Genomic DNA, 55,264 nt, shown 5'->3' on the forward strand with positions numbered 1-55,264 from the left:
CCTACCTGCGCGGTGACGACATTCGCTACAAGAGCGGCCACGGCACCTACAACGAATGGGAACGTGACGCCCGCGTCGACTACACCATTCAGCAAGGTACCCTCAAAGGCCTGGGCTTCAGCCTGCGCCAGGGTGTGTACCGCGGTGGCAGCAACGAAGCCAGCGCGGACCAGGACCAGACTCGCTTCATCGTGAACTACACTTACAGCTTCCTGTAAGCCGTAGCGACACCAAAGAGCCTCGCCTAGTGCGAGGCTTTTTTACGTCAGAAACTTTGTATGCTTTATGGTTATAAATAAATTGTTATTTATTCTTTTTGTTTTTAAATCATTGCAGGCAAAGTTCATTCACACGCTGACCAGAACCCAGCCCAGGAGCCGCAGCCCATGAGCCTAAAACTCGGCGATATCGCCCCCGATTTCGAACAGGATTCCAGCGAAGGCAAGATCCGTTTCCACGAGTGGCTGGGTAACAGCTGGGGGGTGCTGTTCTCCCACCCGGCTGACTTCACCCCGGTATGCACCACTGAGCTGGGCCTGACTGCCAAGCTCAAGGACGAATTCGCCAAACGCGGAGTCAAGGCCATTGCCTTGTCGGTCGACCCGGTCGATTCGCACCACAAATGGATCGCCGACATCAACGAAACCCAGAACACCGTGGTCAATTTCCCGATCATCGCCGACGCCGACCGTAAGGTTTCAGACCTTTACGACCTGATCCATCCGAACGCCAGCGACACCCTGACCGTGCGCTCGCTGTTCGTGATCGACCCGAACAAGAAGGTGCGGCTGACCATCACCTACCCCGCCAGTACCGGGCGCAATTTCAATGAAATCCTGCGGGTGATCGACTCGCTGCAGCTGACTGACAACCACAAAGTGGCCACGCCAGGTAACTGGCAAGACGGCGACGACGTGGTGATCGTGCCTTCGCTCAAGGACGAAGAAGAGATCAAGCAGCGCTTCCCCAAAGGGTACCGGGCCGTCAAACCCTATCTGCGCCTGACCCCCCAGCCCAATCGTTAACGCATTCCTCGTTGCATCGCTCTTAGCCTCACAGGGATTTTCGGGCCGTTTCGACGGCCCTTTTTTTTAGCTGCAAGCTGCAAGCTGCAAGCAGAAGCAAAAGCAAGAGCAAGAGCAAGAGCAAGAGCAAGAGCAAGAGCAAGAGCAGGTCAGCTTGCGGCTTGTAGCTTGAAGCTTGAAGCTTGAAGCTTTAAACCAAGATGGAATAAACAAATGAAAAAATATGATTTCTAGATATATAAACCGACTGCTAATGTCACCCCCAACAGAACACAAGGAAGCGCTGCAATGTTGGTCGTCTCAATCGGTGGTAGCCCAAGTCCTCGTTCACGCTCCGGCGTGCTGCTGGAGCGTTCGCGCCAGTGGCTGCAGCATCGCGGCGTCGAAGTGGTGACGTTCCAGGTACGTGACTTCCCCGCCGAAGACCTGCTGCATGCCCGTTTCGACAGCCCGCAGGTACAGCACTTCCAGCAACTGGTGGCCCAGGCCGATGGCCTGATCGTCGCCACACCGGTGTACAAGGCATCGTTTGCCGGTGCTCTTAAAACCTTGCTCGACCTGCTGCCCGAGCGCGCTTTGGCACACAAGATCGTGTTGCCGATCGCCACCGGCGGCAGCATCGCCCACATGCTGGCGGTGGATTACGCACTCAAGCCCGTGCTATCTGCACTCAAGGCGCAAGAGACCCTGCAAGGGATCTTCGCTGACGACAGCCAAGTCGCTTACGCAGAGGGCAGCAAGCCTGCGCAACTGCTACCCGCGCTGGAAGAACGCCTGCAGGACTCGCTGGAAACCTTCCACGTTGCCCTGGCCCGTCGGCCGCGCCCCGTGGCCCCCGGTGTACTGAACGAACGCCTGCTCAGTGCTCGCTGGAGCATCTGACCGGTTTTATCCGCTTCACCACCTTACTCGCCCGCCAACGAGGCAAGCAGGTGCAACCCGAACCCTATCGCACAGGAGAGCGCCATGCGCACAGTCTTCTTGCGTCGCGGTCTGGTCGCCCTGTTCGCGGCGGCTGTGTCCTTCGGCGCTATCACCCAAGCCCAGGCCGAGAGCCTGCGGATCGGTTATCAGAAATACGGCACCCTGGTGCTGCTCAAGGCCAAGGGCACGCTGGAGAAGCGCCTGGCCGAGCAGGGCGTACAGGTGCAGTGGACCGAGTTTCCCGGCGGCCCGCAGCTGCTTGAAGGGCTGAACGTCGGCTCGATCGATTTTGGCGTCACCGGTGAAACACCACCGGTATTCGCCCAGGCCGCCGGCGCCGACCTGCTCTATGTGGCCTACGAACCGCCCGCGCCGCACAGCGAAGCGATTCTCGTGCCCAAGGGTTCGCCGGTACAGTCGGTGAAGGACCTCAAAGGCAAGAAAGTCGCCCTCAACAAAGGCTCCAATGTGCACTACCTGCTGGTGCGTGCACTGCAAGACGCGGGCCTGCAGTACAGCGACATCCAGCCGGTTTACCTGCCGCCGGCCGACGCCCGAGCAGCCTTCGAGCGCGGCAGTGTCGACGCCTGGGTGATCTGGGACCCGTACCAGGCCGCCGCCGAGCAACAGCTGCAGGCGCGCACCCTGCGTGACGGCAAGGGCCTGGTCGACAACCATCAGTTCTATCTCGCTACCCGCAACTACGCGACCGAGCACCCAGCGGTGATCAACACCGTTATCGAGCAAGTGCGCGCCGTGGGCGAGTGGTCGCAGGCCAACCCGCAGGAAGTCACCGACCAAGTGGCGCCGCTGCTCGGCTTGCCTGCCGACATCACTTCGACCTCGGTCAAACGCCAAGGCTACGGCGCCGCGCCTCTGACCCCGCAGGTAGTGGCGGCGCAGCAGAAGATCGCCGACACCTTCCAGGCGCTCAAGCTGATACCCAAGCCGTTGAGCATCAAGGATGTGATCTGGACACCCCCGGCCAAGGTCGCTAGCGCGCCTTGAATGATACGCCATGCCGGGGCACCGCCCCGGCTCGTGCCCCCCTTGAGGAGACAACTCCAATGAGTCTGAACATTTTCTGGTTCCTGCCCACCCACGGTGACGGCAAGTACCTGGGCACTGCCGATGGCGCCCGCGCGGTCGACCACGGCTACCTGCAACAGATCGCGCAAGCTGCCGACCGGCTTGGTTTTGGTGGGGTATTGATCCCGACCGGGCGCTCTTGCGAGGACTCCTGGTTGGTCGCGGCCTCGCTGATCCCCGTGACCCAGCGCCTGAAGTTTCTGGTGGCCCTGCGCCCCGGCATCATCTCGCCAACCGTGGCTGCTCGGCAGGCAGCCACCCTCGATCGCCTGTCCAACGGCCGGGCGCTGTTCAACCTGGTCACCGGTGGCGACCCGGACGAGCTGGCCGGTGACGGCCTGCACCTGAACCACCAGCAGCGCTACGAGGCGTCGGTCGAGTTCACCCGTATCTGGCGCAAGGTGCTGGAAGGCGAAAACGTCGATTATGACGGCAAGCACATTCAGGTGAAGGGCGCCAAGCTGCTTTATCCGCCGATTCAGCAGCCCCGCCCGCCGCTGTATTTCGGCGGTTCTTCAGAAGCTGCCCAAGACCTGGCGGCTGAACAGGTCGAGTTGTACCTGACGTGGGGTGAGCCACCGGCAGCCGTGGCCGAGAAGATCGCCCAAGTGCGCAAAAAGGCCGCTGCTCAAGGCCGCGAAGTACGTTTCGGTATCCGCCTGCACGTGATCGTGCGCGAAACCAACGAAGAAGCCTGGGCCGCCGCCGACCGCCTGATTTCGCACTTGGACGATGACACCATTGCCCGTGCGCAGGCCTCGCTGGCGCGCTTCGACTCGGTGGGCCAGCAGCGCATGGCCGCCCTGCACGGCGGTAACCGCGACAACCTGGAAGTCAGCCCCAACCTGTGGGCGGGTGTTGGCCTGGTGCGTGGCGGTGCGGGTACCGCGCTGGTCGGTGATGGCCCGACCGTGGCCGCGCGGGTCAAAGAGTACGCCGAGCTGGGCATCGATACCTTCATCTTCTCCGGCTACCCGCACCTGGAAGAGTCGTACCGAGTGGCCGAGCTGCTGTTCCCGCACATTGACGTGAACCGCCCGGAACAACCCAAGGCGGGTGGCTACGTGAGCCCGTTCGGCGAGATGGTAGCCAACGACATCCTGCCCAAGTCCGTCGCGCAGAGCTGAGGGCCAGGCCATGAGTCGTGCAACTTCCAACAACCTTGCCCAGCGGCTGGCGCCATGGGCGCTGCCGGTGCTGCTGCTGGCCGCCTGGCAGCTGGCGGTCAGTGCTGGCTGGCTGTCGACGCGCATCTTGCCGGCGCCTGGCGCCGTGGTCAGTGCTGGCGTCGAGCTGGTGCGTAGCGGTGACATCTGGACCCACCTGGCCATCAGTGGCTGGCGTGCCGGGCTGGGCTTCGTCATCGGCGGCAGCATCGGCCTGGTGCTGGGCTTCATCACGGGCCTTTCGAACTGGGGCGAGCGCCTGCTCGACAGCTCGGTGCAGATGATACGCAACGTGCCGCACCTGGCGCTGATCCCGCTGGTGATCCTGTGGTTTGGTATCGATGAGTCGGCGAAGATCTTCCTGGTCGCGCTGGGCACGTTGTTCCCGATCTACCTGAACACCTACCACGGCATTCGCAATGTGGACCCGGCGCTGGTGGAAATGGCCCGCAGTTATGGGTTGTCCGGCTTCAGCCTGTTCCGCCAGGTGATCCTGCCGGGGGCGCTGCCGTCGATCCTGGTGGGCGTGCGCTTTGCCCTGGGCTTCATGTGGCTGACCCTGATCGTTGCCGAAACCATCTCGGCCAACGCGGGCATCGGCTACCTGGCCATGAACGCCCGTGAATTCCTGCAGACCGACGTGGTGGTGCTGGCCATCGTTTTGTACGCCGTGCTCGGCAAGCTCGCCGACCTGGCCGCCCGTGGCCTGGAGCGTGTGTGGTTGCGCTGGCACCCAGCCTATCAAGTGGCGAAGAAGGAGGGCGCATGACCGTGCTCAAGGAACAGCCGCCACGCCTGCTGCGTGGCATACCGCTGGCCGCCAACGGCTTGCGCAAGGCCTTTGGCCAGCGCGAAGTATTGAAGGGTATCGACCTGCACATTCCGGCGGGCCAGTTCGTGGCCATTGTCGGCCGCAGCGGCTGCGGCAAGAGCACCTTGCTGCGTTTGCTGGCCGGGCTCGACCAGCCCACTGCTGGGCAGTTGCTGGCCGGTGCCGCGCCGCTGGACGAAGCGCGCGAAGAAACCCGCCTGATGTTCCAGGACGCACGCCTGCTGCCTTGGAAGAAGGTGATCGACAACGTGGGCCTGGGCCTGTCTGGCGACTGGCGCTCGCGAGCGCTGGATGCCCTGGAGGCGGTTGGCCTGGCCGACCGCGCCAATGAGTGGCCGGCGGCGCTTTCGGGTGGCCAGAAGCAGCGCGTGGCGCTGGCCCGGGCACTGATCCACCAGCCGCGCCTGCTGTTGCTGGACGAGCCGTTGGGCGCGCTGGATGCCCTGACCCGTATCGAGATGCAGCAACTGATCGAACGCCTGTGGCGTCAGCACGGTTTCACCGTGCTGCTGGTTACCCACGATGTCAGCGAGGCGGTTGCCGTGGCTGACCGGGTGATCCTGATCGAAGGCGGCGAGGTCGGGCTCGACCTCACTGTCGACCTGGCACGGCCTAGGGCGCGTGGTTCGCACCGCCTGGCTGCGCTGGAAAGCGAAGTGCTCAACCGTGTGCTGTCGGCCCCGGGCGCTGCGCCCGAGCCGGATCCTGTAGCCCCTCTGCCCACGCAACTGCGTTGGGCGCACTGAACCCCAGAAGCCAAAAGGAAGCCAATCATGACTATCAAAGCCATCAACGTGCGCAACCAGTTCAAAGGCACTGTGAAAGAAATCCTCGAAGGGCCGGTACTGTCGGAAATCGACGTGCAGACGGCTTCGGGCATCGTCACTTCGGTGATCACTACCCGCTCCGTGCGTGAGCTGGAGCTGCAGGTGGGCAGTGAAGTGATTGCCTTTGTGAAGTCGACGGAAGTGTCTATTGCCAAGCTGTGATGAAAGTGGCCCTTGTAACGCTTAACTCGCGGGGCTGCTTTGCAGCCCGATCGCGACACAAGGCCGCTCCTACAGGTACTGCACAGGTTTTCGGCCTTGTGCCTTTCCCTGTGGGCGCCGGCTTGCCGGCGGTGAGGCCACCAACTTCAACGCTTGATTAGAAACGGCGGCAGATACAACCCCAGATACGCCTCGAATACCCGCTTGCCTTCCTCGGCCATACGCGGGGTGATCGCCTCATGCAGCTGCACCGAGCGCGCATACACCCGGTCGCTGAGCTCCATGGCCAGGGCAAACACATCCACATCCAGCGGCATCACTGGCAGGTGGAAATGCTGGTCGAACAACTTGTACATCAGGTCGCCCAGTTCCATGTCGTGCTGCCGATCGGCTTGCACCACTTCACTCAGCCCGTGCTGGGCAAGAATCAGCTGCCGCGCTGCTGCATCCTGGTTGTAGATATCCAGCATGCGCTGCTCGATCAGCCGTGACAGCTCATGCCAGGTACTGAACGCCTGGCTGTCGATCGGTGCCCTCAGAGCCTCACGGAAAGCCCGGTGCACGTCGGCGGTCAACGCCTCGAGCAACGCCGGCACGCTGGCGAAGAAGTGATAGATCGACGACGGCGGAATCTGCGCACGCTCGGCCACGCTGTAGATCGACATTGCCGCCACCCCCACCTCGGCCAGCAGTTCGCGGGCAGCCGCCAGGATCGCTTCGATCCTGGCCTGGCTGCTGGCGCGCGGTTTGCGCGGGGTAGCGGTACGCGTCATCAGTTGCTGATCGCCAGGATGCTGGCTTGATAGGCACCCACGAACAGGTCGAAATCACCGACTTCTTCCTGCTCCAGCTCGGCCTGCCTGGCCAGCGACTCGCGGGCCAGCGTCTCGTAGGTTTGTTGCTGCTCCTGGCTCAGCGGCTGTTCACGGAAGGTCTCGGCGTGAATACGGCTCTGGCGCAGCGAAAACTGCACGAAGCTTTCGTCATGCTCGGTCATGCGCGCCAGCACCTGGGCCGAAGGCGTCAGCGAGGCGTCATCGACCTTGGCCTGTTGCGCATCCAGCGCCTTGCTGTGGGCGTCGGTATCTTCGGCCTGGTCCAGTAGCTCGGCCAACTGCCGAATACGCTCGATCAGCTCGCCGGCCCACACCTTCAGGCTGACCGGCTGGCCGTTGCGCTGCAATTCCAGGCCCGGGCGGCGACCTTCCTTGACCACGGCTAGGAAGTTGCTGGTGCACTGGCCACACTCGGCATTGCCCAGTTGCGGGCTTTCTTCCAGGGCACAGAACAGCAGGAATGCATCGAGGAAGCGCGCCTCGGTCAGGTCGATGCCCACTGGCAGGAACGGGTTGATGTCCAGGCAGCGCACTTCCACATACTGCACGCCGCGAGAAGTCAGGGCCTGGATCGGCCGCTCGCCGGTATAGGTGACGCGCTTGGGGCGTATGTTCGAGTAGTACTCGTTTTCGATCTGCAGGATGTTGGTATTCAGTTGTACCCACTCACCGTCGACGTGCGTGCCGACCTCGACATAGGGCGGGTAGGGCGTGCCCACCGCCTTGCGCAGGCTGTCGGTGTAGCTGGCCAGGTTGTTGTAGCAAGGCGTGAGGCCCGCCTGGGCGTTGCTCTGGTAGCCCAGGTCGCTCATGCGCAGGCTGGTGGCGTAGGGCAGGTACAGGGTTTCGGCGTCCAGCTCTTCGAGCTGGTGCGGGCGGCCACGCATGAAGCCTTTGTCCAGGGCCGGCGAGGCGCCAAACAGGTACATCAACAACCAGCTGTAGCGGCGGAAGTTGCGGATCAGCGCAATGTAGGCCGAAGACTGATAGTCGCGGTCGGGCTCGCTGCTGCCTTCGGCAGCACGCAGCAAAGGCCACAGAGCCTCTGGCAGCGAGAAGTTGTAATGAATGCCGGCGATGCACTGCATGGTGCGGCCATAGCGCAAGGCCAGGCCTTTGCGGTAGACGTGCTTGAGCTTGCCGATGTTCGAGCTGCCGTACTCGGCGATCGGGATGTCCTCTTCGGCCGGCAACGTGCATGGCATCGATGGGCTCCACAGGTACTCGTCGCCCAGCTTGCTGTAGACGAAACGGTGGGTCTGTTCGAGGCTTTCGAGCACTTTAGCCGGGTCGGCCAGCGCGGGGGTGATGAACTCCAGCAGCGACTCGGAATAGTCAGTGGTGATCTGCTCGTTGGTCAGCGCCGACCCCAGTGCATCCGGGTGCGGGGTCTGGGCCAGGCGACCTTCGTCGGTCACGCGCAGGCATTCGCGCTCAATACCGTGCAGGCACTGCTTGAGCAGGGGAAGATTGGCGCCGAGCAGGCTCAGGCGGCGGTTGAGGAGTTCGCTCAAGATGTATTCCTTCACGCGTCAGTCGCCCCAATATGGGGGTAGAGATAACGGTCTACAAGGGTAGGGAGAAAGGAACTGGCGTTGTCGCCTGGTTTACGCGGATCCAGCAGTGCCAGCGCACTGCTGAAAATACCGCAGATACTGCTTGGTGAGCTAGAGAACCGCAAAGGTTCCTTGCGCCTTGGCCACCAGTTTGTCGCCCTGGACTACGTCGGCGTCGACCACCAGGGTACGCCGCCCGGCATGCAGCACGCGGGCGGTGCACAGGACCTCGCCGTCACTGACGGCGCGCATGTAGTTGATCTTGCATTCGATGGTGACGCTTTGCTGGTCAAAGCCATGGTTGGCCGAACAGGCCAGGCCCATGGCGATATCCACCAGGCTGAAAATAGCCCCGCCGTGCAGCTTCTGGCCACGGTTGCGCAACTGCGGCTGCAGCGCCAGGGCGACCTCGGCAACGCCGGGCTCCAGGCGTTGCAGGCGGCAGCCAAGGAGCTGGCTGAAGGCGCTTTCGACATATTCGCGTGGTATGTCCATCACTTCTTCTTCAGCTGCTTGGCGTTGGCGAACAGCGCGGCCATGGCGTTGTTGGCCGGGGCCGCGGTGGCGGTTTCACGTTGGCGCGGCGCCTGTTGCTGGCGGTTGCCTGCCGGGCCACGGTTACCGCCGCGGTTGCCTTCGACCTTTTCGCCCGGGGTGTCGCTCATGCGCATCGACAAGCCCACGCGCTTGCGCGGGATGTCCACCTCCATGACCTTGACCTTGACCACGTCGCCGGCCTTGACCGCCTCGCGCGGGTCCTTGACGAACTTCTCCGACAGCGCCGAGATATGCACCAGGCCGTCCTGGTGTACGCCGATATCGACGAAGGCACCGAAGTTGGTGACGTTGGTCACCACGCCTTCGAGGATCATGCCTGGCTCCAGGTCCTTGAGGTCTTCGACGCCATCCTGGAAGGTGGCGGTCTTGAATTCAGGGCGTGGGTCGCGGCCGGGTTTGTCCAGCTCCTGCAGGATGTCGGTCACGGTCGGCAGGCCGAAGGTTTCGTCGGTGAAACGCTTGGGGTCCAGGCGCTTGAGGAAGCTGCTGTCGCCGATCAGCGAGCGAATGTCGCGGTCGGTATCGGCGGCGATGCGCTGGACCAAGGGGTAGGCTTCGGGGTGAACCGCCGAGGCGTCCAGCGGGTTGTCGCCGTTCATCACCCGCAGGAAGCCGGCAGCCTGCTCGAAGGTTTTCTCGCCCAGGCGGCTGACCTTTTTCAGCGCCGCGCGGGTGGCGAACGGGCCGTTGGCGTCGCGGTGCGCGACGATGTTCTGTGCCAGCGTGGCGTTAAGCCCGGAGATGCGCGTCAGCAACGCCACCGAGGCGGTATTCACATCCACGCCCACGGCGTTCACGCAGTCCTCGACCACAGCGTCCAGGCCACGGGCCAGTTTCAACTGCGAGACGTCGTGCTGGTACTGGCCAACGCCGATGGATTTCGGGTCGATCTTCACCAGTTCGGCCAACGGGTCCTGCAGGCGGCGGGCAATCGATACGGCGCCACGGATCGATACGTCCAGGTCCGGGAATTCGCGGGCGGCCAGTTCCGAGGCCGAGTACACCGACGCGCCGGCTTCGGAAACCATGACCTTGGTGATTTTCAGGGCTGGATATTTCTTGACCAGTTCGGCGACCAGCTTGTCGCTTTCGCGGCTGGCGGTACCGTTGCCGATGGCAATCAGCTCCACCGAGTGCTTGGCGCACAGCGCGGCCATGATGGCGAGGGTCCGGTCCCAGTCGTTTTTCGGGGCGTGCGGGTAGACCGTGGTGTGGTCCAGCAGCTTGCCGGTGGCGTCGACCACGGCGATCTTGCAGCCAGTGCGCAGGCCAGGGTCGAAGCCCAGGGTGGCGCGCGGGCCGGCCGGGGCCGCCAACAGCAGGTCGTGCAGGTTGTGGGCGAACACGTTGATCGCCTCGCCTTCGGCGTTGTCGCGCAGTTCGCCGAACAGGTCGGTTTCCAGGTGGGTGTAGAGCTTGACCTTCCAGGTCCAGCGCACCACTTCAGCCAGCCATTTGTCGGCCGGGCGGCTGCGGTTCTCGATGCCGACGTGGTTGCTGATCATCAGTTCGCACGGGTGCAGGGTACCCGGCAGTTCTTCGCCGACTTTCAGCGAAGCGCTCAGCACGCCCTCGTTGCGCCCGCGGAAAATTGCCAGGGCGCGGTGCGAAGGGGCGGTGCGCAACAGCTCGTCATGGGCGAAGTAGTCGCGGAACTTGGCGCCTTCCTCTTCCTTGCCGGCCACCACGCGGGCACTGAGCACGGCTTCCTGCTTGAGGAAGCTGCGCAGTTTGTCGAGCAATGCGGCGTCTTCGGCAAAGCGCTCCATGAGGATGTATTTGGCGCCTTCCAGGGCGGCCTTCACGTCGGCCACGCCCTTGTCGGCATCGACGAAGCGTGCCGCTTCGCTTTCCGGGGTCAGTGACGGGTCGTTGAACAGGCCGTCGGCCAGCTCGCCGAGGCCGGCTTCGAGGGCGATCTGGCCCTTGGTGCGGCGCTTTTGCTTGTACGGCAGGTACAGGTCTTCGAGGCGGGTCTTGGTGTCGGCCAGCTTGATTTCGCGGGCCAGTTCCGGGGTCAGCTTGCCCTGTTCCTCGATGCTGGAGAGGATGCTGGCGCGGCGTTCGTCGAGTTCGCGCAGGTAGCGCAGGCGCTCTTCCAGATGGCGCAGCTGGGTGTCGTCCAGGCTACCGGTCACTTCCTTGCGGTAACGGGCGATGAAAGGCACGGTCGAGCCTTCGTCCAACAGGCCCACGGCCGCCTCGACCTGCTGGGGGCGTACGCCCAGTTCCTCGGCGATACGGCTGTTGATGCTGTCCATGTAAACCACCTGACATTTGTGAATACGGGGGTCGCCTATGGGCTTTCGCCCGGCGGCGCAGGATGAAAGCGGCGCATTATACCCATCGCAAACCGCTTGCGGTGATGGCGCCCGGCCAGTCGGAACTGGCGCCCGGGGAAAAATCTGCTAACAATGCTCACGGCACGCGTTGCAATGGCTACGCCATAATGCGCGGCGATCTCAGAGGAGTTATTCATGACCGGCACGCCGAACACCGCAGAAGGTGAAAAGATTCTCATCGTCGACGACGATCCAGGGCTGAGTAGCCTGCTGGAACGTTTTTTCACCAGCAAAGGCTACCGAGCCCGCGCGGTGCCCAACACCGAACAGATGGACCGCCTGCTGTCCCGCGAGGTGTTCAACCTGGTGGTGCTGGACCTGATGCTGCCGGGCGAAGACGGCCTGTCGGCGTGCAAGCGCCTGCGCCAGCACAACAACCAGATCCCGATCATCATGCTCACTGCCAAGGGTGACGAGCTCAGCCGCATCAAGGGCCTGGAGCTGGGTGCCGATGACTACCTGGGCAAGCCGTTCAACCCGGACGAGCTGATGGCCCGGGTCAAGGCCGTGCTGCGCCGCCAGGCACCCACCGTGCCAGGGGCACCGGGTAGCGAAGACGAGTCGGTCACCTTCGGCGACTACGAGTTGTCGCTGGCCACCCGCGAACTCAAGCGTGGCGACGAAGTGCACATGCTCACCACCGGTGAGTTCGCCGTGCTCAAGGCGCTGGTCATGCATGCCCGCGAGCCGCTGACCCGCGACAAGCTGATGAACCTGGCCCGTGGCCGTGAATGGGATGCCCTGGAGCGCTCCATCGACGTTCAGATTTCGCGCCTGCGGCGCATGATCGAGCCCGACCCGTCCAAGCCCCGCTACATCCAGACCGTGTGGGGCGTGGGCTACGTGTTCGTGCCGGACGGAAACGCCGGTAAGTGATGCCTGACCGTCGATGAAAACACCGCTCTGGTTTCCGCAAAGCTTCTTCGCCCGCACCCTGTGGCTGGTGTTGATCGTTGTCCTGTTCTCCAAGGCCCTGACCCTGGTCTACCTGCTGATGAACGAGGACGTACTGGTCGACCGGCAGTACAGCCACGGTGTGGCGCTGACTTTGCGCGCGTATTGGGCTGCCGACGAAGAAAACCGCGACAAGATCGCCGAGGCGGCAGGCCTCATTCGTGTGACCGGCTCGGGCGTGCCCGAAGGCGAGCAGCACTGGCCCTACAGCGAAATCTACCAACGCCAGATGCAGGCCGAGCTGGGCGAGGACACCGAAGTACGCCTGCGCATTCATGCGCCGCCGGCGCTGTGGGTAAATGCGCCGAGCCTGGGCCCGGGCTGGTTGAAGGTGCCGTTGTACCCGCACCCGCTACGCGGGCAGAAAATCTGGAACGTGCTGGGCTGGTTCCTGGCCATTGGCCTGTTGTCCACCGCTTCGGCGTGGATCTTCGTGCGGCAGTTGAACCAGCCGCTCAAGCGCCTGGTGTTCGCCGCCCGCCAGTTGGGCCAGGGGCGCAGCGTGCGGTTGCCGATCAGCGACACCCCCAGCGAGATGACCGAGGTGTACAGGGCCTTCAACCAGATGGCCGAAGACGTCGAGCAGGCTGGGCGTGAACGCGAGCTGATGCTGGCCGGGGTTTCGCATGACTTGCGTACACCGCTCACGCGCCTGCGTTTGTCGTTGTCGTTGCTCAACAGCGACAACGACCTGAGCGACGATATGGTCCGTGATATCGAAGACATGGACGCGATTCTCGACCAGTTCCTGGCGTTTATCCGTGATGGCCGGGACGAGCCGGTCGAAGAGGTCGACCTGGCGGACCTGGTGCGTGAGGTGGTCGCCCCCTACAATCAGCCGGAAGAACGTGTGCGCCTGTGCCTGGAGCCGATACCGCCGTTCCCGCTGCGCCGCGTGTCGCTCAAGCGCATGTTGGGCAACCTGATCGGCAACGCCTTGCACCACGCAGGCAAAGGGGTCGAGGTGGCAGCCTATGTCTCGGGTGACGAAAGTGCGCCGTACGTGGTGCTGAGCGTGCTGGACCGCGGTACCGGCATTGACGAGTCGGAGCTGGAAACCATCTTCAACCCGTTCATCCGGGGTGACCGGGCGCGGGGTGGCAAGGGGACCGGGTTGGGGTTGGCCATCGTCAAGCGTATTGCGGCGCAGCATGGCGGCAATGTCGAGCTACGCAACCGGTCCGGGGGCGGTATCGAGGCGCGGGTGCGGTTGCCGTTGGGGCTGTTGCTGCCGCGTAACGCTGTTTGAGTTTGGTTGGCTGTGCCGGCCCTGTCGCCGGCAAGCCAGCCCTCACAGGTCATGCACAAGGTCTGAAAACTATGCAGTACCTGTGGGCTTGTCGGCGCTAGGGCCGGGTGAATCAGCCTTTCCCTTTGGTCCGGGTCTGATTCGGCCCGCCATTCTTCTCCAGGTGCTCGATGATCATCCCGGCCACGTTCTTGCCAGTGGTCACTTCAATGCCTTCCAGGCCTGGCGATGAGTTCACCTCCATCACCAACGGCCCATGGTTGGAGCGCAGGATATCCACGCCCGCGACACTCAAACCCATCACCTTGGCTGCGCGAATCGCGGTGATGCGCTCTTCGGGGGTGATCTTGATCAGGCTGGCGACCCCGCCACGGTGCAGATTGGAGCGAAACTCACCGGGCTTGGCCTGGCGCTTCATCGAGGCAATCACCTTGTCCCCCACCACGAAGCAGCGGATGTCCGCACCGCCGGCCTCCTTGATGTACTCCTGCACCATGATGTTCTGCTTCAGGCCCATGAACGCCTCGATCACCGACTCGGCTGCCTGCGGGGTTTCGCACAGCACCACGCCGATACCCTGCGTGCCTTCCAGCACCTTGATCACCAGGGGGGCACCGTTGACCATGCGGATCAGGTCGGGAATATCGTCGGGCGAGTGGGCGAAACCGGTGATCGGCAGGCCAATACCGCGCCGTGACAACAGCTGCAGCGAGCGCAACTTGTCGCGCGAGCGGGCGATAGCCACCGACTCGTTGAGCGGGTACACGCCCATCATTTCAAACTGGCGCAGCACCGCACAGCCGTAGAAGGTTACCGAGGCGCCAATACGCGGGATCACGGCATCGAAACCTTCCAGCGGCTTGCCGCGGTAGTGGATCTGCGGCTTGTGGCTGGCAATGTTCATGTAGGCCCGCAAGGTATCGATCACCACCATTTCGTGGCCACGCTGAGTACCGGCTTCGACCAGGCGGCGGGTGGAATACAGACGCGGATTGCGCGACAGCACAGCGATCTTCATGCAGCACCTGTGACAGGGGAAAGGGTGGCCGGGAAGGCCGGTTTGTCTTGCACGTACTTTACGCCTGGGTTGACCACCAGCTGGCCCTGCACCAGGGCCTTCGAGCCGAGCAGCAGGCGGTAGCGCATGCTCTTGCGGCAGGCCAGGGTGAATTCGACCTCCCACACACGGTCACCCAACGCCAGTGGCGTGCGAATGACATAACGGGTCTGGGCATGCCCGTTAGAGCTGCGGATGATCTTTCTGTTCACCAAAGGTGCTTCGCAGCGGCGATGGCGCAACTGCACTACCGTGCCCAGGTGGGCGGTGAAGCGCACCCAGGGTTGGCCATTACGCTCGAAGGGTTCGATATCGGTGGCGTGCAGGCTGGAGGTACTGGCGCCGGTGTCGATCTTGGCGCGCAGCCCGGCCACACCGAGGTCGGGCAAGGCGACCCACTCACGCAGGCCGATCACAGTCAAATGGTCAAATGTCTTCACTAAGCACACCCTGCGAATGAGGTGGTGAACTGTAAGCACGGCGGGGACTTTTTGCATCCGTAAGTGAAGGTAGTACAGTTCGATGAAAGACAGAATCCGAGGTAACGCAATGGCACAAAAAGCCGAAGACGACGATAAGGTGCGCCTGGACAAATGGCTGTGGGCGGCTCGTTTCTACAAGACGCGGGCGTTGGCCAAGGCCGCGATCGAGAGCGGCAAGGTGCATTGCCGGGGCGAGCGTTGCAAGCCGGGCAAGGAGCCGCGCGTGGGCGACGAATTCGTGCTGCGTACCGGCTTCGATGAGCGCACCGTGGTGGTGAAGGCGTTGTCGGTGGTGCGGCGTGGGGCGCCCGAGGCGCAGACGCTGTACGAAGAAACCGAAGAGAGTGTGCGGCGCAGGGAGCAGGCAGCCGAAATGCGCAAGGCAGGGGCGACGGGGGTAACTACCGATGGCCGGCCAAACAAGAAGCAGCGGCGGCAGATTCACCAGCTGCATGGGAACTTCGAATAGCCGAGGCCGCTTCTACAAGGGTGCAGGCGGTGCTGTAGGAGCGGCCTCGTGTCGCGATGGGCTGCGCAGCAGCCCCCAGGGGTCTAGCGGACTACCGCCAACCGCCCGACCAACGGCAATTTCGCAGCAATCGAGAACAACGGCGCCGTCCAGCGCATCAGTGCCGCGCTACCCTTGGCCGCCAACGGCGTGTAATAGCTCCAGCCCAACGCCAGCACTGCCATCAGCAACCCGCCGATGTAGTCATCTTGCCCCCAGTGCGCGCCGGCCACCAGGCGCGGCAGCATGAACAGCACCGCCAGCGCCCAGATCACCACGAACTGCATCAGGCGGCGGCTGAACACGCTCATGAACAATGCCCAGATCAACAACACCGAGGCGTGGTCGCCGGGGAAACTCTTGCTGGAGCGGTCCTTCAGCTCCCACTTGGCTTCCAGGTGGGGGTAGTAGTCGCTCAGGTGCACCACGTCGTCGAACATCATCGAGGGGCTCTTGTGTTGCCAGCCCGCGGCATCCACCCACTTGGAAAACAGCGCGCGAATCACCACTAAGAGAAGCAGCGTGACCAGAAAGCCGAAAAACGCCTGGCGAACCTGCGCTGCCTTGAATACCCAATCACCGCGGATCAGCAGTGCCAGCAGGATCAGGCCGACCACGATGTCGAACGGGCGCATGCTGCCCACGGTCCAGATATAGCGCCAGGTGGTGTTGTCAGCCAACGGTGCATTGAGGCTGTGGAACAGCCACTCGTCGAAAGTCAGGCACAGGATCTGGCCAAAAGGCCATAACCAGAAACACAGTAGAGCGATCGGCAGCAGCGTGCAGGCTGCCAGCGGTCCCCAGGACCACCTTGCTTGGAACAGTGGTCGATTATCCATAAGATACCTCTATCTCCTATAAGGGAAACGAGCGCCTGAAGGCGCTCTGCGATGGGATTACTGATTCCCTTTCATTATTTTGTCATCATTTTCAGATAGCCAGACAACCATGAGCGACTTGCCAGAAAAAGATTTCACCCAACGTTTCATCTTCGACGAGCGCGATGTGCGCGGCGAGTGGGTGTCTCTCGATGACAGCTACGCTGCAGTGCTGGCGCGTCATGAATACCCACAGCCGGTGCAAACCCTGCTTGGCGAGCTGATGGCCGCCACCGCTTTGCTGGTCGGTGCCTTGAAGTTCGACGGCCTGCTGATACTCCAGGCGCGCTCCGCCGGGCCGATCCCGCTGCTGATGGTCGAGTGCTCCGGTGACCGTGATATCCGCGGCATGGCCCGATACGAGGCGGATCAGATCCCGGCCGACGCCAGCCTGGCGCAGCTGATGCCCGACGGCCACCTGACCCTGACCATCGACCCGGTCAAGGGCCAGCGTTATCAGGGGACCGTCGACCTCGATGGTGCCAACCTCTCGGAGTGCTTCACCAACTACTTCGTTCAGTCCCAGCAGTTGAACACGCGGTTCTGGCTGAATGCCGAAGCTGGCAAGGCGCGCGGCCTGCTGCTGCAGCAACTGCCACGCGATCGCCAGCCGGACGATGAAGAGCGCGAAGACAGCTGGCAGCACGTGGTTGCCCTGGCCCAGACCCTCAAGCCGCAAGAGTGGGCAGAAGCCAATGAAACCCTGCTGCACCGCCTGTACCACGAAGATGCCGTGCGCCTGTTCGATGAACAGCCGCTGCGCTTCAAATGCAGCTGCTCACGCGAGCGTTCCGGCAATGCCCTGGTCAGCCTGGGTGAGCATGACGCCAAGGCACTGGTGCAAGAGTGCGGTGGGCAGGTAGAGATCGATTGCCAGTTCTGCAACCAGCGCTATTTCTTCGACGCCAGCGATGTGGCGCAACTGTTTGCCGGCGGCGGCACGGACGTAGCCTCAGAAACTCGCCACTGAAACGTTTAAGCTCAGGAAAATCTCCTGTCGAATTGCGCAAAAACGCAGTTCTGACAGGAGGGGCCTACTTTTTTTGGGCTTTTCTGGCATAATCCGGCCACTTTTTTCGCTGTAGTAGTTTTTTCGGAACAACTACAAAACGTTTGGAGCACTCGGCCTCGGGCCGGATGGGGTATCTCATGACGCAAGCCAATAACACCGTGTACACCGACCTGAGCGTCGATGAGCTGGTAAAAGAAGCGCTGCAACGCGGTGAAGGTGTACTAGCCGATACCGGCGCGCTGGTCGTGGAGACCGGTCACCGTACTGGCCGTTCGCCGGCTGACCGTTTCATCGTCGAAGAGCCTTCCACCCAGGACGCCATCGCCTGGGGCCCGATCAACCGCAAGTTCCCGGCCGACAAGTTCGATGCCCTGTGGGACCGCGTCGAGGCGTTCAACAACGCCCAGGATCACTTCGTTTCCTACGTTCACGTAGGGGCTGCCGCCGAGCACTACCTGCCGGTGAAAATGACCACCCAGACCGCCTGGCAGAACCTGTTCGGCCGTTGCCTGTTCATCAACCCTGAGCAGTACAACCCGGCGGGTCGCGACGAGTGGCAGGTGCTCAACGTGGCCAACTTCGAGTGCGTACCTGAGCGTGATGGCACCAACTCCGACGGTTGCGTGATCATCAACTTCGCGCAGAAGAAAGTGCTGATCGCCGGCATGCGCTACGCCGGTGAAATGAAGAAAGCCATGTTCTCGGTGCAGAACTTCCTGCTGCCGGCTGCCGACGTGCTGCCAATGCACTGCGCCGCCAACATCGGCGAAGCAGGCGATGTAACCCTGTTCTTCGGCCTGTCCGGCACCGGCAAAACCACCCTGTCGGCCGACGAAAGCCGTTACCTGATCGGTGACGACGAGCACGGTTGGGGCGAAGGCGTTGTCTTCAACATCGAAGGCGGTTGCTATGCCAAGTGCATCGACCTGTCCGAGAAGAACGAGCCGGTCATCTGGAAAGCCATCAAGCACGGTGCGGTGCTGGAGAACGTCGTTCTCGACGCCAACAAGCACGCTGACTACACCGATGTCAGCCTGACCCAGAACAGCCGTGCGGCCTACCCGCTGGAGCACGTTGCCAAGCGTTCGGAAAAGAACCTGGGCGGTGAGCCAAACGCAGTGATCTTCCTGACCTGCGACCTGACCGGTGTTCTCCCTCCGGTGTCGATCCTGAACAACGAACAGGCTGCCTACCACTTCCTGTCCGGTTACACCGCGCTGGTCGGTTCCACCGAAATGGGCTCGGGCGGCGGCATCAAGTCGACCTTCTCGACCTGCTTCGGTGCACCGTTCTTCCCACGCCCGGCTGGCGAGTACGCCGAGCTGCTGATCAAGCGTATCAACGGCTTCAACTCCAAGGTCTACCTGGTCAACACCGGCTGGACCGGTGGTGGCTACGGCGTTGGCAAGCGCTTCAGCATTCCGACCACCCGCGCGGTGATCGCTGCCATCCAGAGCGGCGCGCTGGTCGGTGCCGAAACCGAGCACCTGGACATCATCAACCTGGACGTACCGAAGGCCGTCCCAGGCGTTGATACCGAACTGCTCAACCCGCGTACCAACTGGGCTGACAAAGCTGCCTACGACGAGGCCGCCAAAGGCCTGGCCAAGCTGTTCATCGAGAACTTCAAGAAGTTTGAAGTTTCCGACGCCATCAAGGCCGCTGGTCCGCAGCTGTAAGCTGCAACCAGCCGCAATGAGAAAGCCGCCAGCATTGGCGGCTTTTTGTTATCCGGCTGATGCAATGCCTTGTAGGAGCGGCCTTGTGTCGCGATGGGCCGCATAGCGGCCCCGGGGTTTTAGCGTCACTGCATAAATTGTCGGGGCCGCTTTGCGGCCCATCGCGACACAAGGCCGCTCCTACAGGGTGAGGTGCAGGCAGCGGGAACCTGGTTTTTCTGTTTCACTGTCAGCATCCATTGCGAAGACAAGAGTCAGCCAGATGACCGAATCCCCTCAGCGCACTGCCTTCTCCCACTTTCACCCGATTCTCACCCGCCCGCAGGACAACGACCTCAATGGCCATATCGCCGGGGCCACGGTGCACGGCTTCTTCGAAACGGCGATCCAGGCGTTTCTCGTCGAGCAGGCCGAGCTGGACCTGCGTGACGGCGAGCTGGCGGCTTTCGTGGTCAGTTCGGCAGCAGATTTCTATGCATTGCCGGGCTTCCCGGACGTGCTGGAAGTTGGGCTGGGCGTAACGCGCCTGGCGGGCAGTACGGTGGAGTACCGCCTGGCGTTGTATCGCCCAGGTGAGCCCGAGGCCTGCGCGGCCGGCACGGTGGTGCAAGTCTTCATCGAGCGTGTCAGTGGCCGGCCTGTGGCGTTACCAGAGGCGCTGCAGGTGATTCTTTCCGGCTTGGGGCTGGAACAACACGCATAAAAAAACCCGCCGGGAGGGGCTAATGCCAGTCAATTAAGTAATTTGGGGCCGCTTTGCGACCCTTCGCGGGCACGCCCGCTCCCACAGGAATCGCGCATTTCTTGAGTTCAGCGCCTGTGGGAGCGGGCATGCCCGCGAAGGGCTGCAAAGCAGCCCCAGTAACGCTTAACTGACAGGCATTAGCCGGAAGGGGCGGGGTTTTTGTTGCCAGGGCAGGGCCCTCTGGCCTTAGTCGCGCCAGTGGCGCTTGTGCTTGCGGTGGCCGTAGTGATGGCCACGGTCGTAGTGGCGACGGTCATCGTAGCCACGGCGGTAGCGACGGTCGTCATGGCGCTCATCGGCGTCGGCCTTGTTGCCCAGGTAGTTACCCAGCGCACCACCAGCACCGCCGCCGGCAGCCGCGCCGATGTAGCTACCGGTAGTACCGCCTACCGAGCGACCCACCACGTTACCGCCTGCCGCGCCCAGGGCACCGCCAATAGCGGCTTCACCGCGCTGGCGCTTGTCGGCACCCAGCGCACCGCCGGCCGCACCGCCCAGGCCTGCACCAATGGCGCCGCCAGTGCTACCGCCGATGGAGTTACCGACAACGGAGCCCAGTACCCCACCCAATGCGCCGCCAATGCCGGCCTCGGTGGTGCCGCCTGCCATGGCAACGCCGCTGAGCAAGCTGAAAGACAACAACAAAATCGAGGAGTACTTCTTCATCAAGAGAGCCTCATAAGGATGACGAGGCGAATTTGAGGCTAAGCGAGGTGACTGGCAACGGAAATCCGACGAGTAACACGAGTTGTACACAATTCTGTAAGTGACTGTATTTGTTGTGAAACTTAAACCGTTTTCGGCTGTCCGAGGTCTTTATGGCAAAAGCCCTGAACCTTGCGGAACAGGGCTTTTTGGTTTTTGGCGTTGGGCTTCTGGCCTCTTCGCGGCAACTTTATTACAGAATACGCCCGTCGTCCCGCGCCCGCTCCAGCTTGATGGCGATGAACTTCGAGGTTGGCGTATGGCTGCCATCGCCAATGCTCTCCAGCGGCACCAGCGGGTTCACCTCCGGGTAATACGCCGCCGCCTGCCCGGCCGGAATATCGAACGCCAGCAGGGTAAAGCCGTGCACCCGGCGGACGTGTTCATCCCCCCACAACGATACGATGTCGACCTTCTGCCCCGGCTGGAAGCCCAGGCGGATGATGTCGGCTTCGTTGGCGAACAGCACCTCGCGTTGGCCGCGCACGCCACGGTAGCGGTCGTCCAGGCCGTAGATGGTGGTGTTGTACTGATCGTGCGAGCGCATCGACTGCATGATCAGGTCCGGTAACTGGCCGCTGGCACGCACACGCTCGTCAAGCAGCGTATCGGGCAGCAGGTTGGCCTTGAAGTTGGCGCGGCCGGTGTTGGTCTTCCATGTGCGGCTGGCGGCGTTATTGCCCAGGTAGAAGCCGCCTGGGTGTTGCAGGCGTTGGTTGAAGCCGCTGAAGCCTGGGATGGTGTCGGCGATCAGGTCGCGAATGCGCGCATAGTCGGCGACCAGCCAGTGCCAGTCCACGGGTTTCTTGCCCAGCGTAGCGGCGGCGATGCCAGCAATGACCGCCGGCTCCGAGCGCATCTGCGAAGACAGCGGTTTGAGCTGGCCGTTGGATGCGTGCACCATGCTGAACGAGTCTTCGACCGTTACCGCTTGTGACCCGTCGGCCTGCAAGTCGATGTCGGTACGGCCCAGGCACGGCAAAATCAGCGCTTGCTTGCCATGAACCAGGTGGCTGCGGTTGAGCTTGGTGCTGATGTGCACGGTCAGCTCGCAGTTGCGCAGCGCCTGCGCCGTGCGCTCGGTGTCCGGCGTGGCCTGGGCGAAATTGCCGCCCAGGCCGATGAACACCTTGGCCCGGCCGTCGAGCATGGCGTGAATCGCTTCGACCGTGTTGTGGCCGTTGTGCCGTGGCACGGGGAAGCCGAAGCGCTTTTCCATGGCCTCGAGCAGTGCCATGGGTGGGCGCTCGTTGATGCCCATGGTGCGGTCGCCCTGCACGTTGCTGTGGCCACGTACCGGGCACAGGCCTGCGCCTGGTGCGCCGATATTGCCGCGCAGCATCTGCAGGTTGACGATTTCCTGAATGGTCGGCACCGAGTGGCGGTGTTGGGTGATACCCATCGCCCAGCACATGATGACCCGCTCGGCGCGGCAGTACATGCGCGCCGCCAGTTCGATGTCGGCCATGGGCAGGCCGGATTGCGCCTGGATGTGGTCCCATGGCGTGGCATCTACCACGGCCAGGTAATCGTCCACGCCATGGCCGTGCTCGGCGATGAAGGCATGGTCGAACACCGCCGGTTCACCCTTGGCCTGGGCTTCACGCTCCCACTGCAGGGCGAACTTGGCCATGCCACGCAGCAGCGCCATGTCGCCACCCAGCGCCGGTCGGAAGAATGCCGTGTTGGTTGGGCGGTCGCTGTTGGTCAACATTTCCAGCGGGTTCTGCGGGTGCTGGAAGCGCTCCAGGCCCCGCTCCTTGAGCGGGTTGATGCAAACCACCTGAGCGCCACGTTTCACCGCGTCGCGCAGCGGGTCGAGCATGCGCGGGTGGTTGGTGCCGGGGTTCTGGCCCCAGACAAAAATCGCGTCGGCATGTTCGAAGTCGTCGAACGTGACCGTGCCTTTGCCCACCCCGATGCTTTGCCCCAACGCCACGCCGCTGGCTTCGTGGCACATGTTCGAGCAGTCGGGAAAGTTGTTGGTACCGAAGGCGCGCACGAACAGCTGGTACAGGTAGGCTGCTTCGTTGCTGGCCCGCCCCGAGGTATAGAACTCGGCCTGGTCAGGTGTGGCCAACTTGTTCAGCTCGCGGGCGACCAGGGCAAAAGCGGCGTCCCAGCTGATCGGCTGATAGCGGTCGCTGGTCGCGTCGTAGACCATCGGCTCGGTGAGGCGGCCCTGGTACTCCAGCCAGTAGTCGCTTTGCTGCAGCAGGGCGGTGACGCTGTAACGGGCGAAGAAGGCAGCGTCGACACGCCGCTTGGTGGCCTCCCAGTTCACGGCCTTGGCGCCGTTCTCGCAGAACTTGACCATGCCGCTTTCTGGCGAATCGCCCCAGGCGCAGCCTGGGCAGTCGAAACCGCCGTTCTGGTTGGTCTTGAGCAGGGCGCGAATGTTCTTCAGCGCGTTATCGCTGCCGACCCAGGCCTTGGCCACGCTGCGCAGCGCACCCCAGCCACCGGCAGGGCCGTGGTAGGGCTTGTAGCGAGGGGTTGAGGCTGGGGCATTGTCCGGTAGGTGCTGGTACGAGGTCACGACTGTTACGACTCCGCCGCCGGGCTGTAGACCCGCGGTGCGCTGTGCTTGGGTAGATGAATGAGGTTGAGGTTGTGCTTGCGCGCCCACTGCAGGGCAAGCCCGGTGGGGGCGGACAGGCTGACCAAGGTCTGGATGCCGGCGCGCAGCACCTTCTGGATCAGTTCCAGGCTGCAGCGGCTGGTGACGATCGCAAGGCCGCCCTGGCTGTCGATGCCCTGGCGCAGCAGCGCGCCGATCAGCTTGTCGAGGGCGTTGTGCCGGCCAATGTCTTCACGGCCCAGCAGCAGTTCGCCGTGGCGGTCCATGAACAGCGCGGCATGCACCGCCCCGCAGTGCTGGCCCAGCGGCTGAAATGCATCGATGCGCTCGCGCAGGCCCACCAGCCACGCTGCCGGTGGCAGCGGCGCACCGGGCAGCACGGCCAGCTCTGGCAGCGCCTGCTCCAGCGCCTCGACCCCGCACAGGCCGCAGCCGCTGGTGCCGGCCAGCTGCCGGCGCTGGTTTTTCAGGTTCCAGAAGGCTCGGCTGGATATTTCCAGGTCTGCATACAGGGCCGAGCCACTGCCCGAGAGCTTCAGGTCGTAGATTTCCGTGGTGCCTCCGACGATGCCGCTGCCCACGCTGAAACCGACGGCGAAATCTTCCAGGTCGGTCGGGCTGACCAGCATCACTGCCTGGTTGAGGCCGTTGTAGACGATGGCCAACGCAACCTCTTCGGCCAGCGGCGTGCTGTCACCTTTACCGTCGCTGAGCTGGACGTATGCGTAGGTTTTGCTGGCGGCCGGCAGGGGCAAGGGCGATGAGGCCGTGCAGACCGGAGGTTTGCTGTTCATCGGGCAGGCTGTTCATTCGGCGGCTTGGTGTAGCACAAGCCTAGGCGCGTGGGCCTGTGGCGTCTAATCGCTAGCCTCTATCCCTTGATAGAGCGCGTCGATTGGTCGCAGGCGGGCGGCATGAGCAAAGCTGGCCTAGACTGCTGGGTTCGAGGTTTCGTGAACAAGGAGAGTGCTATGAGCTTGATCAGTTTCGTGAAGGAAGCAGGCGAGAAGTTGATCGACCTGCTGACCCCGGGCAATGCCAAAGCCGAAGAGCAGTTGAAGAAACACGTGGAGAATGTCGGCCTCGGCAACCCGAACATCACGGCGACCGTGGAGGGCGACAAAGTGATCCTCAAGGGTGAAGTCGCCAGCCAGGAAGAGAAGGAGAAGATTGTGCTGGCAGCGGGCAACATCGAGGGTGTGGCCAGCGTCGATGACCAGATCACTGTGACCGGGCCGGTCGTGACAGCCGCACGCCTGGTCACGGTCAAGAAGGGTGACACGCTGTCGGCGATTGCCCTGGTGGTGTATGGCAATGCCAATCAGTTCAACAAGATCTTCGAGGCCAACAAGCCGATGCTCAAGCACCCGGACAAGATCTATCCGGGGCAGGTACTGCGTATTCCTGACTGATTTTTGCAGGCTTTATCGGCCCTATCGCCGGCAAGCCGGCTCCCACAAGGTTGCTGCAAGGCGTGAGGCCGGTGGTCACCTGTGGGAGCGGGCGTCCCCGCTAACACCGGCGTAGCCGGTGCCAGGGCGCTTACAGGCCAATCAATAGCTCCCGGTAATCCTCGACCGCAGCAAACTCTTCAGTATCGCGCGGCTGCGCCTGGCTATCGGGCTGGCGTACAGCCAGCAGGTGCGCCACACCAAAGCGCCGTGCGCTGCGCAGTATCGCCAGGGTGTCATCGATGAACAGGCTACGCCCCGGCTCAAAACCGATGTCCGCCTGCAAGGCGTCCCAGAACTGTGGGCTTTCCTTCGGGTAACCATAATCATGCGAGCTGATCAGCCGCTCGAAATACGGTGCCAGTTCCACCCGTTCCAGCTTCAGCGACAGCGAATCACGGTGGGCATTGGTGATCATCACCACGCGCTTGCCGGCATTTCGAATCGCCGCCAGGAACGTGTCGGCATCCGGGCGCAACGCGATCAGGTCGGCAATTTCCCGTTTCAGCTCCCGGATCGGCAGGCGCAGCTCCCGGCTCCAGAAGTCCAGGCAGTACCAGTTCAGCGTGCCGGCATTGCGCTCGAACAGCGGCTGCAGCTCCATTTCCGCCATGGCCCGGCTCACGCCATGCAGCTCTGCATAGCGCTGGGGCAGGTGGTCGAGCCAGAAGCGGTTGTCGTAATGCAGGTCGAGCAGGGTGCCGTCCATATCCAGCAGGACGGTATCGATGGCAGACCAGGGAAGAACAGGCATGGGAAACTCTCGATCAGTCGGCAAGCCACGGTATAGTAACCCGTTCACGCCAAGGAGCCGCCCCATGCGCCAGAAACCCACCGTCCTCAGCCGCGAAATCGTCGCCAGCAGCCGCCTGTTCCGCGTAGAGGCTGTGCAATTGCGCTTCAGCAATGGTGCCGAGCGCACCTATGAGCGCCTGGTAGGCCGGGGTAACGGCTATGGCGCGGTGATGATCGTGGCCATGCTCGACGCCGAGCACGCCGTGCTGGTGGAAGAGTATTGCGGTGGTACCGACGAGTACGAGCTGTCGCTGCCCAAGGGCCTGATCGAGCCCGGCGAAGATGTGCTGGCAGCCGCCAACCGCGAGCTCAAGGAAGAGGCCGGGCTTGGCGCGCGCCAGCTTGAGCACCTTACCGAGCTGTCGCTTTCGCCGGGCTACATGAGCCAGAAAATCCAGGTGGTGCTGGCCACCGATCTGTACGAAGAGCGCCTGGAGGGCGATGAGCCGGAGCCGATGCGGGTCGACAAGGTCAACCTGCGCGAGCTGTCGGCCTTGGCCATGCACCCGCAGTTCACCGAAGGCCGCGCCCTGGCGGCGCTGTACCTGGCGCGTGACCTGATGATTCAGCGGGGGCTGCTGGCGCTATGAACGACAATCAACTGATGCGTGAAGTGGTCAAGTTGGCGTTGACTGCGGGCGAGGCGATCCTGCCGTACTGGCGTGCCGATGTGGCAGTGACCAACAAGGCCGATGATTCGCCGGTGACTGCCGCCGACCTGGCAGCGCACCGGGTGATTGCCGATGGCCTGCTGGCGCTGGCGCCGCAGATTCCGGTGTTGTCCGAAGAGGACTGCAATATTGCGCTGGCCGAGCGCCAGGGCTGGGGCCGCTGGTGGCTGGTGGACCCGCTGGATGGCACCAAGGAATTCATTGCCGGCAGCGAGGAGTTCACAGTCAATATCGCCTTGATCGAAAAAGGCGAGGTGGTGTTCGGCGTGGTATCGATGCCCACGAATGGCCGCTGCTACTTTGGGGGCCGCGAATTGGGGGCTTGGCGGGCAGACGCGGGTGAGGCGGCCCGGCCGATCCAGGTGCGCAACGCTCCGCCAGCGGGTGAGCGGTTTACCGTGGTTGCCAGCCGCCGGCACTCCAGCCCCGAACAGGAAGCATTGTTGGCGGGCCTGGGTGCGGCAGTGGGTGAACTGGAGCTGGCCAACATTGGTAGCTCGTTGAAGTTCTGCCTGTTGGCCGAGGGCAGCGCCGATTGTTATCCACGCCTGGCGCCGACTTCGCAGTGGGATACGGCGGCGGCCCAGGGTGTGGTGGAAGGGGCGGGGGGTGAAGTGATCGGGCTGGACGGTTTGCCGTTCCGTTACCCGGCGCGCGAGTCTTTGCTCAACCCGTATTTCCTGGCGTTGCCGGCCAAGGCAGCGTGGCGCCAGGCCTTTCTTGAGCTGATCTAGCGGGCCTGGCCTTGTAGGAGCGGCCTTGTGTCGCGATGGGCTGCAAAGCAGCCCCGGCAATTTGTGCACCATGCCCAAACCCTGGGGCTGCTTTGCAGCCCATCGCGACACAAGGCCGCTCCTACAGGGGGCGCGACAGCCTTCATTCTCAGCGGTGCAGCACGTACTGGCCGCTGAAGGTGACGGCCGGCTCATCACTCCCGGTATTGCTTACCGTGGTCTGCAGCGTCAACCGCGCCCGGCCACGACGCTGGTACATGTTGAGGAAGCGTTCCCAGGCTTTCTCTTCCGGCGCCGGGCAACGGGCTATTGCCGCCCCGGTAACCGGCAGCGGGTAGCTGATTTGCCCTTCCTGGATGACGATATGCCCGTCATCTATCCCCAGTTCGCGCAGCCGCATGTGCAACCAGCCCCAGCCCACCAGCACCGCTGCACAGTACAGGCTGCCGCCGAACATGGTGCTCTTGTGGTTGACGTTGGCCGCCAGCGGCAATTGCAGGCGCAGGGTGTGGTGTTGCCAATCAATGACCTCCAGGCCCATTTCGCGGGTCAGCGGGATGTCGCCATGCAGTACGGACTGCAGGTACTGGCTATCGGTGCTCATCAACGGTTGTCCTCATGGTCGTCGTGCCCGCCGCTACCGCCCTCGAAGCTCAAGCCATGCTTGCGCAGCTTGTCGTGCAAGGTTTTGCGGGGGATGCCCAGCGCCTCTGCCAGGCTGCGCATGGAGCTGTGGGGCTGGGCCAGCTCGGCGGCGATCAGCGAGCGCTCGAATTGCTCTACCTGTTCGCTCAGGTTGCCACTCAACACCGAAGGCGCCGCAGCCGCAGCCGCTGGCAGCTGGCCATCCAGCGCCAGTTCAAGGCCCAGGGCGAAACGCTCGGCGGCGTTCTGCAATTCACGCACGTTACCTGGCCAGGTGTGGCGCAGCAGCATCGCCCGCTGCGCCGGCAGCAAGGCGTGTGGCGCCAGGCTGTGGCGGTGGCTGGCAGCGTCGGCAAAATGCTGGAACAGCACCAGGATGTCGTCGCCGCGGTCCCGCAGCGGCGGGATACGCAGTGGCGCTACGTTCAGCCGGTAGTACAGGTCGGCACGGAAGCGGCCTTGGTCGGCGGCCTGGCGCAGGTCTTCCTTGGTGGCGGCGATAATGCGGATATCCAGCGGGATCAACTGGTTGCCGCCCAGGCGTTCCACCACCCGCTCCTGCAACATGCGCAGCAGCTTGACCTGCACGTCCAGGCTCATGCTCTCGATTTCGTCGAGGAACAGCGTGCCGCCGTTGGCGAACTCGAATTTGCCGATGCGCCGTTTTTGCGCCCCGGTGAACGCCCCGGGCTCATGGCCGAACAGTTCGCTTTCGACCACCGATTCGGCCAGTGCCCCGGCGTTGATCGCCACGAACGGCCCGTCACGGCGGCTGGACAGGTCATGCAGCGCACGGGCGACCACCTCCTTGCCAGCACCGGTTTCACCCAGGATCAGCACATCGGCGCGGGTTCCGGCCAAGGCGCCGATCTGCTCGCGCAGGCGCTGCATGGCCGGCGAATGGCCGACCAGGCGCGTGGCCAGTTGCTGGCGGTCGCTCAGCGCCAGGCGCAGGCTGCGGTTGTCCAGCACCAGGCGGCGCAGGGCCAAGGCACGGCGCACGCTGTCGAGCAGGGCGTCGCTGGCGAAAGGCTTTTCCAGAAAGTCATAGGCACCGGCGCGCATTGCCTGTACCGCCAGGGGCACATCCCCGTGGCCGGTAATCAGCAGCACGGGCAGTTCGCTGTCGCGGCCGTGCAGTTGCTCCAGCAGCTGCAGGCCATCGATGCCGGGCATGCGGATGTCGCTGACCACCACGCCGGGCCAGTCGCTCTCGATACGCTCAGCCAGGCCTTGGGCATCGCCCAGCGCGACCACTTTCAGCCCGGCCAGGTCCAAGGTCTGGCTCAGGGCCTGGCGCAGGTGCGGGTCATCGTCGACCAGGATGACCTGGGCTTGGCTGTCGATCTGTGTCTCGGGGGTCATGCCGAGGGGTCCTCCGAATTGGGCAAGGTTGCGCCAGGCGCAGCCTTGCGTAGCTGCAGGGTCAGCAGAGCACCACCTTCCGGGTGGTTGGCCAGCAGCAGTTCACCCCCCAGGGCGCGCATCAGGCTTTCGCAGATGGCCAACCCCAGGCCCAGGCCCTGGGTGCGGGTCTTGGTGGTGAAGAACGGCTCCTTGGCATGCTCCAGGGCCTGGCGGCTGAAGCCGGGGCCATTGTCGCGGATGTACAGGTAGACGCAGTCATCACGCTGTTCGGCACTTAGCCACAGGCGGCGCGGGTTGGCTTTTTCGGTCAGGGCATCCAGGGCATTGGCCAACAGGTTGCCCAGCACCTGGCGCAGGCGGGTTTCACCGGCCTGTACCCACAAGGTGGCTTCCGGCAGGTCGCGGATCAGCTCCACGGCCATTGCCCGGCGGCGCTTGGCCAGCAGCGCCAGGGCATCGTCCAGGGCTGGCTGCAGGGCCACGCTTTCCGGGGCGTGCCGGTCACGGCGGGCGAAGGCCCGCAAGTGGGCGATGATCGACGCCATGCGCCCGGTCAGCTCGCCAATCAGCTTGAGGTTGCCGCGGGCGTCCTCGGTGCGTTGGTGGTCGAGCAGGATCTCGGCATTTTCTGCGTAGCTGCGAATCGCCGCCAGCGGCTGGTTGAGTTCGTGGCTGATACTGGCCGACATGGTGCCAAGCACCGACAGCTTGCCGGCCTGCACCAGCTCGTCCTGGGCGCGCACCGCCTCTTGCTGGGCATTTTCGCGCTCCAGTACGGCGCGCTTGAGGCGGGTGTTGAGGCCCTCGAGGTCGGCGGTGCGTTCGGCTACGCGCTTTTCCAGCTCCTGACGGGCGCGGGCTTCGAAGTCGATGCGGTCGATGTAGTGGCGGCGCCGTTGCATCACCAGCCCGGCCAGCAGCATTGCTACCAGCAGGGTGCCGGCGCCAATGGCCATTACCGTTTGCACCGAACGGTCTACCAGCATGCGCGGGGCAAGGATGCTGACTTGCCAGCCGGTCTCCTTGATGTCGCGGGTCTGGGTGATCCAGGCATCCGGGGCGAGCACCAGCGGTTGCGGTGCCTGGGTAGGGTAGGGCTGGATGGCGATGATGGCCTGGCGCTCGGCATCGCTCAGTGCGCGGGTGGCACGGAAGCGCCAATCGGGCCGCGAAGTGAGGATGACCACGCCATTGTGATCGGTCAGCAACAGCTGCTCCGGCGTGCGGCCCCACAGGGTTTCGGTGTGGTCGAGGTCGACCTTGACCACCAGCACGCCCACGATGCGCTCGCGATCACGTACGGCGGCGGCAAAGAAGTAGCCGCGTTTGGCCGACGTTGTGCCCTGGCCGAAGAAGCGGCCCAGGTGGCCCGCCATGGCTTCGTTGAAGTACGGGCGGAAGGCGAAGTTGCGGCCCACGAAGCTGTCGTGCTTGTCCCAGTTGGAGGCCGCCAGGGTGTTGCCGCTGACGTCCATCAGGTACATCACCTCGGCGCCGGTCTGCTGCACAATGCCCTTGAGCAGGCGGTTGGCGTTGGTCACCGCCTCCAGGCGGAAGGGGTCGGCCAGTACGCTGCGCAGTGCCGGCAGGTCGCCGAGGATCTGCGGCAAGGTTTCATAGCGGTGCAGGGTGCCGAGCAGGTTGGCCACGTACAGGTCCAGGGTCTGGCGGTTCTGCGAGGCCAATTCCTGCTGGTAGTAACGTTCGGCCAGGTGGTGCAAGGGCCACAGTAACGGCGCCAGGCACAGGGCCAGCAAGGCCAGGCTGCGCCAGCGGGGACGGCGTGGGGGCGTGGGTTTAGCAATCATCACGTAAATGCGCCAGAAAGGTCTGGCGCAATTATGCGCTAGTTACGGCAGCAGTTCCGCCTCTGCCCATGCCCGGCCAAGCTTGTCCTTGTCTGACAGCAGCGGTGGTTGCTGCAGCCCCCAGTCGATGGCCAGGTGCGGATCGTCCCAGCGGATGCAGCGGTCGGCGCCGGGGTTGTAGTAATCGGTGGTCTTGTAGAGGAACTCGGCCGACTCGCTCAGCACCGCAAAGCCGTGGGCGAAGCCTGCGGGTATCCACAACTGGCGATGGTTGGCTGCGGACAGATCCACCGCGACCCACTGGCCGAAGGTTGGCGAGCTTTTGCGCACATCCACGGCGACATCGCGGATTTCGCCCTGAACCACGCGCACCAGCTTGCCCTGGGTATTCTCTACCTGAAAATGCAGCCCGCGGAGCACGCCCTTGACCGAGCGCGAGTGGTTATCCTGGACGAATTCGACATTCACCCCGGTCTGCCTTGCGAACTCGCGGGCGTTGAACGCTTCGAAGAAAAAGCCACGGCTGTCACCGTAAACCGTGGGCTCGATGATCAGTACATCGGGGATTTCAGTCGGGATGATGTTCATGGCGATTCGCTTGCCGTTCGTTAACTATTGACCCTAGTCGCCCTTCCTGGAAATTTCCGCATGCAGCAGTGACAGGATGCGTACGATATGGCCAGGGTAGGCGGCCAAGCGACGGGTGCTAGCGGTTGAACCCGTATTAAATTCGATTTCTATCGATATTTGGATGGCGTCTTTCCTGAAAATTCGACGTATCAGGCTTTAAATATCGATATGTATCGGTTATAAATAGATCAACGTCTCACTGCAATCCGGCCCAGGGCCATCACAGAGGTCAACCATGAAAACCCTCAACTCCACGCCACGTGCCGATGGTTTCCACATGCCCGCCGAGTGGGCCCCGCAAACCCAGGTATGGATGGTTTGGCCGGAGCGTTCGGACAACTGGCGGCTGGGCGGCAAACCGGCGCAGGCAGCCCATGTAGCCCTGGCCAAGGCCATTGCCCGTTTTGAGCCGGTTACCGTGGCGGTTTCCGCTGGCCAGTACGAGAACGCGCGTCGCCAGCTCGACCAGCCGAACATTCGGGTGGTCGAAATCAGCAACGACGACGCCTGGGTGCGTGACACCGGCCCGACCTTCGTCATCAACGACCAAGGCGAAGTGCGCGGTGTGGACTGGGGCTTCAACGCCTGGGGCGGCTTCGATGGTGGCCTGTATGCGCCATGGAACCGCGACGAGGAGCTGGCGGCCAAAGTGCTGGAAATGGAGCGCTGCCAGCGCTACCACACCGAAGGCTTCGTGCTCGAGGGCGGTTCGATCCACGTGGACGGTGAAGGCACGCTGATCACCACCGAGGAATGCCTGCTCAACCGCAACCGCAACCCGCACCTGACCCGCGAGCAGATCGAAGCGGTGCTGCGCGACCACCTGGCGGTGGATACCGTGGTGTGGTTGCCCGATGGCCTGTACAACGATGAAACCGACGGCCACGTCGACAATTTCTGCTGTTACGTGCGCCCGGGCGAAGTGTTACTGGCCTGGACCGATGATTCCAACGACCCCAATTACGCCCGTTGCCATGCCGCCATGGAGGTGTTGCAGAACACCCGTGACGCCAAGGGCCGAGCACTAATCGTGCACAAAATGCCCATTCCTGGGCCGCTGTACGCCACGGCTGAAGAATGTGCCGGTGTCGACCACGTTGCCGGCAGTCAGGAGCGTGACCCATCGGTGCGCCTGGCCGGCTCCTACGTGAACTTCCTGATCGTCAACGGCGGCATTATTGCGCCAAGCTTCGATGACCCGGCAGATGCCGAAGCCAGAGCGATCCTTGCGCGGATATTCCCCGACCACGAAGTGGTGATGATTCCCGGGCGCGAGCTGCTGTTGGGCGGTGGCAACATCCACTGCCTGACCCAGCAGCAGCCGGCACCGGTGACGCGCTGAGTGCCAGCCCGGTGACAATGAGGCCCGTCAGTAGACGGGCCTTTTTTTTTCGGGCGACGCCCGGCGGCTGGTTTGGCATAGGCTTTGTATTGTTTTTCAAGGAGATAGCTTGGGTCTGCCAGGTTATCCGAGCTGTAACATTACCTACGTAGATTAGCCGCTCACGGGTTAGGGAGTACGTGTAGACATGAACGCAGCAAGTGAGTCGGCTTTGCGCCCATCGGCAGTTGGTCACCCATCGCTCAAGCGGGTCGCGGCGTGGTTGAAACACCATGGAAGCATCAGGGTCAGGACGACCGACCCACGACGTCTGCTTGCCGGACGCTACCCGCAAGGTTTGCTCAGCGATGCTGAAATGCAGGCGCTAATGGCGGTGTGGCACTAATCGACTACAGCTGTGCCGACCTCTTGGCGGCGATAGCCGCGAAGAGGCCGGTACCTGCCACACGCCCCTCCCCACACGCACCCGGTAAATTGTCGGGGCAGTCAAGATGCCGTTTCTGACAAAAAGATAAAATCCCCTCCTATAGCGCCGACATGCATTGAAATGCCTCGTATCACGGGATGATCTTGGTTATATCAACCTGCATTTCACGACTTTTTGACATTTGTAATCGCACACGGCTAGGATTCGGCCCAACGCCTGCTGGCCACTTCCGTTGGCCATGCTGCTGCCAGAGGCCGCCCGTGCAATTGCAGGCCGGCCTTCAAGTCTGGATCCGCATAGCGTCGAACCTACGTAAGGGGCGTTGGTTCCTGGCGTTGTATTGCAGCGCGTTTTTGATTAAGCGATAAGGAAAATAACATGTTGAAAACCAGGATCAGCCTGGTCGCCCTGGCGATGATCGCCGCGACCCAGGCACAGGCCAATGATCAGGCCGAGAGCAAGGGCTTCATCGAGGACAGCCACGCCAACGTCCTTCTGCGCAACGCTTACATCAACCGTGACAAGAAGCACGGCACCGACGACCAGATCGAATGGGGCCAGGCAGTCATCGGCAACTTCTCCTCCGGTTTCACCCAAGGCACTGTCGGTGTCGGCGTCGACGCATTCGGTCTGTATGCCCTGCGCCTCGATGGCGGCAAAGGCCATAACGGTGGCGCGGGTGTCGACTTCTTCAAGCCGCACGAAACCACCAACGCCGACGGCAACGCCAGCTCGCCGCACAACCTGGCGCGTGGTGGCGCAGCCGTGAAGTTCCGCATTTCCAATACCGTGCTCAAGTACGGTGACCAGATGCCAGCACTGCCAGTGCTGCAGTACGACGACGCACGTCTGCTGCCAGAAAGCTTCACCGGCACCCTGATCACCTCCAAGGAAATCAAGGGCCTGGAACTGAACGCCGGCCGCTTCACCCAGGAAGCGCGCAAAAGCGCCGAGCGTCGTGATGGTGGTGGCCTGAAGTCGATCAACGTGCTGGGTGGTAGCTACAAGTTCAGCGACAACTTCACCGGCTCGCTGTACACCGCAGACAACGAAGACGTGATGCGCAAGCACTACCTGGGCTTGAACTACGTCTTCCCGATCGCCAGCGACCAGTCCCTGACCCTGGACTTCAACGGCTACAAGTCGGACATCAACAACAAGTACGTCAAGGCCGCCGGCCTGAACGGCGACTCCAACACCATCTGGAGCCTGGCGGCCACCTACGCGTATGGTGCGCACTCGTTCACCCTCGCCCACCAGCGCAGCACTGGCAGCACCGGCTACAACTACGGCTGGTATCAGAACCAGGGCGGCGTGGGTGACGGTGGTTCGACCATCTACCTGGCCAACTCGTACTGGTCCGACTTCAACGCCGAGGACGAGCGTTCCTGGCAGTTGGGCTACGGTCTGGACTTCGGTGCCTACGGCATCCCTGGCCTGACCTACAAGCTGGCCTACGTAGTGGGTGACAACATCAACACCCGCAACAACGCCAACCCGCAGGGCTTCGGCGAAGGCAAGGAACGCGAGATCTTCAACCAGGTCCGTTACGTGGTGCAGGACGGCCCGGCCAAAGACCTGTCCATCAAGCTGCGTAGCTCGTTCGTGCGTACCAACAACGCCGTACAGCAGAACGGCTACAACGACGATGGCAACGAAGTACGCGTATTCGTCGAGTACCCGATCAGCATCTTCTGATGCTGAGCTGAGGGTGCTGGGGGCTGCTTTGCAGCCCATCGCGACGCAAGGCCGCTCCTACAGGCATGCCCCGAACCGGGCCCCTTGTGGGAACGGCCTTGTGTCGCGAAAGGGCCGCACCGCGGCCCCGGCGATCTGCGCCCCAACCCCAAAAAACGAGCTGCCACGCCCCCTCGGGATTCGGCTCAACCCGGTAGCACCACGCTAACCCGCAATCCACCCCCTTCGCGGTTCATCAGCAGCAGCTCACCGCCATGGCTGCCAGCGATGCGTTGCGCAATGCTCAACCCCAACCCGTATCCCCCGGAGGACTGGTTGCGCGACCCTTCGCCGCGTACGAACGGGTCGGTAATGGTCGCCAGCAGCCCCGGCGCAATCCCCGGGCCACGGTCGTCGATATGGATCAGCACCCCGCTGTTCGCCCGTTCCAGTGTGACCGAAACCTCCTTGGCATAACGCAGTGCATTGACCAGCAGGTTCTGCAGGCAACGCTGCAACAGCAACGCATCCACATGCACGCCGCCTGCCTGGCCATGCACCGGCAATGGCTCTTTTTCGGTTGCCAGGTCGGCGCACAGGCGTGCCACCAGTCGGTCCAGGTCCACCTGCTGCAAGTTCTGCTGTTCCCCGGCGCGCAGGTAGTCGAGCACCTGGCCGATCATGTCGTCCATCTGCCTGATGTTCTGCCGCAGGCGCTGGTGGTGTTCATCGTCCGGCAAGCGCTCCAGGCGCAGGCGCATGCGGGTCAACGGGGTGCGCAGGTCATGGGACACAGCGGCGAGGAAGTAGGCCTTGTCGTTGACCATGGCAATCAGGCGCTGCTGCATGGCGTTGAACGCCTGGGCAGCCTGGCGTACCTCCTGCGGGCCATCCAGCACCAGTGGCGGCTGCTCAAGATTGGTGCCCAGGCCGCGCGCAGCATCGGCCAGGCGCTGCAACGGGCGCAGGCACAGGCGCACGGCAATCAGGCAGACCAGCAGCACCGCGACAATGCGCAGTGCATACACCCGCAATAGGTAATCGCTGATCAGCACCCAGGCCGACTCGCCGCTCCAGCCCTGCAGCTCCTGGCCCTCGATGATAAGCCAGTGCCCATCGGCCAATGGCACCGCAAACTGCATATGGGCCTGGGCCGTGCGCAAACCGAACAGGCTGCGCCAGACTATCGGTTGGCCCGACGCGTCGGTCAGTTGCACATTCATCAGGCGTACCGCCTGAGCATGCCCCAGCTCGTACTTGAGGGCCTGGCGCAGCAGCAATTCGACCCGCCGGCGCTCACGGCGCTGATCATGCGTTGGCTCGGGCAGGTGCTCGGCACAGCGCACCTGGTAATGAGCCGGCACTGGCAGCGCGGCATCGTGGCAGTCGGCCCGGGCGATCAGGGGCGCACTGCGCGCGGCGATCAGCCGCACGGGGGCTTCGAACACCTGGGCGAAGCGCACATCGAACCAGATGCTGCTCGACATCAGCTGCACCACCAGCGTACCGCTGACCATGATCAGCAATAGCTGGCCGAACAGGGTGCGCGGCCACAGCCGGCGAAGCCAGCGCACCTCAGGCATCGGCCTGGTGCTGGCCCATGGTGAGCAAGTAGCCTTCGTTGCGGATGGTGAGGATCTGCGCGGCCCCGTCCGGTGCGCGCCGCAGGTGCTGGCGCAGGCGGCTGACGCACATGTCCACCGAGCGGTCATCAGGCATGTGGTCGCGGCCAAATGCGCTGCGCGTCAGCTGGTCGCGGGAGACCACGCGGTTGTTAGCCTCCAGCAACTCGCGCAGCACCCGGTAGTCGGAGCGTGGCAGGGGCAGGGTCTGGCCATCGGGGCGCGTGAGCAGGCGCTTGACGTGCTCCAGGCGGAAGCCGGCGAACAGTTGTGCGTCGGCCCCTGCAGTGCCCTGCGCCTGGGTTTCCAGGCGTTGCGGGCGACGCAGCACCGCCTTGATCCGGGCAATCAGCTCGCGTGGCTCGAAAGGCTTGGCCAGGTAATCGTCGGCACCCACCTCCAGGCCGATGATGCGGTCCAGCGTGCTGCCTTTGGCCGACAACATGATCACCGCCAGCCCGGGCGTGGCCTGCAATTGGCGACAAAGGCTGAGCCCGTCTTCGCCCGGCAGCATCAAGTCGAGTACCACCAGATCCACCGTGTGCCTGGCCATTTGCGCGCGCATCTGCTCGCCGTCGGCCGCCTCCAGCACGTTGTAACCGGCGTCGGCCAGGTAATCACAAAGAAGTTCGCGGATCTCGTCGTCATCGTCGACGACCAGCAGGGTCGTGCTCATGTGGAAAACACCTGTCGGGTGAGGCCCTGGGGCGCTCATTACATTCAATTACATCCCCGTACATGTCGGGTCTGGCGCCGGGAGGGCCGATCCCTAGAATCCTAACAAAAAATCATCTGCAAATACGAAGCCTTCCCAAATGAATCCCTACAGCATTCCGAACGCGCTCATCCCCACCCTTGCAAACGGCAACCGCCTCAAGCCACTGGCGTTCTGCATTGCCGTGGCTATCAGTGGTGGTGCCATGGCCGCCGACAGCCAACCCCTGGAGCTGGACGCCACGCAAATCGAAGACAGCGCGCTGCTGCCCGCCGACGCTGCAGGCCAGCTGGGCTACACCGTCGAGAGCACACGCAGCTCCACCGGCCTGAACCTGACGCCCCGGCAGACCCCGCAGTCAGTCACCACCATCACCCGCCAGCAGATGGAAGACCGTGGCATCCACACTATCGAGCAGGCCCTGGAAACCACCCCAGGGGTAACGGCCAACAAGTCCGAAGTGGGCGGGCGTACCGATTACCGCGCCCGTGGCTATTCGATCAGCAACTGGAAGGTCGATGGTCTGCAGACCCAAGGCGGTTCTGACTTCAGCGGCAGCGGCAATGCCCTGAACATGGACCTGTACGAGCGCATCGACATCGTGCGCGGGGCCAACGGCCTGCTTGGCGGCACCGGTGACCCTTCGGCCACCGTCAACCTGATCCGCAAGGCGCCGACCAAGACCTTTGGCGGTAGCGTCTACGCCACCTACGGCAGCTGGGACAAACGCCGCCTGGGTGCCGACCTCAACCTGCCGCTGTCCGAGGACGGGCGCCTGCGCTCGCGTTTTGTGATGACCCAGCAGGACGCCAACTCGTTCCGCGACAACCAGTCCGACCGCTCCCGCGCGGCGCTGGCCAATTTCGAATTTGACCTGGACGACGCCACCACCCTCGGTGCCGGCTACCAGTACGAGTACAACAAGGTGGTGGGTGGCGGCTGGGGCGCGAACATTCCGCTGTGGTACCGCGACGGCAGCAAGACCGACCTGCCACGCAGCACCAACGTGGTGCCCAGCTGGAGCTTTGGCGAGTACACCACCCGCACCGCTTTCGGCTCGCTGCAGCACCGCTTCGACAACGACTGGACGCTGGACCTGAAGGCCTCCCAGGCCACCACCGAAGCCCTCAACCACCGCGGCTTGGCCAAGGTGAACTCGGCAGGGCGCGGCACCTATGGCGGCTACTGGGACCAGGATGGCAGCGGCGCCGTACTGAACGGCCTGCACAGCTCCACCGACACTACCCAGCAGTCGGCGCAGATCGACCTGTCTGGCCCATTCCAGCTGTTCGGCCGCACCCACCAGGCCATGGTGGGCTATAACGACAGCCGCACCGTGGGTTGGTCGCCGCAGTACACCTGCACCATGGTGGGCGACGGCATGGCCAGTGCACCGGCGTTGGGTTGCCAGTTCCGCGCCAACAACGGTTTCCCGGTCACCGATTGGCACAACGGCGTGGATGACGACTACGGCCTCATCGCCTCGCGCACCGGCCTGCACAGCAAGACCACCACGCGCTTGCAGGGCATGTACGCCGCTACCCGCCTGAGCATTACCGACCCGCTGTCGGTGATTGTCGGCGTGCGCACCAGCAACTACGCGTCGGTGACCCGTAGCGTGGCCGGCGAGCGCAGCAGCCAGGAAGAGAACGGCATCGTCACCCCATACCTGGGCGCGGTGTACGACCTCAACGACACCTACTCGCTGTACGCCAGCTACACCGACATCTTCACCCCGCAAACATCGGAAACCGTGAGCGGCAGCAAAGTCGAGCCGATTCGTGGGCAAAGCTATGAAACGGGTATCAAGGGTGAATGGTTCGACGGCCGCCTGAACGCCTCGGCAGCGTACTTCCGCACCAAGCAGGAAAACAAAGCCGTGCTCGATGGCGACCTGACCACCCCGACCGGTGCCAGCGCCTACAAGGCCGGCTCGGGTGTGGAAACCGACGGTATCGACCTGGAAGTGGCAGGCGCGTTGACGCCTGAATGGAACGTGTACGCTGGCTATACCTACCTGCACTTCCGCCGTGTCGACAGCGACGGCCGCAGCGACCCGTCGCACCTGTTCAAGGCCTCCACCACCTACCGCCTGAGCGGTCCGCTCGACCGCCTGACCGTAGGTGCCGGTGTAACAGCGCAGAGCAACATCCGCGCTATTTCCAGCCCTGCAGGCCAGCCGGTCAACGGCGTGAGCAACGGTGCAACCGATGTGAACTGGTCGGGGTATGCCATCTGGAACGCCATGGCCAAGTACCAGGTAACCGATGCCACCAGCGTTACCCTTAACGCCAACAACCTGTTCGACAAGCACTACTACACCCAGTACGGGTTCTATGCCGGCGGCATCTACGGTGACCCGCGCAACCTGTCGCTGACGGTAAGCACTGCCTTCTGACATGCAGGGGCGGCCTTGCGTCGCAGCCCTACGAGTTGCGCTGTCGCGCAGAGAACTCAATTCGTAAGCGCGACGCGGTCGGTGTGGGAGCGGGCGTGCCCGCGAAGAATCCAACGCGGTGGCTGGCACCGGCTACGCCGGTGTTCGCGGGCGCGCCCGCTCCCACAAGGGCCCTGCTAAATCAAGCAGTTATGTATCGTTCTATGAGAGCTTCAACCACGACAGCGGAAAATCCGTAGGCAAACGCTCTATTTCAGGGGGGGCGGCTTGAAGCCCGGCTTGCCAAGGTCGCTATCGTGGCCTGCATGCGGATCTTCCTGGTGCGACTCAAGGCCATGCTCAGGAATGGCGAGCCTTGGCTGGATCTGGTGCTGCCTCAGCCGAAGAGGGCGTAGATCAACAGCCAAAATGCAGGACTAGACGATTACACGGTTCCTGTGGGAGCGGGCGTGCCCGCGAACACCGGCGCAGCCGGTGCCAGACACCGCGTCGCCTGCTTCGCGGGCAAGCCCGCTCCCACAATGAATCGCACAGGCTTTTCAAATTTTGAGAAAGACAGTTGCCCCTGCATCAAGGGAGTTGAGCAGGGCTCTGGGGCGTGGGCTGGAATCGAGTAGGAGGCGGGTTCACACCCGCCGTCCTCTCACACCACCGTGCGTACGGTTCCGTACACGGCGGTTCAGGCTATGCGGCTAAGCCGGTTGATCGTATCCAGTATCGAGACCAGTCCGAGTCGATCCCATAGCTTCTTCGGCAGCGCCTGATTCATATGAGATGCTCCCGAGTTCCACCATGGGCCTCGACCATTAGAGGCTGATTTGCAGGCACGCTCTTCACTTAGACCCAGGCGCATCAGGTTGCGCACCCTCGTAGAGGGCTGCTTCCATTGGCGCCAGATGGCACAGCGGAGTTTGTGCCTGAGCCAGCCATCCAGTTCCTCAAGTGGCCGTTTGCTCTGGCTGAGCTTGAAGTAACCCGCCCAGCCTCGTAATACAGGGTTTATCCGCTCGATGGTATTTGCCATCTTGCGACCCCGTGCACCGCGTAGCAGCTCTGCGAGCCGGTCGCGCAGGCGACCCAGGCTCATCGTTGCCACCCGCAGCCTTGGCTGCTGATGCCAGCTCATCCCATAGCCCAAGTAGTCACACTTCCAGGCTCTCGCGACTCGACTCTTCTTCTGATTCACCGTCAGTTTCAAACGTTGGTTCAGGAAGCGCTCGACACTGACCAGTACTCGCTCGCCAGCCCGAGGACTGCGCACATAAATGTTCGCGTCATCGGCATAGCGCACGAAGCGATGGCCCCGCCGCTCCAGTTCGCGGTCAAATTCATCGAGCAGGATATTCGACAGCAGCGGCGAGAGCGGGCCGCCTTGCGGCGTCCCTTCCTGCCGTGGGCTAACGACACCACCTGACATGACTCCCGCTTCAAGGTAGCGACGGATAAGCCTAAGTACGCACTTATCTTTGACCCGGCACTCGATACAGGCCATGAGGATGTCGTGGTTGACTCGATCGAAGAACTTTTCCAGATCGATTTCCACGCACCACCGATGTCCCGATGCCACATGGGCACGGGCCATCTCGACAGCTTGATGTGTGCTTCTGCCCGGACGGAAGCCATAACTGTAGTCCGAGAACAGTGGGTCGAAGATGAGCGTGAGCTGTTGCTGCAAGGCTTGCTGGATCAAGCGATCCACGACGCTGGGGATTCCCAGTTGCCGTGTGCCGCCCTGCGGCTTGGGAATTTCAACCGCTCGCACTGCTTGTGGATGGTATTCACCGGCCAGTAGCCTGGCCTTGAGGGTTGGCCAATACTGTTTCATGTAGCCCGCCAAGTCAGCGACCGTCATGCCATCGGCACCCGGCGCTCCCTTGTTGCTGACCACGCGTTGATACGCACGTCTGAGGTTGGCCGGTGCAAGCACCCGCTCCATCAGCGTGTCCGGCTCCGCGTTCGTCCACGTCGCTGACGCCGCCGGCACCTTTGCACTGTCAGGCATCACCCTCGGCTTCTGGCCGGGATTCGGGATGACAGTTTCCGCTGTGGGAAATTTCTGCATTACGGCTACCAACGAGACAGTGACGCCTACTAGCGGCATAACCTGTTCGGCCCTTGGTGGCGCGGTTATCCGCCACTTACTACGGCTTCGGCTGACTTCTGCACGCTCATCCCGTCGCCTTTCGACGCGCGGTAGCACAATGGCAAACGTACAGATCTCCCAGGGTAATTCGCGTGACCTTCCTGCTTATGCCTGTCGGATTTACGTCACAGCGTTCCGTGCAAGTATTGGGCTTTGGCGATTGTTGCCGCCTAACCCCGCTGTGCCGCCTGATCCGCTTCCTGTTCGTCAGGCCAGCATTTTGCCTCGGGCTTCCTTCAGATTCGCAGTCGCCCGCGACACCCTTGCCTCCGGCTAACACTTCCCCTTGCCGGGTGTGTAGAGGACTTTCACCTCCAAGTCACCCGCTTGGCCACCACAGCCAAGCAGGTTGCGCTTACGCGCAACGCGCCATGCCTGGCGCACAACAAAAAAGGCCCACCTTGCGGTGAGCCTTTTGAGTACTGCGTATGGTGCGGCACCAGGAGTCGAATATCGATATGTCATTGAAAAATATATGATTTATTTGTAGTGGTTAATCGAAATATCTCTAAAGCTATCGTTTTATATATAGCCGTCCGTTTAAGATAACAAGAAATCTTTGCGTCTCTCATTATAGTGCGTGAAGGTTGGGGATTTAGAGTTTTACTCGTGACGTTCTCGCCTGTCTGCTTGGCAAACTCATGCGGCGTCACATGGTCCTCGCGGTTCGCCCCCAGAAACCGGCGCCACCAGGTCATGATCATCCGGCGCTCTTCGAGGAACTCGGCCTTGTGTGTGTAGGCCCGCACGTTGTTGCGTTCCTTGTGGCTCATCTGCCGTTCGATAGCCGTCTCCGACCACAGCCCGGCCTCGACCAGCGCACTGCACGCCATGGCTCGGAACCCGTGGCCGCAGATATCCACTTAGGTGTCGTAGTCCATCGCCCCGTATGCCGCATTCACCCGGTTCGCGGAAATCGTTTTCACAGTTTGGCATCCTGTACGAACGCCACATTCAGGCCACCTCAAGTTGCCGAGTTAGAGATCGAACTCGTTTCAGCAGGTAGGACGCAACACGATATTTCAAGCTTAAACCGTGCAACATTTCTATTCCCACCAACTGCAAGCGACTGCGCTAAATTCCCCACCCTCTGGCAACGATGCCGCCCCCCAAACTCACTATCTCGCCGTGTGTAGACCATTGAAAAAATTTGCCTTTGTAAGTGCAGCCGCGGAGCGTGAGTACAAAGAACTGCCCAAGGACGTTCAGGACGATTTCGGCAAGGACCTGCGGCGCATTCAGTATGGCCAGGACCCTGTTCGGCCGTTCAAGTCATTGACGGAATCAGTAGGAGCGGGGGCGATCGAGCTCATCATAAACGGCAGCCCGGCATTCCGATGCGTGTATGTGGCCAAGTTCGCGGACATGGTCGTTGTGCTGTATTCGTTCGTAAAAACGACCAACAGGTCCGACCGGCACGCGATGCAGGTCGCCCAAGAGCGAATGAAGGAGCTCAAGCACGAGTTGCGCAAGATGGGGTACAGGATTTAGCCGCCCGGCGCTTGAGTGATCACGATCTGGGGAGGTGAACTGCCATCGTCTGTGGGAAGGTTCAGGCTGGTGCGAAAGCCAAGCTTGTCGAGCATGTCCATCATGGCGTCCAGGGTGAATTTCTCGATTTTGCCATTCGCCAACTCCGATACCCGGGACTGGGTTACGTTCAGCCTGGCGGCCGCCTCGTGTTGTTTGAGGCCCATTTTTTTGATGCAGTCGGTGATGAAGATGGAAAGGTCCATTTTCAAGGCCATTTTGCTGGCCGTTTCTGCATCGTGGATGGCGTGGAAGGGGCTTTCGTGGAATTGAAGCGGCATGGGCTTGCCTCACCAGGGATATCTAAAATTTACGATAAAATCTTAGGTGGGCTCGATGGGCAAGTCAAAGCGTTTGTGTGTGGGGACTTTTCTTGATGCTCAGACAATGCGCCACTTGAGATTGCTGGGGATGCTGCGCAGCCCATCGCGAGGCAAGGGTCCTACATTGGTGGGTGGTGGGCACATATCTGCGGCTCGGCACCGCCCGAAGGAGCGGCCCGCGAACACCGGCGGAACCGGTGCCAGACGCCGCGTCGCCTGCTTCGCGGGCAAGCCCGCTCCCACAATGAATCGCGCAGGCTTTTCAAATTTTGAGAAAGACAGTTGCTCCTGCATCAAGCGAGTTGAGCGGGGCTCTGGGGCGTGGGCTGGAATCGAGTAGGAGGCGGGTTCACACCCGCCGTCCTCTCACACCACCGTGCGTACGGTTCCGTACACGGCGGTTCAGGCTATGCGGCTAAGCCGGTTGATCGTATCCAGTATCGAGACCAGTCCGAGTCGATCCCATAGCTTCTTCGGCAGCGCCTGATTCATATGAGATGCTCCCGAGTTCCACCATGGGCCTCGACCATTAGAGGCTGATTTGCAGGCACGCTCTTCACTTAGACCCAGGCGCATCAGGTTGCGCACCCTCGTAGAGGGCTGCTTCCATTGGCGCCAGATGGCACAGCGGAGTTTGTGCCTGAGCCAGCCATCCAGTTCCTCAAGTGGCCGTTTGCTCTGGCTGAGCTTGAAGTAACCCGCCCAGCCTCGTAATACAGGGTTTATCCGCTCGATGGTATTTGCCATCTTGCGACCCCGTGCACCGCGTAGCAGCTCTGCGAGCCGGTCGCGCAGGCGACCCAGGCTCATCGTTGCCACCCGCAGCCTTGGCTGCTGATGCCAGCTCATCCCATAGCCCAAGTAGTCACACTTCCAGGCTCTCGCGACTCGACTCTTCTTCTGATTCACCGTCAGTTTCAAACGTTGGTTCAGGAAGCGCTCGACACTGACCAGTACTCGCTCGCCAGCCCGAGGACTGCGCACATAAATGTTCGCGTCATCGGCATAGCGCACGAAGCGATGGCCCCGCCGCTCCAGTTCGCGGTCAAATTCATCGAGCAGGATATTCGACAGCAGCGGCGAGAGCGGGCCGCCTTGCGGCGTCCCTTCCTGCCGTGGGCTAACGACACCACCTGACATGACTCCCGCTTCAAGGTAGCGACGGATAAGCCTAAGTACGCACTTATCTTTGACCCGGCACTCGATACAGGCCATGAGGATGTCGTGGTTGACTCGATCGAAGAACTTTTCCAGATCGATTTCCACGCACCACCGATGTCCCGATGCCACATGGGCACGGGCCATCTCGACAGCTTGATGTGTGCTTCTGCCCGGACGGAAGCCATAACTGTAGTCCGAGAACAGTGGGTCGAAGATGAGCGTGAGCTGTTGCTGCAAGGCTTGCTGGATCAAGCGATCCACGACGCTGGGGATTCCCAGTTGCCGTGTGCCGCCCTGCGGCTTGGGAATTTCAACCGCTCGCACTGCTTGTGGATGGTATTCACCGGCCAGTAGCCTGGCCTTGAGGGTTGGCCAATACTGTTTCATGTAGCCCGCCAAGTCAGCGACCGTCATGCCATCGGCACCCGGCGCTCCCTTGTTGCTGACCACGCGTTGATACGCACGTCTGAGGTTGGCCGGTGCAAGCACCCGCTCCATCAGCGTGTCCGGCTCCGCGTTCGTCCACGTCGCTGACGCCGCCGGCACCTTTGCACTGTCAGGCATCACCCTCGGCTTCTGGCCGGGATTCGGGATGACAGTTTCCGCTGTGGGAAATTTCTGCATTACGGCTACCAACGAGACAGTGACGCCTACTAGCGGCATAACCTGTTCGGCCCTTGGTGGCGCGGTTATCCGCCACTTACTACGGCTTCGGCTGACTTCTGCACGCTCATCCCGTCGCCTTTCGACGCGCGGTAGCACAATGGCAAACGTACAGATCTCCCAGGGTAATTCGCGTGACCTTCCTGCTTATGCCTGTCGGATTTACGTCACAGCGTTCCGTGCAAGTATTGGGCTTTGGCGATTGTTGCCGCCTAACCCCGCTGTGCCGCCTGATCCGCTTCCTGTTCGTCAGGCCAGCATTTTGCCTCGGGCTTCCTTCAGATTCGCAGTCGCCCGCGACACCCTTGCCTCCGGCTAACACTTCCCCTTGCCGGGTGTGTAGAGGACTTTCACCTCCAAGTCACCCGCTTGGCCACCACAGCCAAGCAGGTTGCGCTTACGCGCAACGCGCCATGCCTGGCGCACAACAAAAAAGGCCCACCTTGCGGTGAGCCTTTTGAGTACAGCGTATGGTGCCGGCACCAGGAATCGAACCCGGGACCTACTGATTACAAGTCAGTTGCTCTACCATCTGAGCTATACCGGCAATGGGGCGTCATTATAGCGATCGGTTGGCGCCTGTAAACCACTTCGTTGCGATTGTTCGTAAAAGAGCTAAGTCACCGACCTAAAAGAAGAAATTTCTTACCAGCCGCGGTGCAGGGTGGTGACGCTTGGCTCGCTTTTACCTGGGTTGAAAAACAGCTTGTCGTTGTCGCAGCCGCGCTTGCGGCAGGGGCTTTCGGTGCGCATGGGCAGGCCGTTGTCACCGCCCAGCTGCATGCCGGGGTGGTTCCAGCCCAGGTTGTCGCTGGGGTGCGACGCTGGGTGTTGGGAGCAGGCCGTCAGGGCCAGGGCGAAGCTGAGCAGGGCGAGGGGCTTGGTTAGTGGCATGGGGTGGGTCCAATGTCGAATCTGGCGCAATGCCAGAAGATCGCAGGGCCGCTGGGCAGCGCGCGATTCACTTTTTAATGATTTGGGGCGCGGATGATACACCGATGAGGGTGGATTTAGCATGGGATTGCCTGGGAGGGCCTCTTCGCGGGTGAACCCGCTCCTACACTTATCGATTAGCCTGCAGGTACGAAAATTCTGAACCTGGGACCTGAAGGCTTCAGGATCTGTAGGCTTCAGACGTATCCTACGCGCGCCGCCGAAGTATCGCTGTTGTCGGGAAAATGGCTCACGGATAACGTTTCCGGGTCGCTCAGGCGACCGGGTGTGAGAACCCTGCTTCGAATAATGCGCTACCCCTTTATGGCGGCCGTACGTGGGCAGACTTCGGTCTGGCCGGGCTTCCTTATTCGACCGGTTTCTCACCCCGCGTACGGCTGCCACCTGAAATCCGTGAGAAAGATTTTTGGCAGTCCCTTTTCCCCGAATAAGGTTTTGCCATGAAGAAAGAAATTACTGACCCCATCACCACCGCAGGCGTAGAAACCTTCCTCCCCGCCGGCAACCCCTCCCTCAATCTGCTCCGCGTCGAGCCCGGTATCCCGGTCGATGCCGCCTATGAGCATGTCTCCATCCTGATGGGCTACATCAAGCACTTGGTCCGTGAGGGCGATATGGAAGACGACCATAAATTCCTGGGTGCTGCCGATTACCTGTGCGACATGGCCAAGGCGCTGATGAACGATATCGAGATCGCCAAGAACAAGGCGCACTAGGGCCCCGCAAACGCTCCCTGTGCTAACCACAAGAAATGTTTATGCACAAGTGGCATTCGCAGCTTCAGCGAAAGCCATGCCGCATCGCTACACCGCTTGTCTTTGCGCAAATGCCTGTTTTTGCTGGGCTGCAGGTGCGCGGCGGAATAAGCCAAGCGGTTGAAATAGCGCTTGGCTCCAACAGGTAATCACAAGCTTGTTCACAGAGTTATCCACAGGTTGTGCTGCGGCTAACGGTCGCGTTCAGCAAGGATCAACAGGTTGCGTGGGGTCAGTGGATAGTCGCAGAAAAGCCCCAGCCGCACGTCGAAACCCTGCTCTTTCAGGAAGAGGGCGCGATCGAGCACCAGCCACAGCTCCAACGGCCGGCGGAACAGGTTACGCACCCGCTCCAGGTTGCGTACCTCGGCCAGGCGTTGCCAGCCTGCGGCTTCCAGCGCTACCCAATCAGGGTTGCCGCTTAGCGGCAGGTTTTTGAGCTGCGCCAGGTCACGGCAGTAGTGCTCGAAGGGCTTCTCCAGCCAGGCCACTGGCAGGGAAGGTGTGGGCAGGTATTCGTCATGTTGCCGCTGCTGGCGTTGCAGCAAGTCGAAACCGAGGCGGCGGGCCATGGAGGCGTCGCGCTGGCGCCGCACGCGGGCGCCGGCTGTCACGGTTTCGCTCAGGGGCAGGGCAAGGTCGTCCAGCGACAGTTGCAGGCGGGAGGCTTGCGCGGCTGTGGATAACGCCTGGTACTGCTGCAGCGCGATCCGGTTGTAGCAGCACGGCGCCACGGCCAGTTGCCGGCAGCCTAGCTGGCTGGTCAGCTGCAACAGGCGTACATGCAGGTCGCCACAGGCGTGCAGGGCAACCACGCTTTTTGCACCGTCAAGGTGACGGGCGCTGTCGCCGGCCATCACGTCCTGGTGTACGTGTACGGCTGGCAGGTGATGGTGCGCACTCAGGGCTTGGCCAGCGGCGACCAGTTCGGGATCGTATTCCAGGCAGGTCAGCTGCTGGCCAGGTTGCAGCAGGCGGCGGCCGAGGTGGCCTTTGCCCGAGCACCAGTCCAGCCAGTGGCGGGGCTGGTTGCGGAAGGCCAGGTGGCTGGCGAAGGCTTCGATCTGCTGCCACTTGCGGCCGGGAACCGCTACGTCCAAGCGGTGGGCGGCGGGGCGCAGGTCGGTTGCCGGGAGGTTGCCCAGGGCGGATAGCTGTTCAGCTTGCCGGGCCAGTTGCGGGAACGGGGCCGGCAACAAATCGGCAGCGTCGGGGTGTTCTGCATCTGCCAGGGAGGACTTGCGCAAGTGGGCGGCGAGCTCGGGGTGGGTGGTTTCCCAGTCCAGTTGCAGGGTGGTGAAGGGGCGCGGTTTCCACAGCTGTTGGTGCTCGATCAGGAACTGGTCGAGGGCCTGGAAGCGGGTGCTTAGCTGGTCGCTGTGGAGGTAGTTGGCCATGGGTAGATGTGTGTAGGTTTTAAGGGCCTCTTCGCGGGCACGCCCGCTCCCACAAGTACAGCGCCAGCCTTGAATATGGCGCTATACCTTGTGGGAGCGGGCGTGCCCGCGAAGCAGTCGGTGAGCGATCAACGGCCCTGGCTGGCATCCACGCGCAGCCAGCGCTCCAGCAGCTTGAAGCCCTGCACCAGCAAGAACGAGATCGCCAGGTAGAACACCCCGGCCGCGAAGAATATCTCCACTGGCAGGTAGGTGCGCGCGATGATGGTGCGGGCCATGCCGGTCAGTTCCAGCAGGGTCACGGTACTGGCCAGGGCACTGGCCTTGAGCATCAGGATCACTTCGTTGCTGTACGCCGGCAGGCCGATGCGCGCAGCGCGCGGCAGCATGATGTAGAACAGCGTTTTGCCCCGCGACATGCCCAGGGCCCGTGCGGCCTCGATCTCGCCCTTGGGTATCGATTGCAGGGCACCACGCAGGATCTCGGCAATATAGGCCGCCGTGTGCAGGGTCATGGTCAGCACCGTGCACCAGAACGGATCGCGCAGGTACGGCCACAGCGCGCTGGAGCGCACGGCATCGAACTGCGCCAGGCCGTAGTACACCAGGAACAGCTGCACCAGCAGCGGCGTGCCACGGAAGAAGAAGATATAGCTGAACGGCACGGCGCGCACATACCAGTGGCGCGAGGAACGGGCGATGCCTAGGGGGATGGCCAGGATCAACCCGGCAACCACCGCAATGGCCACCAGCTCCAAGGTCAGCACGGCGCCTTCAGCCAGGCGTGGCAGCCATTTGAAGATGACTTCCCAGTTCATTATTCGGCCCTCGCAAAGCCGCGAGCGGCGCGTTTTTCCAGGAAGTACATGCCGGTCATGGCGATGATCGTCAAGCTCAGGTAGATGCAGGCCGCGACCATGTAGAAGGTGAACGGTGCCTTGGTCACGGTCACGCCGATTTGCGCGTGGCGCATGATTTCTTCCAGGCCGATCACCGACACCAGGGCGGTGTCTTTCATCAGGATCATGAACAGGTTGCCCAGGCCGGGCAGGGCGATGCGCCACATTTGCGGCAAAATGATCCGCGACAGGATGCGGCCTTTGGACAGGCCCAGCGCCAGGCCGGCTTCACGGTGGCCCTTGGGGATCGCCAGGATCGCCCCGCGGAACACTTCGGTGGCGTAGGCGCCGAAGCACAGGCCCAGGGCAATCACCCCCGCAGCGAAAGCGCTGAGCTCAAGGCCCGGCATATTCAGGGCTTCGCCGAGGGTGTTCATCAGCCCGACGGTGCCGAAATAGATAAGCAGTACCCACAGCAGCTCGGGCACGCCGCGCACCAGGGTCGAGTAGAAACCGCCAAGCCATTGCAGCGGCTTGATCGAAGAGGTCTTGGCCAGGGCGCCAAGCAGGCCCAAAACCAGGCCCAGCAGCAAGGCGCATAGCGCCAGTTTTACGGTCATCAGGGTGCCAGCCATCATGGCCGGACCGAATCCGTGCAGGTCGATATTCATGGGCAGGTCATTCTAGGGACTTGCGCGCCGCAGGGGCGCGCAGGTCAGGGCGGATCATTCGATGCTGAACGGGAAGTACTTGTCGTTGATCTTCTTGTACGTGCCGTCGGCCTTGATTTCTGCCAGGGCCTTGTTCAGGTTGTCGCGCAGCTGGGTGTCACCCTTGCGCACGGCAATGCCGATCTTGTCGCTGTCCATCACCGGCTCGCCCTTGAACTCGAAGTTGGAGCCGTCTTTGCTTTTCAGCCACTCGTACTGCACGTACTTGTCGGCCAGGATGCCGTCGATGCGGCCGGACACCAGGTCCAGGTAGGCGTTTTCCTGGGTGTCGTAGAGTTTGACGTCTACGCCCGGGTAGTTGTCTTCAAGGTAGGTGCCGGCCAGGGTGGCGCGCTGGGTGCCGATGACCTTGCCCTTGAGCGAGGCCTTGTCGGTCTTGAAGTCGACGTTCTTCGGTGCGATGAACTGCAGCTTGTTGGAGTAGTACGGGTCGGTGAAGTCGACAGCCTGCTTGCGCTCGTCGGTAATCGACAACGACGACACCAGGAAGTCGAACTTCTTGGCGTTGAGGGCCGGAATGATACCGTCCCAGTCGGAGGTCACGACCGAGCACTCGACCTTCATCTTGGCGCACAGGGCGTCGCCGATGTCCTTGTCGAAGCCGATCACATTACCGCTGGCATCCTTGTTGTTGAACGGTGGGTAGGCGGCTTCGATACCCATGCGCAGTTTTTCTGCGGCCATGGCGTTCGCCGACATCACCAGCGTGGCAGCAGCTGCCAGGAGAAACTTCTTGTAGGTGTGCATGTATTGCTCCGTTAGCGGTGGCTGGACATGAATTGCTTGCAACGCGCCGAGGTCGGGTTTTCGAAGACCTGTTGCGGCGATCCCTGCTCTTCTACCAGGCCTTGGTGCAGGAAGACGACTTCACTGGACACATGGCGGGCGAAGCTCATCTCGTGCGTCACCAGCAGCATGGTACGGCCTTCTTCGGCCAGTGCGCGGATAACGTTAAGCACTTCCTGGACCATTTCCGGATCGAGCGCCGAGGTTGGCTCGTCGAACAGGATGACCTTGGGCTTCATGGCCAGGGTACGGGCAATGGCGGCGCGCTGTTGCTGGCCACCGGAAAGCTGGGCGGGGTAGCAGTGGCGTTTGTCGTAGATGCCAACCTTGTTCAGCAGCGCTTCGGCGGCTTCTACAGCCTCGGCCTTGCTTTGGCCCAGTACACGGCGTGGCGCCTCGATGATGTTGTCGAGGATCGACATGTGCGGCCACAGGTTGAAGTTCTGGAAGACAAAGCCGATTTCGCTGCGCAGGCGGTTGATCTGGCGGTTGTCGGCGGCGATCAGGTCGCCGTTTTTGGCGGACTTGAGCTTGAGGCTTTCGCCAGCGACCAGGATTTCGCCCTGGTGCGGGTTTTCGAGCAGGTTGATGCAGCGCAGCAGGGTGGACTTGCCGGAGCCTGACGACCCCAGGATGGAGATCACGTCACCGTCGCGAGCGGTCAGCGAAATACCCTTGAGAATTTCCTGCTCGCCGTAGCGTTTGTGCAGATTGCGGATTTCCAGCGCGGGCGTGGCCTGAGCCATGTGCGGTCCTCATGTGTACGGGTGCGTTCCCAGCTGTTGGCGGCCTTCCTGGCGTGCGCCAAGCTAGCATAGCGGCATTATGACGGCCAACAGGGTCGCCGGGGACTGTGGGCGCTGGTGGGGCAGTTTGTCGCATCGCTACAGCGTAACGTCGCGCAGATGTCTGCGAAGGTGTCGCCCAGCACCAGTGCCTTGATGAAAAAAGGCGCGATGGTGCCAGCTTTGGCCAGCTCATGGAAGCGGTTTTAGACCATTCGCCGGTAAACCCGACGTTCCAGGTTGCGCGCCACTCGCAGCTGCGGGTTTGACCGCGAAGGCCTGTCCGGCGTTTCTGGTTGTACCTGGCGGTTGCACTTTTTTGCATTGCAGCGGTGCACGGGTGTTACCGAGGGGCACCTTTGGTGCGTTTGTAAGTGGGTATTTCAGTAATCTGCCTTATTAGCGGCCTTTCGGTCACTTCCTGGCCGAATGCCCTCCAAACCACGCCGTGCAAGGCCCTGCGAGCATTCTGACGAATGCATTGCGCACCTGGCGCGCTTATTGCCAGCAGGAAACCGCCGATTGCAGCGACGCCTAGTACAACCCCAGGCGCGCTCCGTAACCGCAGTCGCAGTGGTCCACTCCTTACAAAGGTAGTTTCAATGAGCGGTAACAATTCCAATGACCTCGCTCAGGGGCTCAAACAACGGCATGTGACCATGCTGTCCATCGCTGGCGTCATCGGTGCCGGCCTGTTCGTAGGCTCTGGGCACGCCATCGCGGCCGCCGGCCCGGCCGTGCTGCTGGCCTATGCCGCCGCCGGTACGCTGGTGGTGCTGGTGATGCGCATGCTGGGTGAAATGGCGGTCGCCTCGCCTGACACCGGTTCGTTCTCTACTTATGCCGACCGTGCCATCGGGCGCTGGGCCGGCTTCACCATTGGCTGGCTGTACTGGTGGTTCTGGGTGCTGGTAATCCCGCTTGAGGCCAACGCCGCTGCGGCCATTCTGCATGCCTGGTTCCCGGCCGTAGACCTGTGGGCCTTCTCCCTGGTCATCACCCTGGCGCTGACCCTGACCAACCTGTGCAGCGTAAAGAACTACGGTGAGTTCGAGTTCTGGGTCGCCCTGTTGAAAGTGCTGGCCATCATCGGCTTCATTGCTGTGGGTTGCGCGGCCATGTTCGGCTTTGTGCCCAATAGCCAGGTCAGCGGTGCCAGCCACCTGTTCGACACCCAGGGCTTCATGCCGAACGGCCTGGGTGCTGTGCTGGCGGCCATGCTCACCACCATGTTCTCGTTCATGGGTACGGAAATCGTCACTATCGCCGCTGCCGAATCGAAAGACCCGGGCAAGCAGATCAGCCGCGCGACCAATTCGGTGATCTGGCGTATCTGCCTGTTCTACCTGGTTTCGATCTCCCTGGTGGTGGCTCTGGTGCCGTGGAACGACCCGGCGCTGGCCGAAACCGGTTCCTACCAGACCGTGCTCAGCCGCATCGGCGTGCCGAATGCCAAGTTGATCGTCGACATCGTGGTGCTGGTTGCGGTGACCAGTTGCCTGAACTCGGCGCTGTACACCTCTTCGCGCATGCTGTTCTCGCTGAGCAAGCGCGGTGATGCCCCGGCTGTTGCCCAGCGCACCACCAAGGCCGCTACGCCGCATGTGGCGGTATTGCTGTCCACGGCTGCAGCGTTCCTGTGCGTGTTCGCCAACTTCGTGGCCCCGGCCCAGGTGTTCGAGTTCCTGCTGGCAAGTTCGGGTGCGATTGCGCTGCTGGTGTACTTGGTGATTGCCGTGTCGCAACTGCGCATGCGCGCACAGCGTGAGGCCCGTGGTGAGAAGATCACCTTCAAGATGTGGCTGTTCCCGGGCCTGACCTGGGCGACCATTGCCTTCATCGTGGCGATTCTGGTGGTGATGGCCCTGCGCGAGGACCACCGTGCCGAGATTATCGCAACGGCGCTGCTGAGCATTGGTGTGGTGGCGGCTGGCTTGCTGGTGCACCGCAAGCGTGAAGCTGCCGGGCGGGTGGCGCTGGATAACTGATCCACGCTGGCTGCACTGAAAAGGCCGCGTCCTGAGAGGGGGTGCGGCCTTTTTTGTTGCCTGGGCCGGCCCTTTCGCGGGCATGCCCGCTCCCACAGGGGCGGCGTTGCCCTCGGGCTTGGCTTGACCTGTGGGAGCGGGCGAGCCCGCGAAGAGGCCGGTACAGGCTGCATGGCCCTGTCAGCCAAACTGTTTTTGCTGCTGCTTGGCCACCAGCTCGGAGGCCGCTACATAGGCCGCCTGGAACTCATCGCTCTCCAGCCAGGCCATGGTCGCCTCTTCATCGGCGCCGTCGAGCCACGCGCGGTAGGCGGTGAACACCAGTACGATATAGTCGGTGGCGTGTTCTTCCTTGTGCCCCTTGAGAACCAGCGCCAGAAGCGGGTCTACCAGGAATACCGAAATCATCGGCACCAGGCCGCCGTTCTCCTGTGCTTCCTTCATCTTGGTGAACATGGCGTCGTAGCTGCCCGACTCCATCGCCTTGTTGTACACCTGCTCGACGCTGGCGCTGTCACCGGCACTGGCCTTGACCGCCTGCCCGCTGCGTACCATGCGGTTCTGCTTGGCCTTGCTGGCGGCACGCTTGGCGCGTTTTTGTTGCTTGGTAGGGGTGGCCATGAGGGCTTGAATCCTTGGGTGTGTTCGGTAGGTGCGCGTATTGAAGCGCAGTTGCCCAGGAAACCCAAGTGCAACTGCTGGAGGGGGCAGGGCAGGCCCCCCCGCACAAACAGCATGCACAAATCTAGCCAAGCCAGGGATATCAAATCTGCGCTCAAGCTGGCTCGTGACCTCTAGGAGACCATCATGACAAACATCAAACTGACCAAATGGGACGCTGTGGACCATTTGAAAACTGAAGAGGACATGGCCTTGTACCTTGAGGCCTGTCTGGAGGAAAACGACCCTGCACTGCTCGCTGCTGCCTTGGGTGATATCGCTCGCGCTCGTGGTATGGCTCAGTTGGCACGTGATACTGGGCTCACGCGGGAAGGGTTGTACAAGGCCTTGTCTGCTGAAGGTAATCCGAGCCTGGCGACCATCATGAAGGTAATGGCGGCGCTTGGCGTTCGGCTCCATGCCGAAGTGCTGCCACGCTCAGTGGGGTAAAGCTTATGGGGCCTTGGCGGCGAAATGCTTTGGCTGCCAAAGCTTGAGCAAAAACCGCAGACAACAAAAAACCCGCACTTGGCGGGTTTCTTGTTGTCGCTTCGGGTAACTTTGCAACCACCAGAAGCTTGAAGGTGGTGCCCAGAGACGGAGTCGAACCGCCGACACGAGGATTTTCAATCCTCTGCTCTACCGACTGAGCTATCTGGGCGACGAGGTGAATTAAATAGATTTTCTCCCGGGCCGTCAACGACTTTTTCAAAAAATTTTAAATTAATTCCGTCGCTTACGGTTCGTGGGGTCATTCCGAGGGTGGCACGTAGCCTTCCGCCTGGGCGTATTCCTCACCGGCGAAAAACTTGTCCATTTCAGCCTGGAGGAATTTGCGGTCCTCGGCGTTCATCATGTTCAGGCGCTTCTCGTTGATCAGCATGGTCTGGTGCTTCTGCCAGTCGGCCCAGGCTTTCTGCGAGATGTGTTCGAAGATGTCCTGGCCCTTGGCGCCGGGGTAGGGCGGGCGTTCCAGGCCTGGCAGTTCTTCTTGGTATTTGCGGCACATCACGGTGCGGGTCATCAGGCATCTCCTGCAATCAGTTCGTCGGCCGCGCGCTTAAGCAGTTTTTTCACCGGGGCGGCAAGGCCCAGGCGC

54 protein-coding genes, 2 tRNA genes and 2 pseudogenes (2 of these 58 running past the window's edge) are annotated in these 55,264 nt (G+C 62.2%); 26 read left to right on the top strand and 32 right to left on the bottom strand.

Translation table 11 applies throughout. From position 1 onward, the window contains the following. From L1P09_RS00965 to L1P09_RS01000, 8 genes are all read left to right on the top strand, one after another. On the top strand, positions 1–218 hold the 3' portion of the coding sequence (locus L1P09_RS00965; RefSeq protein WP_009682238.1) for an OprD family porin. 1,114 nt of this gene lie to the left of the window's left edge; 218 of the gene's 1,332 nt are visible here — the last part of the coding sequence; its start codon lies off the left edge, out of view; the stop codon is at positions 216–218. A gap of 168 nt (positions 219–386) precedes the next feature. Then, positions 387–1,025 carry a peroxiredoxin gene (locus L1P09_RS00970; RefSeq protein ID WP_009682239.1) on the top strand — a complete coding sequence of 213 codons (639 nt, stop codon included), beginning with the start codon at positions 387–389 and terminating at the stop codon, positions 1,023–1,025. A gap of 288 nt (positions 1,026–1,313) precedes the next feature. Then, complete coding sequence (gene ssuE, locus L1P09_RS00975; RefSeq protein WP_029884767.1) at positions 1,314–1,907, top strand: NADPH-dependent FMN reductase; 594 nt, start codon at positions 1,314–1,316, stop codon at positions 1,905–1,907. 84 nt (positions 1,908–1,991) lie between these two features. After that, positions 1,992–2,957, top strand: coding sequence for a sulfonate ABC transporter substrate-binding protein (locus tag L1P09_RS00980; RefSeq protein WP_235768321.1), 966 nt, complete (start codon positions 1,992–1,994; stop codon positions 2,955–2,957). Between the two features lie 59 nt (positions 2,958–3,016). Continuing rightward, positions 3,017–4,165 carry an FMNH2-dependent alkanesulfonate monooxygenase gene (gene ssuD, locus L1P09_RS00985; protein WP_029884765.1) on the top strand — a complete coding sequence of 383 codons (1,149 nt, stop codon included), beginning with the start codon at positions 3,017–3,019 and terminating at the stop codon, positions 4,163–4,165. A gap of 10 nt (positions 4,166–4,175) precedes the next feature. Continuing rightward, on the top strand, positions 4,176–4,973 hold the full coding sequence (gene ssuC / locus L1P09_RS00990) for an aliphatic sulfonate ABC transporter permease SsuC (protein WP_054905726.1): 798 nt from the start codon (positions 4,176–4,178) through the stop codon (positions 4,971–4,973). Next, entirely contained in the window at positions 4,970–5,782 is an 813-nt protein-coding gene (ssuB, locus tag L1P09_RS00995; protein WP_235768322.1) for an aliphatic sulfonates ABC transporter ATP-binding protein, read from the top strand. The genes ssuC and ssuB overlap by 4 nt, the downstream gene beginning before the upstream one ends. A 27-nt stretch (positions 5,783–5,809) precedes the next feature. After that, positions 5,810–6,025, top strand: coding sequence for a TOBE domain-containing protein (locus L1P09_RS01000; RefSeq protein ID WP_003255829.1), 216 nt, complete (start codon positions 5,810–5,812; stop codon positions 6,023–6,025). A 146-nt stretch (positions 6,026–6,171) separates the two neighbouring features. On the opposite strand, the gene L1P09_RS01005 is transcribed toward L1P09_RS01000, so the two are convergent. From L1P09_RS01005 to L1P09_RS01020, 4 genes are all read right to left on the bottom strand, one after another. Next, complete coding sequence (locus tag L1P09_RS01005; protein ID WP_235768323.1) at positions 6,172–6,798, bottom strand: TetR/AcrR family transcriptional regulator; 627 nt, start codon at positions 6,796–6,798, stop codon at positions 6,172–6,174. Continuing rightward, positions 6,798–8,375 (bottom strand): glutamate--cysteine ligase, encoded by a 1,578-nt coding sequence (gshA, locus tag L1P09_RS01010; RefSeq protein ID WP_009682246.1) that lies wholly within the window; start codon positions 8,373–8,375, stop codon positions 6,798–6,800. Before gshA ends, L1P09_RS01005 begins: the two co-directional genes overlap by 1 nt. Positions 8,376–8,528: 153 nt before the next feature. After that, positions 8,529–8,912, bottom strand: coding sequence for a PaaI family thioesterase (locus L1P09_RS01015; protein ID WP_009682247.1), 384 nt, complete (start codon positions 8,910–8,912; stop codon positions 8,529–8,531). Beyond that, positions 8,912–11,236 (bottom strand): Tex family protein, encoded by a 2,325-nt coding sequence (locus tag L1P09_RS01020; RefSeq protein ID WP_235768324.1) that lies wholly within the window; start codon positions 11,234–11,236, stop codon positions 8,912–8,914. Before L1P09_RS01020 ends, L1P09_RS01015 begins: the two co-directional genes overlap by 1 nt. Positions 11,237–11,452: 216 nt before the next feature. Between L1P09_RS01020 and ompR the strand changes: the two genes are divergently transcribed. Together ompR and L1P09_RS01030 are read left to right on the top strand one after the other, a co-directional pair. Continuing rightward, complete coding sequence (gene ompR / locus L1P09_RS01025) at positions 11,453–12,193, top strand: osmolarity response regulator transcription factor OmpR (RefSeq protein WP_009682249.1); 741 nt, start codon at positions 11,453–11,455, stop codon at positions 12,191–12,193. Positions 12,194–12,206: 13 nt separating this feature from the next. After that, a complete protein-coding gene (locus tag L1P09_RS01030) occupies positions 12,207–13,520 on the top strand; it encodes an ATP-binding protein (protein ID WP_029887604.1) in 1,314 nt (437 codons plus the stop codon). A 112-nt stretch (positions 13,521–13,632) separates the two neighbouring features. On the opposite strand, the gene rimK is transcribed toward L1P09_RS01030, so the two are convergent. Both rimK and rimB read right to left on the bottom strand, forming a co-directional pair. Next, entirely contained in the window at positions 13,633–14,538 is a 906-nt protein-coding gene (rimK, locus tag L1P09_RS01035) for a 30S ribosomal protein S6--L-glutamate ligase (protein WP_009681234.1), read from the bottom strand. Beyond that, on the bottom strand, positions 14,535–15,017 hold the full coding sequence (gene rimB, locus L1P09_RS01040; RefSeq protein WP_009681235.1) for a retropepsin-like aspartic endopeptidase RimB: 483 nt from the start codon (positions 15,015–15,017) through the stop codon (positions 14,535–14,537). Before rimB ends, rimK begins: the two co-directional genes overlap by 4 nt. A gap of 109 nt (positions 15,018–15,126) precedes the next feature. On the opposite strand from rimB, the gene L1P09_RS01045 reads away from it, so the two are divergent. Then, positions 15,127–15,528 carry an RNA-binding S4 domain-containing protein gene (locus tag L1P09_RS01045; RefSeq protein ID WP_054905722.1) on the top strand — a complete coding sequence of 134 codons (402 nt, stop codon included), beginning with the start codon at positions 15,127–15,129 and terminating at the stop codon, positions 15,526–15,528. 83 nt (positions 15,529–15,611) lie between these two features. Here the strand turns inward: L1P09_RS01045 and L1P09_RS01050 are convergent, their stop codons facing one another. Then, complete coding sequence (locus tag L1P09_RS01050; protein WP_009681237.1) at positions 15,612–16,406, bottom strand: phosphatase PAP2 family protein; 795 nt, start codon at positions 16,404–16,406, stop codon at positions 15,612–15,614. A 109-nt stretch (positions 16,407–16,515) separates the two neighbouring features. Here L1P09_RS01050 and hslO point away from each other — a divergent pair, with 109 nt between their 5' ends. The 3 genes from hslO (at position 16,516) to L1P09_RS01065 (ending at position 19,839) form a co-directional block, all read left to right on the top strand. After that, the gene (gene hslO, locus L1P09_RS01055; protein ID WP_054905720.1) at positions 16,516–17,415 is read left to right on the top strand and encodes an Hsp33 family molecular chaperone HslO; all 900 of its coding nucleotides are present in this window, start codon (positions 16,516–16,518) and stop codon (positions 17,413–17,415) included. A 179-nt stretch (positions 17,416–17,594) separates the two neighbouring features. Beyond that, positions 17,595–19,136 (top strand): phosphoenolpyruvate carboxykinase, encoded by a 1,542-nt coding sequence (locus tag L1P09_RS01060; protein WP_161893125.1) that lies wholly within the window; start codon positions 17,595–17,597, stop codon positions 19,134–19,136. Between the two features lie 262 nt (positions 19,137–19,398). Further along, positions 19,399–19,839 carry an acyl-CoA thioesterase gene (locus L1P09_RS01065; protein ID WP_232892289.1) on the top strand — a complete coding sequence of 147 codons (441 nt, stop codon included), beginning with the start codon at positions 19,399–19,401 and terminating at the stop codon, positions 19,837–19,839. Between the two features lie 228 nt (positions 19,840–20,067). On the opposite strand, the gene L1P09_RS01070 is transcribed toward L1P09_RS01065, so the two are convergent. From L1P09_RS01070 to fdhD, 3 genes are all read right to left on the bottom strand, one after another. Continuing rightward, the gene (locus L1P09_RS01070) at positions 20,068–20,547 is read right to left on the bottom strand and encodes a glycine zipper domain-containing protein (RefSeq protein ID WP_054890280.1); all 480 of its coding nucleotides are present in this window, start codon (positions 20,545–20,547) and stop codon (positions 20,068–20,070) included. A 232-nt stretch (positions 20,548–20,779) separates the two neighbouring features. After that, on the bottom strand, positions 20,780–23,125 hold the full coding sequence (locus L1P09_RS01075; RefSeq protein WP_232892288.1) for an FdhF/YdeP family oxidoreductase: 2,346 nt from the start codon (positions 23,123–23,125) through the stop codon (positions 20,780–20,782). 5 nt (positions 23,126–23,130) lie between these two features. Then, entirely contained in the window at positions 23,131–23,961 is an 831-nt protein-coding gene (fdhD, locus tag L1P09_RS01080) for a formate dehydrogenase accessory sulfurtransferase FdhD (RefSeq protein WP_192441419.1), read from the bottom strand. Between the two features lie 177 nt (positions 23,962–24,138). On the opposite strand from fdhD, the gene lysM reads away from it, so the two are divergent. Then, on the top strand, positions 24,139–24,579 hold the full coding sequence (gene lysM / locus L1P09_RS01085; protein ID WP_009683781.1) for a peptidoglycan-binding protein LysM: 441 nt from the start codon (positions 24,139–24,141) through the stop codon (positions 24,577–24,579). A 130-nt stretch (positions 24,580–24,709) separates the two neighbouring features. Here lysM and yrfG read toward each other — a convergent pair whose 3' ends face one another. After that, positions 24,710–25,372, bottom strand: coding sequence for a GMP/IMP nucleotidase (gene yrfG / locus L1P09_RS01090; protein WP_009683782.1), 663 nt, complete (start codon positions 25,370–25,372; stop codon positions 24,710–24,712). A gap of 64 nt (positions 25,373–25,436) precedes the next feature. On the opposite strand from yrfG, the gene nudE reads away from it, so the two are divergent. Then, the gene (gene nudE / locus L1P09_RS01095) at positions 25,437–26,003 is read left to right on the top strand and encodes an ADP compounds hydrolase NudE (RefSeq protein WP_029885608.1); all 567 of its coding nucleotides are present in this window, start codon (positions 25,437–25,439) and stop codon (positions 26,001–26,003) included. Next, a complete protein-coding gene (gene cysQ, locus L1P09_RS01100) occupies positions 26,000–26,818 on the top strand; it encodes a 3'(2'),5'-bisphosphate nucleotidase CysQ (protein ID WP_054905028.1) in 819 nt (272 codons plus the stop codon). The genes nudE and cysQ overlap by 4 nt, the downstream gene beginning before the upstream one ends. A 148-nt stretch (positions 26,819–26,966) precedes the next feature. Here the strand turns inward: cysQ and L1P09_RS01105 are convergent, their stop codons facing one another. From L1P09_RS01105 to rfbC, 4 genes are read right to left on the bottom strand one after another with little or no spacing between them, the layout of a single operon-like run. Next, positions 26,967–27,422: a YiiD C-terminal domain-containing protein gene (locus L1P09_RS01105; RefSeq protein ID WP_054905027.1), complete on the bottom strand. Its 456-nt coding sequence runs from the start codon at positions 27,420–27,422 to the stop codon at positions 26,967–26,969. Continuing rightward, positions 27,422–28,828: a sigma-54-dependent transcriptional regulator gene (locus L1P09_RS01110; RefSeq protein WP_232892287.1), complete on the bottom strand. Its 1,407-nt coding sequence runs from the start codon at positions 28,826–28,828 to the stop codon at positions 27,422–27,424. The genes L1P09_RS01105 and L1P09_RS01110 overlap by 1 nt, the downstream gene beginning before the upstream one ends. After that, a complete protein-coding gene (locus L1P09_RS01115) occupies positions 28,825–30,639 on the bottom strand; it encodes a sensor histidine kinase (RefSeq protein WP_009684783.1) in 1,815 nt (604 codons plus the stop codon). Before L1P09_RS01115 ends, L1P09_RS01110 begins: the two co-directional genes overlap by 4 nt. A 42-nt stretch (positions 30,640–30,681) precedes the next feature. Further along, a complete protein-coding gene (gene rfbC, locus L1P09_RS01120; protein ID WP_029885604.1) occupies positions 30,682–31,227 on the bottom strand; it encodes a dTDP-4-dehydrorhamnose 3,5-epimerase in 546 nt (181 codons plus the stop codon). Between the two features lie 277 nt (positions 31,228–31,504). Here rfbC and aguA point away from each other — a divergent pair, with 277 nt between their 5' ends. The 3 genes from aguA to L1P09_RS01135 all read left to right on the top strand — a co-directional run bounded on the left by aguA (position 31,505) and on the right by L1P09_RS01135 (position 34,736). Beyond that, positions 31,505–32,611 (top strand): agmatine deiminase, encoded by a 1,107-nt coding sequence (gene aguA / locus L1P09_RS01125; RefSeq protein WP_009684781.1) that lies wholly within the window; start codon positions 31,505–31,507, stop codon positions 32,609–32,611. Between the two features lie 187 nt (positions 32,612–32,798). Further along, entirely contained in the window at positions 32,799–32,996 is a 198-nt protein-coding gene (locus L1P09_RS01130; RefSeq protein WP_080709188.1) for a hypothetical protein, read from the top strand. Between the two features lie 420 nt (positions 32,997–33,416). Further along, on the top strand, positions 33,417–34,736 hold the full coding sequence (locus L1P09_RS01135; RefSeq protein ID WP_029885603.1) for an OprD family porin: 1,320 nt from the start codon (positions 33,417–33,419) through the stop codon (positions 34,734–34,736). Positions 34,737–34,921: 185 nt separating this feature from the next. Here L1P09_RS01135 and L1P09_RS01140 read toward each other — a convergent pair whose 3' ends face one another. Next, positions 34,922–36,298: an ATP-binding protein gene (locus L1P09_RS01140; protein ID WP_192441423.1), complete on the bottom strand. Its 1,377-nt coding sequence runs from the start codon at positions 36,296–36,298 to the stop codon at positions 34,922–34,924. Continuing rightward, positions 36,291–37,013 (bottom strand): response regulator, encoded by a 723-nt coding sequence (locus L1P09_RS01145; protein ID WP_054905024.1) that lies wholly within the window; start codon positions 37,011–37,013, stop codon positions 36,291–36,293. Before L1P09_RS01145 ends, L1P09_RS01140 begins: the two co-directional genes overlap by 8 nt. A 139-nt stretch (positions 37,014–37,152) precedes the next feature. Here L1P09_RS01145 and L1P09_RS01150 point away from each other — a divergent pair, with 139 nt between their 5' ends. Both L1P09_RS01150 and L1P09_RS26495 read left to right on the top strand, forming a co-directional pair. After that, on the top strand, positions 37,153–39,450 hold the full coding sequence (locus L1P09_RS01150) for a TonB-dependent siderophore receptor (protein ID WP_235768326.1): 2,298 nt from the start codon (positions 37,153–37,155) through the stop codon (positions 39,448–39,450). Positions 39,451–39,661: 211 nt separating this feature from the next. Next, positions 39,662–39,845 (top strand): annotated as a pseudogene (locus L1P09_RS26495) (IS110 family transposase); the annotation flags it as partial. Positions 39,846–40,129: 284 nt separating this feature from the next. On the opposite strand, the gene ltrA (L1P09_RS01155) reads toward L1P09_RS26495, so the two are convergent. Continuing rightward, positions 40,130–41,551: a group II intron reverse transcriptase/maturase gene (gene ltrA, locus L1P09_RS01155; protein WP_222186725.1), complete on the bottom strand. Its 1,422-nt coding sequence runs from the start codon at positions 41,549–41,551 to the stop codon at positions 40,130–40,132. Between the two features lie 650 nt (positions 41,552–42,201). After that, positions 42,202–42,516, bottom strand: a pseudogene (locus L1P09_RS01160) (tyrosine-type recombinase/integrase); the annotation flags it as partial. A gap of 217 nt (positions 42,517–42,733) precedes the next feature. Between L1P09_RS01160 and L1P09_RS01165 the strand changes: the two are divergent. Beyond that, entirely contained in the window at positions 42,734–43,084 is a 351-nt protein-coding gene (locus tag L1P09_RS01165; protein WP_182369961.1) for a type II toxin-antitoxin system RelE/ParE family toxin, read from the top strand. Here L1P09_RS01165 and L1P09_RS01170 read toward each other — a convergent pair. From L1P09_RS01170 to L1P09_RS01185, 4 genes are all read right to left on the bottom strand, one after another. After that, positions 43,081–43,404 (bottom strand): helix-turn-helix domain-containing protein, encoded by a 324-nt coding sequence (locus L1P09_RS01170; protein ID WP_197885733.1) that lies wholly within the window; start codon positions 43,402–43,404, stop codon positions 43,081–43,083. The genes L1P09_RS01165 and L1P09_RS01170 overlap by 4 nt on opposite strands. Before the next feature lie 444 nt (positions 43,405–43,848). Then, complete coding sequence (ltrA, locus tag L1P09_RS01175; RefSeq protein WP_222186725.1) at positions 43,849–45,270, bottom strand: group II intron reverse transcriptase/maturase; 1,422 nt, start codon at positions 45,268–45,270, stop codon at positions 43,849–43,851. Between the two features lie 471 nt (positions 45,271–45,741). Further along, positions 45,742–45,817 (bottom strand) — tRNA-Thr (locus L1P09_RS01180). Positions 45,818–45,915: 98 nt separating this feature from the next. After that, positions 45,916–46,164, bottom strand: a complete 249-nt coding sequence (locus tag L1P09_RS01185) for a hypothetical protein (RefSeq protein WP_009682865.1) — start codon at positions 46,162–46,164, stop codon at positions 45,916–45,918. Between the two features lie 500 nt (positions 46,165–46,664). Here L1P09_RS01185 and L1P09_RS01190 point away from each other — a divergent pair, with 500 nt between their 5' ends. Continuing rightward, a complete protein-coding gene (locus L1P09_RS01190; RefSeq protein WP_029885296.1) occupies positions 46,665–46,940 on the top strand; it encodes a DUF3077 domain-containing protein in 276 nt (91 codons plus the stop codon). A gap of 230 nt (positions 46,941–47,170) precedes the next feature. Here the strand turns inward: L1P09_RS01190 and L1P09_RS01195 are convergent, their stop codons facing one another. The 5 genes from L1P09_RS01195 to L1P09_RS01215 all read right to left on the bottom strand — a co-directional run bounded on the left by L1P09_RS01195 (position 47,171) and on the right by L1P09_RS01215 (position 51,478). Then, positions 47,171–48,376 (bottom strand): methyltransferase, encoded by a 1,206-nt coding sequence (locus L1P09_RS01195; RefSeq protein ID WP_235768330.1) that lies wholly within the window; start codon positions 48,374–48,376, stop codon positions 47,171–47,173. Between the two features lie 128 nt (positions 48,377–48,504). Beyond that, entirely contained in the window at positions 48,505–49,194 is a 690-nt protein-coding gene (locus tag L1P09_RS01200) for an ABC transporter permease (RefSeq protein WP_009682869.1), read from the bottom strand. Further along, the gene (locus L1P09_RS01205; RefSeq protein WP_029887659.1) at positions 49,194–49,886 is read right to left on the bottom strand and encodes an ABC transporter permease; all 693 of its coding nucleotides are present in this window, start codon (positions 49,884–49,886) and stop codon (positions 49,194–49,196) included. The genes L1P09_RS01200 and L1P09_RS01205 overlap by 1 nt, the downstream gene beginning before the upstream one ends. Before the next feature lie 54 nt (positions 49,887–49,940). Further along, entirely contained in the window at positions 49,941–50,693 is a 753-nt protein-coding gene (locus tag L1P09_RS01210; RefSeq protein ID WP_029887658.1) for an ABC transporter substrate-binding protein, read from the bottom strand. An 11-nt stretch (positions 50,694–50,704) separates the two neighbouring features. Continuing rightward, positions 50,705–51,478, bottom strand: a complete 774-nt coding sequence (locus L1P09_RS01215; RefSeq protein WP_054905007.1) for an ABC transporter ATP-binding protein — start codon at positions 51,476–51,478, stop codon at positions 50,705–50,707. Between the two features lie 641 nt (positions 51,479–52,119). Here L1P09_RS01215 and gabP point away from each other — a divergent pair. Next, positions 52,120–53,505: a GABA permease gene (gene gabP, locus L1P09_RS01220; protein ID WP_235768332.1), complete on the top strand. Its 1,386-nt coding sequence runs from the start codon at positions 52,120–52,122 to the stop codon at positions 53,503–53,505. Between the two features lie 180 nt (positions 53,506–53,685). On the opposite strand, the gene L1P09_RS01225 is transcribed toward gabP, so the two are convergent. Further along, positions 53,686–54,126, bottom strand: a complete 441-nt coding sequence (locus L1P09_RS01225; RefSeq protein ID WP_232892264.1) for a hypothetical protein — start codon at positions 54,124–54,126, stop codon at positions 53,686–53,688. 186 nt (positions 54,127–54,312) lie between these two features. Between L1P09_RS01225 and L1P09_RS01230 the strand changes: the two genes are divergently transcribed. Beyond that, the gene (locus L1P09_RS01230) at positions 54,313–54,615 is read left to right on the top strand and encodes an addiction module antidote protein (protein ID WP_029887656.1); all 303 of its coding nucleotides are present in this window, start codon (positions 54,313–54,315) and stop codon (positions 54,613–54,615) included. Between the two features lie 135 nt (positions 54,616–54,750). Here L1P09_RS01230 and L1P09_RS01235 read toward each other — a convergent pair. The 3 genes from L1P09_RS01235 to mutY all read right to left on the bottom strand — a co-directional run. Continuing rightward, a tRNA-Phe gene (locus L1P09_RS01235) sits at positions 54,751–54,826 on the bottom strand. A gap of 90 nt (positions 54,827–54,916) precedes the next feature. Further along, entirely contained in the window at positions 54,917–55,189 is a 273-nt protein-coding gene (locus tag L1P09_RS01240) for an oxidative damage protection protein (protein WP_009682876.1), read from the bottom strand. Further along, positions 55,189–55,264: the 3' portion of an A/G-specific adenine glycosylase gene (gene mutY / locus L1P09_RS01245; protein ID WP_009682877.1), read on the bottom strand. The gene runs 989 nt beyond the window's last position; the window shows 76 of its 1,065 coding nt (coding positions 990–1,065); its start codon lies beyond the right edge, outside the window — the gene reads right to left on this strand; the stop codon is at positions 55,189–55,191. Before mutY ends, L1P09_RS01240 begins: the two co-directional genes overlap by 1 nt.

This window comes from Pseudomonas juntendi (assembly GCF_021560075.1).
GTDB lineage: Bacteria > Pseudomonadota > Gammaproteobacteria > Pseudomonadales > Pseudomonadaceae > Aquipseudomonas > Aquipseudomonas juntendi.

What these genes read in the sequence shown, in the direction of transcription:
- L1P09_RS00970 (WP_009682239.1), top strand. Translation starts at nt 387, where the DNA reads ATGAGCCTAAAACTCGGCGATATCGCCCCCGATTTCGAACAGGATTCC.
- ssuE (WP_029884767.1), top strand. Translation starts at nt 1,314, where the DNA reads ATGTTGGTCGTCTCAATCGGTGGTAGCCCAAGTCCTCGTTCACGCTCC.
- L1P09_RS00980 (WP_235768321.1), top strand. Translation starts at nt 1,992, where the DNA reads ATGCGCACAGTCTTCTTGCGTCGCGGTCTGGTCGCCCTGTTCGCGGCG.
- ssuD (WP_029884765.1), top strand. Translation starts at nt 3,017, where the DNA reads ATGAGTCTGAACATTTTCTGGTTCCTGCCCACCCACGGTGACGGCAAG.
- ssuC (WP_054905726.1), top strand. Translation starts at nt 4,176, where the DNA reads ATGAGTCGTGCAACTTCCAACAACCTTGCCCAGCGGCTGGCGCCATGG.
- ssuB (WP_235768322.1), top strand. Translation starts at nt 4,970, where the DNA reads ATGACCGTGCTCAAGGAACAGCCGCCACGCCTGCTGCGTGGCATACCG.
- L1P09_RS01000 (WP_003255829.1), top strand. Translation starts at nt 5,810, where the DNA reads ATGACTATCAAAGCCATCAACGTGCGCAACCAGTTCAAAGGCACTGTG.
- L1P09_RS01005 (WP_235768323.1), bottom strand. Translation starts at nt 6,798, where the DNA reads ATGACGCGTACCGCTACCCCGCGCAAACCGCGCGCCAGCAGCCAGGCC.
- L1P09_RS01015 (WP_009682247.1), bottom strand. Translation starts at nt 8,912, where the DNA reads ATGGACATACCACGCGAATATGTCGAAAGCGCCTTCAGCCAGCTCCTT.
- L1P09_RS01020 (WP_235768324.1), bottom strand. Translation starts at nt 11,236, where the DNA reads ATGGACAGCATCAACAGCCGTATCGCCGAGGAACTGGGCGTACGCCCC.
- ompR (WP_009682249.1), top strand. Translation starts at nt 11,453, where the DNA reads ATGACCGGCACGCCGAACACCGCAGAAGGTGAAAAGATTCTCATCGTC.
- L1P09_RS01030 (WP_029887604.1), top strand. Translation starts at nt 12,207, where the DNA reads ATGAAAACACCGCTCTGGTTTCCGCAAAGCTTCTTCGCCCGCACCCTG.
- rimK (WP_009681234.1), bottom strand. Translation starts at nt 14,538, where the DNA reads ATGAAGATCGCTGTGCTGTCGCGCAATCCGCGTCTGTATTCCACCCGC.
- L1P09_RS01045 (WP_054905722.1), top strand. Translation starts at nt 15,127, where the DNA reads ATGGCACAAAAAGCCGAAGACGACGATAAGGTGCGCCTGGACAAATGG.
- L1P09_RS01050 (WP_009681237.1), bottom strand. Translation starts at nt 16,406, where the DNA reads ATGGATAATCGACCACTGTTCCAAGCAAGGTGGTCCTGGGGACCGCTG.
- hslO (WP_054905720.1), top strand. Translation starts at nt 16,516, where the DNA reads ATGAGCGACTTGCCAGAAAAAGATTTCACCCAACGTTTCATCTTCGAC.
- L1P09_RS01060 (WP_161893125.1), top strand. Translation starts at nt 17,595, where the DNA reads ATGACGCAAGCCAATAACACCGTGTACACCGACCTGAGCGTCGATGAG.
- L1P09_RS01065 (WP_232892289.1), top strand. Translation starts at nt 19,399, where the DNA reads ATGACCGAATCCCCTCAGCGCACTGCCTTCTCCCACTTTCACCCGATT.
- L1P09_RS01070 (WP_054890280.1), bottom strand. Translation starts at nt 20,547, where the DNA reads ATGAAGAAGTACTCCTCGATTTTGTTGTTGTCTTTCAGCTTGCTCAGC.
- fdhD (WP_192441419.1), bottom strand. Translation starts at nt 23,961, where the DNA reads ATGAACAGCAAACCTCCGGTCTGCACGGCCTCATCGCCCTTGCCCCTG.
- lysM (WP_009683781.1), top strand. Translation starts at nt 24,139, where the DNA reads ATGAGCTTGATCAGTTTCGTGAAGGAAGCAGGCGAGAAGTTGATCGAC.
- yrfG (WP_009683782.1), bottom strand. Translation starts at nt 25,372, where the DNA reads ATGCCTGTTCTTCCCTGGTCTGCCATCGATACCGTCCTGCTGGATATG.
- nudE (WP_029885608.1), top strand. Translation starts at nt 25,437, where the DNA reads ATGCGCCAGAAACCCACCGTCCTCAGCCGCGAAATCGTCGCCAGCAGC.
- cysQ (WP_054905028.1), top strand. Translation starts at nt 26,000, where the DNA reads ATGAACGACAATCAACTGATGCGTGAAGTGGTCAAGTTGGCGTTGACT.
- L1P09_RS01105 (WP_054905027.1), bottom strand. Translation starts at nt 27,422, where the DNA reads ATGAGCACCGATAGCCAGTACCTGCAGTCCGTACTGCATGGCGACATC.
- L1P09_RS01110 (WP_232892287.1), bottom strand. Translation starts at nt 28,828, where the DNA reads ATGACCCCCGAGACACAGATCGACAGCCAAGCCCAGGTCATCCTGGTC.
- L1P09_RS01115 (WP_009684783.1), bottom strand. Translation starts at nt 30,639, where the DNA reads ATGATTGCTAAACCCACGCCCCCACGCCGTCCCCGCTGGCGCAGCCTG.
- rfbC (WP_029885604.1), bottom strand. Translation starts at nt 31,227, where the DNA reads ATGAACATCATCCCGACTGAAATCCCCGATGTACTGATCATCGAGCCC.
- aguA (WP_009684781.1), top strand. Translation starts at nt 31,505, where the DNA reads ATGAAAACCCTCAACTCCACGCCACGTGCCGATGGTTTCCACATGCCC.
- L1P09_RS01130 (WP_080709188.1), top strand. Translation starts at nt 32,799, where the DNA reads ATGAACGCAGCAAGTGAGTCGGCTTTGCGCCCATCGGCAGTTGGTCAC.
- L1P09_RS01135 (WP_029885603.1), top strand. Translation starts at nt 33,417, where the DNA reads ATGTTGAAAACCAGGATCAGCCTGGTCGCCCTGGCGATGATCGCCGCG.
- L1P09_RS01140 (WP_192441423.1), bottom strand. Translation starts at nt 36,298, where the DNA reads ATGCCTGAGGTGCGCTGGCTTCGCCGGCTGTGGCCGCGCACCCTGTTC.
- L1P09_RS01145 (WP_054905024.1), bottom strand. Translation starts at nt 37,013, where the DNA reads ATGAGCACGACCCTGCTGGTCGTCGACGATGACGACGAGATCCGCGAA.
- L1P09_RS01150 (WP_235768326.1), top strand. Translation starts at nt 37,153, where the DNA reads ATGAATCCCTACAGCATTCCGAACGCGCTCATCCCCACCCTTGCAAAC.
- ltrA (WP_222186725.1), bottom strand. Translation starts at nt 41,551, where the DNA reads ATGCCGCTAGTAGGCGTCACTGTCTCGTTGGTAGCCGTAATGCAGAAA.
- L1P09_RS01170 (WP_197885733.1), bottom strand. Translation starts at nt 43,404, where the DNA reads ATGCCGCTTCAATTCCACGAAAGCCCCTTCCACGCCATCCACGATGCA.
- ltrA (WP_222186725.1), bottom strand. Translation starts at nt 45,270, where the DNA reads ATGCCGCTAGTAGGCGTCACTGTCTCGTTGGTAGCCGTAATGCAGAAA.
- L1P09_RS01185 (WP_009682865.1), bottom strand. Translation starts at nt 46,164, where the DNA reads ATGCCACTAACCAAGCCCCTCGCCCTGCTCAGCTTCGCCCTGGCCCTG.
- L1P09_RS01190 (WP_029885296.1), top strand. Translation starts at nt 46,665, where the DNA reads ATGAAGAAAGAAATTACTGACCCCATCACCACCGCAGGCGTAGAAACC.
- L1P09_RS01195 (WP_235768330.1), bottom strand. Translation starts at nt 48,376, where the DNA reads ATGGCCAACTACCTCCACAGCGACCAGCTAAGCACCCGCTTCCAGGCC.
- L1P09_RS01200 (WP_009682869.1), bottom strand. Translation starts at nt 49,194, where the DNA reads ATGAACTGGGAAGTCATCTTCAAATGGCTGCCACGCCTGGCTGAAGGC.
- L1P09_RS01205 (WP_029887659.1), bottom strand. Translation starts at nt 49,886, where the DNA reads ATGAATATCGACCTGCACGGATTCGGTCCGGCCATGATGGCTGGCACC.
- L1P09_RS01210 (WP_029887658.1), bottom strand. Translation starts at nt 50,693, where the DNA reads ATGCACACCTACAAGAAGTTTCTCCTGGCAGCTGCTGCCACGCTGGTG.
- L1P09_RS01215 (WP_054905007.1), bottom strand. Translation starts at nt 51,478, where the DNA reads ATGGCTCAGGCCACGCCCGCGCTGGAAATCCGCAATCTGCACAAACGC.
- gabP (WP_235768332.1), top strand. Translation starts at nt 52,120, where the DNA reads ATGAGCGGTAACAATTCCAATGACCTCGCTCAGGGGCTCAAACAACGG.
- L1P09_RS01225 (WP_232892264.1), bottom strand. Translation starts at nt 54,126, where the DNA reads ATGGCCACCCCTACCAAGCAACAAAAACGCGCCAAGCGTGCCGCCAGC.
- L1P09_RS01230 (WP_029887656.1), top strand. Translation starts at nt 54,313, where the DNA reads ATGACAAACATCAAACTGACCAAATGGGACGCTGTGGACCATTTGAAA.
- L1P09_RS01240 (WP_009682876.1), bottom strand. Translation starts at nt 55,189, where the DNA reads ATGACCCGCACCGTGATGTGCCGCAAATACCAAGAAGAACTGCCAGGC.